Origin of the sequence: Bacillus coreaensis, assembly GCF_050586445.1 — a bacterium.
Taxonomy (GTDB): Bacteria; Bacillota; Bacilli; order Bacillales; family Cytobacillaceae; genus Robertmurraya_A; species Robertmurraya_A coreaensis.
Genome location: NZ_JBOCCY010000013.1, coordinates 1 through 57,671 on the forward strand (window position 1 = coordinate 1; position 57,671 = coordinate 57,671).

Consider the following 57,671-nt stretch of genomic DNA (forward strand, 5'->3'; position numbering starts at 1 on the left):
AAGGCACTTAAAAAAAGTTAAGCGAGTCGGGAGGTTACAGCTCTCGGCTTTTTTCTGCTGTACAATTTCTGTCTAGAGTTTATTTCTTATTCCATAAACCTGCTCCGTTTGTTAAATAACAAAGGATGCATTATTCACAAGAAACACTCCAATTAATTGCTAATAAAGTCGAGTCAACTATTGGAGTCTTACCGTTTTCAATGCAAGAATTTTTTGCATAATTAAACGAATTAAAATTTAACACTGCTGATAATATCAGTAATGCCAAAATGATTAAAGATAGTACATATAAATTCTTTTTCTTTGTCACTCAAGTTCACCTCTCCGTTCACTCTTCCATTTTATATATTTCACCATAAAAACCCAAACGTCTCATTCAACTATTCTGCCCCTTTTCTACAATAAGAGAAAACGATCCTCCATTAGAAGAATCGCCCCCTATACTTTAAGTAAAATAGTTCACAAACTTCTTGGTTTTAAAAAATAAGAGGGCTATCAAATATAAAAGACTACAACGAAAAAACTTATCTTAAATAAAATGTTTATCTATAATTATCTTTGCTCTTTCATCAAGCTCGCAGGGTAATTCATTGATGGAGAAATATCTTAAATCCAAACTCTCACCATCATTCATAGCTAACTCACCACTTGTTTCTTGTGCTAAGTAGACACAGATTACGTTATAGACTTCATCACCGTTAGGATATTTATAATAAAGATTACTTCCAGACAAAATATCAATAAACTTAAAACTGTTTGCTTTTAACCCCGTTTCTTCATAAAGTTCACGTTCAGCAGTTTGCTCTAATGTTTCACCCATTTCCATTGCTCCACCTGGCAAACCCCATTCTTTTGAATCAGAACGGTGTTGAAATAAAATCTCTTTTTTCTCATTCATCACTACAATTGTTGAACCAACCAATATAAATGGTCTGCTACCTATAAGTTCTCTTATTTCCTTTATGTATTCAGCCATATTGCCCCCTATTAATATTTTGAATACTTTTATATTCTATATATTGGTAAAAATAATCCTTCCTAAACAAAACCTGCTTCGTTTCTACAATAAGAAATTCTAACACAAATAGGCATCAATCCTTCTTGGATCAATGCCCTCTTTTCTTCAAATGTTAGGTTCATAACCTTAGCTTAATCCCTCCTTTTGTGAGTAATTAAAAAATATCGTCCAAATGAATCAAATACGAACTTCTTTTGATAAAAGTTTTTCCATTAACACTGTTTTAACAGAGAAGCCATTAGGGTTGGTTACAACTTCTTCTTTAGCAACAATATAACCCATAGCCTCGTATAAACTAATATTCTTAGGTAAAGATTCTCGAACTCGACATTCTATTTTCATTTTACTATTATCATTAGCATATTTTTCGAGCCACAATAACATTTCCTTGGCTATTCCCTTCCCTCGTGCTTTAGGTGCTACAGATACTCTTGAAAAATATATGGAACCTCTTTAATTGTAAATCTTAATGAACCAAGTGGGATCCCATCCACCGAGCATAATAACGCCTGCTCCAAACCACTCTTAAAAGCAGTTTGGAGAGTTTCTAATGGTTCATTTAATGCACTAGAAGGAACATCAAGGAATCGATATTCCTCGAACGCTTCTAACATAAGCTTGTGAACATTCGGAATATCTCCCTCATTAGCTATCCAAATTTGTAAGTTCATAATCTTTTCTCCCCAAGAGATTAAATTATTTTTTTAATATTATAACAATTTGTCATAACCTCTTATTAAATATAACTGCTCCGTTAGTGGAATAAGAAAAAGGCGACCTCCATTACTGAAGAGTCGACCTATAGTTTATTAAAGAACTACTTTACTTCTAAAACGAATGCATAAAATGCATCTCCATGAGATAGATTCTCTTCCTTTTCATCCATCCACCATACACCATAAGCATAATGATATACCCCTTTTTGAGTTGGTGCGGAAAAACCGTCTTCTTTAACCGAGACTTCGTTTTCGTTTTCATTACTTTCACTAATCTGAGTAAGATGGAATTCATTTGGTTTTGGTTCATAGTCCATTATAATAGATATTTTCTCACCAGGATTTACTTTAATAGGTTCTTTTCCCTTTAAAAGGTCTACAGGTCCTGCCGTATCAGCACATGTACCTCTCCAACAATAAGTGCCAAGTTTTGTTTCATACTCTTCATTACCAATTTTTAAATAGACGTCTGGAGGCTTTTCTTCTGACATTCCCGCTTTTGAACACCCCATTATGGTAAAACCAAAAAGAATAGCTAATACAAAAAGACATTTGTTCATATACACCCCACCTTTATGGTTAAAGACGTATAAAATTCCTCAAAGGTTACTCATATTGTTATTAAACTATCCCCCCCTATTCTACAACAAGGTAAAAGATAGCCTCAGCGATCCCTCCTCGAATACTATCCAGTCCAATAAATAAACAGACTTCTACTATATTATTTATTTGGCTTAATATAAGGGACAATTTCTGCCGTTGCTCCAACTGAAGCACCACGAATAAAAGCTTGGTTTTCTAGGCTCTTGAAATTTTCTGTTTGACCAGTGAGCAACACTCCAGAAATTTTTACTTTATCAAATAATTTATCTTTATTTGAAGTTAAAATCTTTTGGATTGTTTCGTCATAACCATTAGCATCATATTCTTCTAGTGCATCAATAAAACTACTATACGCCTGTTTCGGAGAATCTGACGTATTAAATCCATATACTGGCATACCAGAAGGCCCGTTACTTTCATCGACAATAGGTGATGTCATATACAACCACACGATGTTTAAATTGTCTGGAATTTTTTCTTGAATTTCTTTAAAGGTATAAGGTTGGTCAAAAGAAATGGCAACTTCTGCAACGTAATTCTGCATTTGTGATATTTCCCCTAGCTCATTTTGTACACTATCATAGTATTCTTTAATCGATGGATGATAAAATGTTGCAACTTTATTTTTTGTTTGTTTGTCATACTCATAAAAATCTGCATCTGACCAATGAAAGCCAGGAACTAATTCATTGTAATCTATATTGTTACGAATCCAATCATACGAACTTGTAAGAGTGCTCCATTGAACTATGTAACCGTTAATATTTTTGGACCGATTCGTGATAATATTTCCGCCAAACATTGATGAATTACTGGTCACCTGCGAGTCAATTTGAATATTAGGTTCAGAAATCGCATTATGTAAGAATAATCTATCGTGAAGTCTCGATGACCTTTTGGCTGCAAAGTAATTACCCGTTATATAAAGGATTGGTAACAGAACCAACACGGCTATAAATTGATTAAGTGATACTCTATGAAACCAAGGACGTATATTCCTCTCTGTAAGGTCATTCAACAGTGTATAGACTTTTTAATAGGTGTCTTGAATAATATCTTCTGCATCCTCTTTTTTAGCACCTCTCGCCAGTAGTAAATTGAACACTTCCTCTCCTAAATTGATAAGATAGGAGGCAAGCACATTTTCTTTATTCATTTTTGTTCCTCCCTATACTTATACAACGATTGAGCAATAATAAATGTATACACTTAAGGTAAATAAGTAATAATGTTTTTTATATTACCTAGGGTATGCAATCAAAATATTATCAATAACCTAAATAACCTCCTACTAGAGAAAAAGTAGGAGGTTATTACACATTTCTTATTTTACTAATCTGCTCCTTTTATACAACAAAGAAATTCAAAAGAAATAGGCATTAATCCACCTCTGGATCAACACCCTTTTAACAGTAGCTAGTGTAAATATTTAATAACTTTAATTTAGTCTACTCTCATTTACAATCGTTTTTTCGATAACATATTGATAACCGTAGATAATAATTGATAGAAATATACAAATAAAATACCAACTAATATGAGTGATTTTTTTAAATTTAAATGCACCCACCTTCTCCCACACAGTAGCCATAGGAAAAGCATTAAGGATATTTAGTATTACATTAACAATCAAATATTTCGGGAAATTACCAAAAGTAAATTTAAATATCCATAATGTTGCTACAAAGTATGGCCCTAATATGTATGAGAAATCTACATTCCCTGGGGAAAATGGGTTTTTATTTTTCCACCATCTTTTCTTATTGCTGATGACACTAAAGACACTTATAAATAGATTAACAAAACTAGCAACAGGTAAATACCTTAAGAATGATTTCTTGTCCATAAACAAAACAGAAAGCCAAGGAATTACTATCATAGTTAGGGAAAACATTTTCTTTTTCTTCAATAACATCGACCTTTCAATTTGTTTGTATATATCATTCCCGAAGAAATCCTTTTCTATTTATACCTAATGCAATCACCCGATTTTTACTAATAAGAATAGTTCCTATTCCATAAACCTGCTTCGTTTGTTCAACTCGTGTTCAGTATTTTCGAACTGTTCATTAATTCATCAGTTTACCTAACCAGTAAATAATTTATAATTGTTGTGGATGGGGGTATATTTAATAATGAAAAATGACAATAAATTAACTAAATTTAAAAACTATGCAAGAAAATTAAAACAAGATTTATTCGTTCTTTACCTATCTTACAAAGACAATAGAACTCCTTGGTACGCAAAAGCTGTAGCAATCTGTGTTGTAGCATACGCCTTTAGTCCAATTGATTTAATCCCTGATTTTATCCCCGTTTTAGGGTATCTGGATGACCTAATTCTCGTTCCTTTAGGAATCTCCCTTGCCCTAAAATTGATACCACCTCATATAATAGAGGAAAATCGGACAATGGCTGAAGAGATGAAGAAGAATGGAAAACCAAAAAATTGGTTAGTTGGCATTCTCTTTATTTTAATTTGGATTTTGCTAGCAGTTTGGATCGGAAATTTAATATTTGAACTTATATCATGAGTATTTTTAATGTGCATTATGTGTCTACTGTTCATTTCCTTATTACATAAACCTGCGCCTTTAGTAGAATGCACGTATCCCTGACTATCTTTGAGTGTAGGGTGTTGAGAAAGTAACTTGCTGAAAAGAGCGAGACTCATCTTTTTATTTAGCTACCTAAGTCTTGAAAAAAGAACTTTGAATAAGAAAAACATAGGGAGATTTTAGTCTTCCTATGTTTACATTCATATTATTTATCTGTTTGTTCTTGCTTCTTTTTTAGATATTCCGCACGTATTTTTTCAAGTTGCTGCTTTTTATCAAATTTGGCAGGCTTGTTTTTTTCATGATACTTTGTCACAGCTACCTTACCTTTGGTATCCAATTGATATTTCCCCACTTCGTTCACCTACTTATCCTTAAAGAGAATCTATACACCAAATATAATATACCTTATTTTACTGAAGTAAACCTTATTACTTTATTTTTGGACCTTTAGAAGAGAGCTGAAACAAGAAATAACATTATTGCGGCTTATGTCTACTAAACATTTGTTTATAAGTTTTATTAGTTCAAGTTCGTTTGGGACATCTCTTAATTCTTTACTATACCATTCTTGTATATTTTCTTTTGTAATTGTAAATTCTCTTTTGTCAGAATGAACGGTTATCCAATCAACATTTTGAACTAATGCAATTAAGAATGTTGCATTGTATATAACTGTTTCTTGATATTCTTGCTCTGAATTTAAACCATTATAATTTAAAGTTATACCATAGGGTTCGACATCTGTTTTAAGTTCATAATGCTTTAAATGCTCTGCTCCAGGCAATTGATTTACAATGTTGCCTACTGCACTGTTATCACCTACAAACGAGTCTTTAAATTGGAAAATATCTTCACTTGCATTTTTAGCATCAGGTTTACACCCCGTTATAAAAAGTATTAACATTAGTGAAAGAAGTAAATACTCAAATGTTTTTCTCAAACATATCCCCCCCTTTGAAGCAATTTGCCGAACATACCTCGACCACTACACCCACCGATAGAGTGTTTAATTCTGGTAGGATTTACGTTCCAACAGAATTAAAGATTCATTTATTCAATAATATCTTCTTCTTCATCCTTTTTTCAGCACCTCTCGCCAGTAGTAAATTGAACACTTCCTCTCATATATTGATAAGATAGGAGGCGACGAAAAAACACGTCTCAACCCATTGATACCTTGGGTTAAAATCCGTTTTTTTAATATCAGTTTCACTAAGGATATTAGCTGAATATTGTAGAAGAGAAATAAATATTGCACGTTTACAACTCTTACAGAAGTGTTAAATATATATCATTCTCTTAATTTACTAGTCAATGAATGGTAAAATGACATGTTGACTCATTAAAATACAGAAGACACCGATATTAATATAAACTGGTGGTGGTGATGGTTTGAAGAAAAAGAAGGTTTGGATCAGTACTTCTGGTGTAATTTTAGGATGTTGCCTTCTATATATACTTCTTCCGTCTTTTAGTAACCTGAAGGAACCTGTGAGTGTTTCAACAACTATTTCTAACGAACAAGATAGTCATTCTGTTGAACCTACAGCGGAGGAAGAACAACAACAAGAAGCAGAAACTGACCTTGATGATCAACCCGTAGCAAAGAAGGTAAAAGAGAAAGTCAGAGAAATGCTAGAAGGTGCCATTACTTTTTTTACTCATGATAAAAAAATTGTTTCTATAGGTGATTCCCTAACTCAAGGTGTCGGAGATGAAACAGAGAGTGGCGGTTATGTAGGCATTTTAAACCACACATTCGAAGATAATCATATGAATATTTCCATTGAGAACTTCGGAAAAAGAGGGAATCGGACGGATCAATTGTTAAAGAGGCTGGAAAACAAAGAAATTTCATCAGCTATAAAGGATGCTGATATCATTTTAATCACAATCGGTGCAAATGATATTATGAAAGTGGTTAGAAGTAATTATACAAACCTTCATCTAGAGCCCTTTCAAGAAGAAAAAATTAGTTATATTGAGAGATTAACGGCTATTTTTCATAAAATAAATGAAATAAATCCAGATACTCAGATTTATTTAATTGGATTTTATAATCCATTTGAGCGTTACTTTGGTGATATTGAGCAGCTAGATATGATTCTAAATGATTGGAATCAAGCCGGGCAATCAGTTACAGAAGAGTTTGAGAATGTATCCTATATTCCTACAGAAGACTTATTCTCTAATTCTACCACCAACCTGTTATCTGAAGATAATTTCCACCCCAATACGAGTGGGTATAAATTAATGGCACAGCGCGTTCTTGAGTATTTAAGTGAATACTATGAAGAAACGGAGTTACCAGATGGAGATCTAGAATAGAAGGTGAAATCGATGAAAATACAAATAAAAACAAAACCATCATGGAAACAATTATTTTTAGGTATAGTTGGATTAAATGTTTGCTTTGTTTTATTTTTCTTCATTTTTTTATTTTGGCCCCTATCAGATACAGACATACCTATAAAAGAATTTATTGAAGAGGAACCCGGGGCCGAGTTTACGATTACTTCGAGTAAGCAAAATTTGAATGAACTCGTCAATGAATATGTCGACCATTTCATGAACGATAAAGATGATAAATATACCGTCAAACTTGATGAAAACGTTCAATTGCTGGGGTCCATCGAAGCCTTTCAGACCGATATACCCATATCGATCACATTAGAACCCTCGGTACAAGAAAACGGAGACCTTGTGTTGTATGCATCGGATATGTCACTTGGGTTATTGGCATTGCCTGAAAAGAAAATTCTTGAATATGTGAAGAAAGAATTAAAAGCACCTGAATGGGTTGAAATTGATCCTAAAAATCAACTGATCTATATTGGCGTAACACAAATGGAAGTGAAAAGTAACTTTAAAGTAAAGGTCCAAAGTTTTGATTTAAAAAATGATCATATTACGTTCAGAATTAAAGTACCGAATAAAACATTAGGTTTATAGATTGAACCAAAGCAATGTCTAAGTTGACATTGCTTTTTTTCTTATTTTCCAAGTTATTTCATATTGCAAAAGATGTTGTACAAACTATTAACAATTACTGCTTTTCTGGTGTTGGAAGGAGGTACATTCAATTAAAAAAGTTAGGAGTGCGGCTATGATTATCCTCATTTTTTATTTACTGTATGTTGTCATATTCGGCATTGTTATTTTTAAAGATAAACATCCGCAGGTTAGTAGCACCTATAAGGAACAGCATAAGGTGGAAAGATTCTATGGAAATGAGAACTCCCAGGATCGTGTGATTCTTCTGGAAGAAAAAATGTTTTCTGGGGTTGCCCGTGTGAACTTAATGGAAAATGCACAGGAGTCTATTGATGTCGCTTATTATGCGATACATAAAGGATATATTACCGATTTAATATTCGGAATGATTTTGGATGCGGCCGATCGTGGTGTAAAGGTAAGGATCCTTTTAGATGGAATTTTCCATGGTCTTAGATTTGGTCTAAAAGATCTTCAATATGCCTTAATCAATCATCCAAACATCGAGGTTAAATTTTATGAACCCTTTAATCCTATCCTACCTTGGACATGGAATAATCGTCTTCATGATAAAATACTGGTTATCGACAATAAGTATGCATTGATTGGCGGTAGAAATATCGGGAATCGTTATTTTATTCAAGAAGGGGAAAAGTCCCCTACCAATGACCGAGATGTTCTAATCATTAATACGAATCCCTCGACAAAGGAAGACAGTGTGTTGAATCAAATGGAAGGATACTTTAATGAAGTCTGGGAGCATCCCATTACAAAGGTTCCCATTCATAAACTATCCTCACGCCAACAAAAGAAAGCAAAAGAAACCACTCATCAATTAAAACAGAAACTAGAGAATTTGAGAAAAACGGATCAAAAATTATTCAATACGTATTATGATTGGATAAAAATGTCCCTCCCTACTAAAAAAGTCACCTTTATTCATAATCCTATCCAACGATTTAATAAAGAACCTTGGGCTTGGTATGACTTAACGAATCTTATGAAGAATTCAAAACAGTCCTTAATCATCCAAAGTCCTTATGTGATTCCAACGAAACCTATGCGCACCTATATGGATTCGTTACAGATACCACCAGAAAAGACAACGATATTAACAAACTCCATGGCATCGACAGCCAATGTGGTGGCCTATTCAGGGCATATTAAGCATATCAACGGAATGGTAAAAAAGGGTATAAATGTAATGGAATATCAAGGGCCGGACTCCATCCATGCCAAAACATTTATCTTTGATGATCGATTGAGTGCCATTGGAGCATTTAATGTAGATTCCAGGTCGGCGTTTTTAAATACGGAGTCCATGGTCGTCATTGATAGCATGGACTTTACCACAAATCTCGAAAAGGAAATGGACCAATACTTTAAAAAGAGCTTAAAAGTAGCAAAGGATGAATCGTATATAGAAGATCCCAACTTAAAACCAGCTAAAGTAAGTTGGTTTAAGTCAATCACGATAAAAGGGCTGTCTTATGTAACGGGTTTACTTCAGCATTTATTATAAGACTGCCCTAGAAGGACAAAAAAGCTGACTATCTAATTTAAAATCGTATTGGTAGCGTTATTGCTATATAAAATAGTAAAACTCGCCATATTGGCGAGTTTCTAAATTATGATTAAAAAAATGATATTTATATAATACTTCACTTACCTGTCAAAACGAGGTCTTCTTGGATTTTTAAGATAAAACTCAGATGTTTTGTCCTTAACCGAGTAACTAGCAAAAGTAAAATAAGCGAAGAATTTCCGGTTAGATGCAGAATGGAGCCTCGTTTTGGGGTAAATAAGGGGAGGTTTTCCGCTTATGCAAAGCAAAATCTCCTATTTTCTAAGTTTTCGAGCCAATAGGCGGAATCTCTCCGGCTATATAAACCTTTTTTTTTAATAATTAATAATTAAACGGAATTTCTCCGTCTATTTATCAGCTCGGGTGCTTAATTAACCTGATCCCCCAACCGATAAGTGCGGACCCTTTTGAACCCAGATATAGAATCAGCAGCTTTTTATCGACCGGCTTATAAAGACCCATAAAATGGTGAAGTTAGATACTTAATTACCTACATTTCGTAAAAACGGGCTCGGTTCACCTACGCTGTAAAGCTGCAAATAATGCATCGCTCTGGTGCAGGCCGTGTAGAAAACTCTGCGCAAGCTCTCGTCACCATATACATACTCCGATGCATCATAAATAATGACGGCATCAAATTCGATTCCTTTGGACAAGTACGATGGCACTACAACTACTCCTTGCTCATATTCAAGCGAACTGCTCTTTAAGAGTTTAATATTATCGATACTAGAAAGTGCTTCATAGGCACTTTTACTTTCTTCGGCCGATTTGCATATGATCGCAATACTATTAAGCCCTAGACGTTTTAATTCTGCGACTTTGGAGGCAATGCAGCTGTGCAATTCTTTGTGATCCGCCAATTGTTTCAGTACGGGCGGATCCCCGTCACGTTCAAAAGGAATAATCCTTTCACCATTAGGAACGAGTCTTCTTGTCAATTCAATGATTGGTTTGGTGGATCGGTAGCTCCTTGTTATATTTATTATTTCCGTTTCATCTGGTCCGTAAAGACTGGTCAGTGTGTTGAAATCAACCATTTCGCTAGCATGGGCAAATATCGCCTGATTAAAGTCGCCAAGCACCGTCATCCTAGCTGCTGGAAACAAACGTTTCAAAAACTCAAATTGAAACGGCGAATAATCCTGCGCTTCATCGATAACGAGATGTTTGATTGAACTGTTCGACTGAAAGCCTAGAATTAGCTCTTTCAAAAGTAAAAATGGTGTAGCATCCTCATAAAATAGTTTATTTTCATCTAGCATTTCCAGCGTCGCTCGACAAATAGCCTCCCACCCCGCTGGAGTCTCCCCTTCTATCCATCCTTCGATCTTCAGGGGATCAGCAAAAAGCTGTTTGTACATTCCCTTTAAGTCTAAGAAACGAAACGCTCGGACTCGTTTTCGTAACGGCTTCAATTTCTGATGAACCAACATTCGGGCAAGTGCTTCCGGTTCCATCTCATAGTCGGCAATCTCTTCTCTTTTAAAACCTCGTTTTTCCGCTAAGTAGCGATGTGCCTTATGGTAATCGTCGTTGCTTAGCAACTCAATTTCCTCCTGAACCCACTGCTTCGTACGTTCAACCTTTTGAACCTCATTTATTTTCTTAATGAGCCAATCCTTCAAGCTTTCCAGTCTGTTATGGAAGCGAAGTGAAGTGTCATGACTGTAAAACCTTTCTGCTATTTGTTGGGCAGTTACGATCGGTTTCCCTCTGAAGGTAATGTCCTTAAATAGCATTCCCGAACCTTCAAGTGACTGTCTGTATGATGAAATCGCCTCAAAAAATCGGGTAGATGCTTTGAATTGGATACTCGCAACCCTCGACTTGTACGAAGGAGTATTCGCTGCTGTTAACACATATTCCAATTGCTCAAATGGATTTTCAACATAAAATTCTTTACTCAGACGATGATCCAAATATTCTTGGAATGTGACCTGTTGCATATTCTCTTCGCCAAGTTCCGGCAGCACATTCGATACATAACTATTAAACATGGTATTAGGCGAAAATAGAATGATTTGATCAGCATTCAGACGATCTCGATATTTGTAGAGCAAATAAGCAATTCGTTGCATGGCGGCCGATGTCTTGCCACTGCCTGCAGCACCATGAACAATGAGCAGCCTCCCCTGGTCATGACGGATGATCCGGTTTTGTTCCTGTTGAATAGTTGCTACTATATTATGCATCTGTTTGTCGGTACCTTTGCCCAGAACCTGTTGTAAAATCTCGTCTCCAATGGTGAGACTGGTATCAAACATCGATTGAAGAACGCCGCCGCGGATAAGATATTGCCACTTTTTCTCTAATATGCCTTCGATTGTGCCTCCAGGTGTGACATACTTAGCCGAACCGGGCTGGTAATCGTAGTAGACACTCGAGACAGGAGCCCTCCAGTCATAGATCAGGAAATGTTCTCCACTAGTATCACTTAGCGAGGAGATACCAATATAGATTTGTTCCTGAGTTGAATTCCCTTCTTCGATAAAATCAATCCGGCCGAAATAGGGAACCTCCTGCATTCGGCGCAGCGTGGATAAACGCTTGGATGCATGCCTATGGGTGCTTAAGTTTACGGACAGAGCTTGAGCCTCTTGCCGCAAGCCGATAATGGTCTCAAGGTAATCATCAAAGGTATCCGTACTCACCTTGACTTCATCCCAAAAGTGCTTGCGGATCTGAACCACTTCGTTCCTACTCCTGGAAGCTTCTGTTTCCACTTTGTTGATTTCCTCTATAATTGTCTCCATTACACGATCTACACGTTTTTGCTCCTGCTGAAGTTCCTCATTCATACCAACACTCCTTAAAAATTTTTATAAAAAGGTTGACTAACGCATCGATTTCGTCGTATAATTAAGATAGGGATAATATAATAAAATTTAATTAAACGATGTTTATCTATATAAATTTACCACAGAATCACATTATATTCAATAAAAAAAGAGTAGTATTTAACGTTATCTACGTAAATACTACTCTTTTATATTATTATCCAACATCAAGAATATTAGTTTCTAGGATCTACATAATCCGGATAATCCGTAATGATGGCGTCAACCTTCAGTTCGAATAGAAAGTCTGCTGCTTCTTGACTACGTACGGTCCATGACCCAATTTTCATACCAAGAGAGTGAACTTGATTCACTAATTCTTCTGTCACAATTCCATAGCTTGGGTTAAACCAATCTGCATAGGTTGAAAATTCTTGTAAAGCTTCCGGTGTTGTATGGGCACGGTTAGAAGTTAATACGCCAATCGGAACTAGCGGAAGAAGCTCGTTCGTCGTCTTCATTGATTCAAAATTAAAAGATTGAATAATGATTTTTTCATTTTGTGGTTTATCGAGATTTCGCTCTTTTAATGCTTCCGCCACTTGTTTTTCAATCCCTGGGTAAAGTTCTGGAGCCTTTAATTCTATTAAGATTCCAACCTTTCCCCGGTAACGATCAAGAATCTCTTCAAATGTTGGGATTGGTTCTCCTTCATATTGTTCCCCTTTCCAACTACCTGCATCCAGACTTCTAAGCTGTTCGAATGTTAATTCCCCTACTTTTCCTGTTCCATCTGTTGTACGATCCACTGTTGTATCATGAATCAAGACTAATTCACCATCTTTACTTCTTTGAACATCGATTTCAATATAATCGGCTTTCATATCAACTGCTAGATCAAAAGCAGCAATCGTATTTTCAGGCGCATAAGCTGTTGCACCACGGTGCGCTACATTATCCACTTGTTTTCTTTCGCCTACTGTTGGCTCTTCTGCAAACGCCTGACTCAGCGGGCTAAATAACAACGTAATAGCTACTCCTGTACCTATTAATAATTTTTTTCTCATGCTCTCCATCTCCTATCTAATATTGAATTCAAATATATTCTAGAAAATGGATGTTGAACTAGTGTGTAGATATATTTATAGATTTATAAAGAATGCGTGAACAAAATTCGATCTTTTTCCTTACGTTTTTTTACAAATCTATTAATGGGATAATAGAATAGAAATACTCTACTAATCCATTTTACCCACGGCTCTCGCTGAATCAATTGAGTGAAGTTTCTTCCACTTCAGTAGTAATCTTTTCTTTAATTAATGCCCCCTTTAGTTTAAGTGAAAACTTTCACATTCTCTATAAAGAATGAAATTTAAATAATAAAATATATTTAATCCTTTTATTTTAAAACAGTTTGGTTGTTTAATCTTTCAAGCTCTTCTTCAATTCTTACTGGGTCTATTCGTTCAAACAATGGTTCTACTTTTGACAAATGCTGAGATTTAACAACAAACGCTCCCCATTCGGTTTCTGTTGTGTTTATCATTTCCTTGACTTTTTCGCTTGAAAAAGGGAGGAATGGAGTAAGGATATGAGCTAAATTGGCAATAAGATAAACGCAATCCGCCAGAGTTTGTTTGCAAGACTCGGAATCATCCTTTTTTTGTTTCCAAGGTTGTTGTTCATCAAAGTATTTGTTCGAAAATCTAACAAGTTCAAATACTCTTTCCAACCCTTGTTTGAAGGCGGCAGTTTCTATAAAACGACCTACTTCATTGTATAAGCAATATACTTTATCCTGAATATGCGAAGTTATGTCCTTTTCAGGAATAACACCAGCAAATGACTTTTCAATAAATTTTAAAGTCCGATTAACGAAGTTGCCATAAGCACCTAATAACTCACTATTATGGCTATATATGAACTCTCTCCAAGAAAAATCAGCATCTCTGTTCTCTGGTGCGTTAATTGTTAGAAAATACCGTATGGAATCTGGTTTGTATTTTTCTAAAATATCTGGGACCCAAACAGCCCAATTTTTACTTGTAGATAATTTTTTCTTTTCCAAAGTCAAATACTCGTTTGAAACGATATGCGTTGGTAATGGTTCTTTTCCAAGACCAGCAAGAATTCCAGCCCATATAATCGAATGGAAAGGGATATTATCTTTCCCGTGAACATAATAAGATTGAGTAGAGGAATCCCAAAACATTGTATCATCATTATTTGTTTCCTTTGCCCATCGTTTACTTGCTGTGTAATATCCTGATACCGCCTCAATCCATACATAGATTTTCTTATCTTCATATCCAGCTACTGGAACACTTACCCCAATAGGCAAATCCCTTGAAACGGCTCTATCTTGTAATCCTTCCTTTAAATAGCGTTTCGTAAGAGAAATAGCATTTTCCCGCCATAAGTTCTTGTCTTCGGCTTCTTGCGTATAGTGTTCCAAGACATTTTGGAAGGAACTTAAAGAAAAATAAAAATGCTCTGCAAACCTTGTTGTAGGCGGATTCCCGCATATTTTACATTTTCTATCAAGCAGTTCAAGTGGTTCTAACACGCTGGAACAAGCATCACATTGGTCACCCCGAGCATTTGCACCACAATAAGGACAAACCCCCTCAACATAACGATCAGGTAAAAATTGCTGATCATATTCACAATAAGTTTGTTCAATTTCCTTTTTAAAAATGTATCCTCTATCAAGCAACTCTAAAAATATCTCTTGAACGATTTTATGGTGATGTGTTGTATCTGTTCTTGTATACATATCATATGTGAAGCCTAATCTTGTAAAACAATCTGCAAATTCCTGGTGATAGCGATCTGCAATCTCTTTTGGCGTGACACCTTCTTGTTTTGCCCTGATTGTAATAGGAGTTCCATTACAATCGCTTCCCGAAACATATAAAACTTTTTCCCCCTTTAAACGGTAATATCTCGCAAGAATATCTCCAGGCAATAAACTTGAAATATGACCTAAATGTAATGAGCCGTTCGCATAAGCCCAAGCTCCACCAATAAAAATACTCATTAATAAAAACCTCCCAATATGATTATTTTTGAAAACAAAAAAACCTCGTCCTTAACTGTAATAGTTAAGGACGAGGTTTGAAATTCCTCGTGGTACCACCTTAATTTGCAAATAGCTCACACTATTTGCCTCAACAAGTACGGAGTATTATTAAATGCTACTCTTATACTGTGACATTGATAACGAGTGCCAAATCCCGTCGTATCCTACTAATACATAAATTACGTTCAGTACGAAGCTCAGAGACCATTGTTCAAATGAATGTTTTTGCTTCTTTTCAGCTACCGAAGCTCTCTGGTGAAAAACAATATCATTTTACTTTTTCTCTTCTTTGCTTTTGGTTTATAATTACCAATTATTTTATTCAAAATTGATTCTGAAGTCAACTTTCATATTTCAAAATATTTTTACTTTAGTAAATACAGTGGGATGCTTCTTTAACTAACCTCCCTTTCTACAATAAGATTGTCGTTGCGATCCCTATCTTTAAATCTCTCCCTCGTTTTGTTAAGTACCTATTTTCATATCTTATCTCCCTTTATCTTAATAAACTAATCACACACGAGTTACATATTATTTGTTATAATTTTCTAAAAAATATTATTATAAATAAATTCGATTAGAGGTGAATCAACATGTATTGGACTCCATTATTTGAAAATGATGTACCAGTCTCACACTTCTGCTCTTAATGGAGTGAAGGTGAATACATCTCCTATATCTCTCCGTTAGGGGCATTCTCGACCTAATCAAAAGACGGAGGGTACAAAAAATGAAAAATACCTTATTAGGCTCTTTATATTTGATACTGGCTTCAAGTATTTGGGGCGGAATGTACGTTGTTGTTAAAGTTGTCGTATCGGTTATACCTCCACTTGAACTTGTGTGGATGCGATATTTAGTAGCTATTGTTACGCTTCTCATTATTGGCTTGATCACTAGACAAAAATGGCGAATTGAAAAACGTTACTTCTTAATAATCATAGCCATTGGGATCATTGGTAATGCGATTTCAATCGTTGCTCAGGAAACGGGTACAATGCTCTCCACAGCACAAATGGGAGCGATTATAACTTCTTCAACACCAGCATTTATGGTTGTATTTGCTCGCTTAATTCTTAAAGAACGAATGACGATAAAAAAGGGAATCTCCGTTCTTTTCGCGACATTTGGAGTAATTCTCATTGTTGGAATCGGTGATGTTAATATGTCCAGTACACTTGGAGGTATTGCCCTATTTATTGCAGCTTTAACGTGGGCGCTCATGTCTGTACTCGTAAAGCGATTGCCGAGTGATTATTCACAAATTGTGGTAACAACCTATTCCATTTTGGTCGCTCTAATCGTGCTCACTCCTTTTGTTCTGCCACGATTACATAAAATTAATCTATCCCAACTGACAGATCCGACTATTTGGGGAGGACTCTTGTATTTGGGGATTGTTTCAACAGCATGTGGATTTCTACTTTGGAATCGTGGATTACAAATGCTTAACGCTTCAAGCGGGGGGATCTTTTTCTTCTTTCAGCCTTTGGTTGGAACCTTACTTGGATGGCTTATACTAGGAGAAACGATAGGTGTAACCTTTTGGATCGGCTCTTTCCTAATTCTCACAGGTGTTTTATTCGTTATCATTGAGAAAAAATAGTAATATTAAACCCCCTTCAACTTTACTGAAGGGGGTTTGTTTATGAACAGTTTCTTGGCATTTATCTAAAAAGCTCTCTTCAATCTACCTAAAGGGTTCCGATTTAGAGTGCATAAGTATACAATGACACATAAAATGGCATAGAATTGACTCACAATATTTTTCTATTAACCAAAGGTATATTCAAGTTCTTAAGATAAATTGGCATTTGGACTACCCAGGGCTAATTCCTTCCAGTTCTGTCCAAATCACCTTTGGATTTGGACTACCAAAGGCTAATTCCTTCGTGCCCTGTCCGAATCACCTCTGGATTTGAACACCAAGGGCTTATTCCCTTCTTGCTCTGTCCGAATGACCTCTGGATTCGGACACCAAGGGCTTAATTCCTTCGTGCCCTGTCCAAATCACCGCTGGTTTCGGACTACCAAAGACTAATTTCTTTGTGCCCTGTCCGAATGACCCCAAAAACAGAACCCTATACAATCTACCCAGGAGTTTTGAATTAACTAGTAAAAATCTAATATTGATGAGATATTAAGCAACGTGATTGATAAAAAAGATAATTGTTCAGGTTAGTTTTTAAATCAATGTTATTGAAACGAGCTTAACATCCCATCCCATATTCGTTGTCATACAGTTAAGATATACCCCTATTAAAAAGCCTATAAACCTTCCTTAATTGTTTTCAAAATTTTTTTACATCACTTTATACTACTAGATATAAACATGGAGGCATCTTGCTTCATAAAAATACCATTTCCATGATGGAATGTCTTAATGCTAGTTGATTTAAAACCCACTTCGGATAAAACCTTTTTCAGTTCATTATGTGAAAAGCCGTTATGAACTTTCGGATGACTTATTTTATCGTTTTTGTCAAAATCAATAATAATTAGCTTGCCATCATGATTTAAAATGTTGAACAATTCTTGTAAAATCTTTTTAGTATCGGGAATATGAAGAAGGACTAGTGATAGTAACACGATGTCTGCCTTTAGTTCAGGAGTGTCTTGAGTAAAATCTGAATAAAGGACGTTTGAGTTGGTAATTCCTCTGTGAGATATTTTTGCTTTCGCAACCTCCAACATTTGTTTTGATGAATCCACCAACAAAATAGAATCTACCAAATCTGATAATTCTAAACTAACTAGACCCGTACCACTTCCATAATCTATTAATGACTTCGATTGACAATTTTGTAATTCGGGTCTTACTTCTTTAACAATTACTTTAGCTAATTCCATTCTTTCTTCTGTATCATATCTTTTTGCCATCTCTTCAAAAACGTTATTTTCCATATTCCACTCTCCTACCCAATCCAATTTAATTTTATTTCTACTCCATAATGATCAGATACTACTGACTTATTTTTGTTATTAAATATTACATTTGAGTAAATCACCGGAACTTTGTGATTGGTGAGAATTAAGTCAATCCTTTTTTTCAAAACATTGCCTTCCCATCCAGCAATTTCACCTTCTACCGTCACACCCTCATCTTTATTCTCTGCAAGATGATAGGTGTCAATAAGTCCATGACTGAGTAAATATTCATAGCCCTCCCCATCAACGAAGGCATCGTTATTAAAGTCACCCATAAAAAAAGCCATTTTATCCATATTTGCATGTTTTAGAAGGTTATCTGCCTGATCTTTGAAGGGTTCTTCTTCATCATGCCACCAGCCCATATGACAAGAATAAAAAGAAAGTGGTTTATCATCGTACTGAATGGTTGCACCAACAATCTTTCTTGTCTTCCAATTCGTTGAATCCATACTATTTGAGGCAATGAAAGAATGTTCATCTATCACAGGATGTTTGGTTATAATTGCCAATCCTTCTTCAAAGTTTTTGTATAAATGGGAAAATCCCCAAACAAGTGAGTATTGATCTTCCCCTAGTTTTTTAAGTTCGTTTATTAAGACCAAAGCAAAATTATCTTTTTTTATATTTCCATAGACAACTTCTTCTTCTACCGTCTGGTTTACCTCTTGTAAGGCAATCACATCATAAGAATTCTCTTTTATCGTTTCAACCAAATGCATGATTTTCTCGTATTGATTATCTTCCTGCCAAGAATGGCAGTTTAGCGTTAATAATTTCATAGCTTTATCCCTCAACATCATTTATTTGCTGTTGAACATCATTTTCACGGACTTTTTAAGTCCAACTGATCTTTCAAGCATGCTATCACACAACTTATTAAAGATATTTAATAAGCGCCTATATTACCTAACATCATACATTATTTCATGCTAGTTAGCTAATTCTTGTGGTAGCTCTAGGAATAATCAATCCATTTGATAATATAACAAGAACGAGTTCCCGTTTAAAAGGGAACTCGTTCTTATTAGGCTAAACTTTAAGCTGTTCTTCCAATTTTTCTCCTCTGATACCCATATATATAACTTTTTTCTCAGGTATGTACACACGATAGGTTACCATTCCAGCACCAGCCATCTCTTTTAAGAAATCTAAAAAAGGGAGAGAGATGTTAGCGATTGCCTCAAGTGCCTTACTTCTATTATATTCATCTGATATAACCAAGCTTACTTGAGAATTTGTTTTAAACTCTGAATGGGCTCCCCTATATGTGGCTTGACCCGTAGCAACGTCTATTTCGTATTCATTTATGCCTCGTTGGGACAATTCTTCTAAAAATTGGGCAAAGCTTATTTCACCGTTACTTCTTCTGCGGATTATTTCTTGAAATTAACTTTCAGTTAATTCGCCCTTCATACCATACCTCCGAGTAGAATGTATTCTTAAATATCCTTCATAATAATTCTAACCTTAGAGGCGCACTTCTTATTCTTCTAGTTAGTTTTTAAAACTCACTAATATCAATCATGACACTTTTCAATAGTTCAATAGATTTTATTGGTTCTTCATCAAGCTCTAAACTGTGATTTCCACCTTCGACTACTTTGAAACTAAGATTAGGATTATCTTTCAACTTTTCAAAGCGGTCCACAATGAAACAATGATCTTTATCTCCAATAATACAAAGTCCCTTATGATTACTATTAACCAATGCGTGAAATACATCATCTCTTTGTAATAATGGAGTCAACCATACTACTTTCGCTTCCTTAAACATCGTATGATTTAATAGATAACTTAAAGCTACTGTGCCTATCGATTTAGCCACTATATAATAATTACTATATTTCTTGTTCTTTATTGCATGGTCAATGACATGTTGTACATCTCTAGTGAAATCCTCTTCACTTAGTACAGATAACTCCTGCCTATTAAATGTATAGTTAATATGCAACACATCGAAACCTTTATTGTAGAATACGCCCGTTGTAAATCGTAACAGTGGAGCCTGTGTGGTGTAACCAGCCCCAGGCAAGACAATCATTAGATGATTGGTTTCTTCTTTTTGCTCTATTAGACTGAATGGAATCAATTTAGAACCAACATTACCATTATTAATTACCATTTTCTCACCCCTTATATTTATAGGTGTCTATTCTCCACTATAAGAAAATAATCCTTCTTCAATACTTGAATCATGAAATGCGATTCCTTCGCTATGAAGTATCACCCCCATTAATTACTCAACAAAAAATCCTTACTTCCTGCATAGAAGTAAGGATTTAATACTTATTTATTCACTTATTATTACACTTTAAATGTTTTAATTAGCGTTTGTAGCTCTTCTGCCATTTGAGATAATGAAGCAGAGGAGGCTGCGATTTCCTCCATTGACGCTACCTGCTCCTCTGTGGCTGAAGCCATTTCTTGGGTTCCTTTGTCCGTTAATTCAGAGATACGCTCAAATGTTTCAATATCTTGAACCATATCCTTCGTGCCTTCACGCATGACATGAAAGGCTTGTGAAACCTCTTGAATTTGATTGGAAACTTCCCATATGGATTGTTTAATTTGTTCAAACGACTCACCTGCACCACTAACTAGAGTAATTCCCTCTGATACTTTGCTTGTTGTATCATTCATGGACTTCACCGTACGTTTTGTGTCCGTTTGAATGGTCTCAACCAGTTCAGAGATTTGTTTGGCTGATATTGATGACTGCTCGGCAAGCTTTCGAACTTCATCCGAAACGACCGCAAATCCACGTCCATGCTCTCCAGCTCTAGCGGCTTCAATAGCAGCGTTCAACGCAAGTAAATTGGTTTGATCTGCAATTCCTGTGATGGTTTCAACAATCTTACTAATCTCATTAGAGCGCTCCCCTAGTCTTGCCACTTCTAATGATAATTGGTTCACTGTATCATTCATCCCATTCATTTGAGCGACGATATTTACAATTGCACTATTCCCTATTTCTGCCTTTTGTGAAGCAATATCAGCGGTCTTGGTTGCTTGTTCAGAATGGCTAGCCACCCTAGAAACCATTGAAGATAATTGATTGACGGTTTTTGCTGTTTCTTTTAGACTTGAAATTTGTTTCTCAGATCCACCTGCTACTTCTTGAACGGTTGTTGAAATTTGCTCAGTAGCACGAGTTGTCTCTTCAGAGCTTGCCGTTAACTCTTCAGAAGCAGCCGCTACTTGTTCAGCACTTAATCCAACTTGTTTAATCAATACGCGTAAGTTACGTATCATTTCGTTAAATGATTGAGCCATTACACCTAACTCATCTTTTTTGGAAATGGAAATTTCTTGAGTAAGATCTCCTTCTCCTTTAGCAATTTCTTGAAGAGATTTCGTCATTACACTTATTGGTTTTACGATTGAACGAATGATAAAGAATGCAACAACCAATCCAATTACAATCAAGGCCAAGATAAGTGTATAAAATATAGTTGTTTCCAATTTTTGGGTATGTGCTAATGTCTCTTTTTCTTCTTCTACTTTTTTGGTGACCTTTTCTATAATCTTATCAATACTTGGGTCAACTAATTCTTTTCTGATACTCCGTTGATCTTTCATATGTGTTTCTAAAGCTTGTTCAACATGACCACTCTGATATTGACTTACCATTATTTGATTTGCATAAAAATATTCATCTAAGTTTTCCTTAATAGATTTAATATCCTCCATATCACTTGCATTCAAATTAAATTTTTCAAGTTCCGTAAAATACTCTGCAATCTTCCCTTTTTTCTCTTCAATTCCTTCAACAAGTTCTGTATCTCCAGTTAATAGATACGCTCTTTCGTCATTGGATATCCCTGTAAATCGGTATTGAATAGATTTCAATACTAACTGAAGTTCTTCATCCTCTTGCATTTCTGTGTAGGCATTCTTAGTATTATTCAGTTGAAATGCCGATAAACTACCTGTTAACACCACTGCAACTGTTAATACAGCTACAAGTAAAATTAACTTTATTCTTATTTTCACTGATGACTCCCCCATGTAGTTTACTCTTGAATATAAGTTTATTTTATTAAGCATCATGATAATATACCTAATGTACACTCTTCTTCATGATAATGGAACTATAAATTTCTCGCAGCTTAAGTTTTAAGGAAAGCTTAAATGGTTTGAATCCTTTCTTATGCTTCGGGACATTACTTCCTTCGTTTAGAGAAATATGATGGTAAGCCTGGTGGGACAATAATACTTGACTATTTATTTTCTCCTCATCACTTTTCCTCTGAACATAGCGATAACGACCCTTTGAATCTTGTTCTCTTGCTTTACAATTATCTCTCAAAATAAGTAACAAACATTTATAGATTCGATCTTTCAGGTGATCTTTCAAGATGGGGAAGAGGATTTCAACACGGTTTTCCATATTTCGAGTCATCCAATCTGCTGAAGATAAAAATATCTTACCGTCTCCATTATGATGAAAATAAAAAATCCTTGTATGTTCTAAGAAAGTCCCTACAATACTTCGGACCTTTATGTTTTCACTGACTCCCTCAATTCCCGGTTTTAAACAACAGACACCTCTTACAATTAGATCAATTTTCACTCCAGCGATTGAGGCTTCATAGAGTTTTTTAATCATTTTTTTATCAGTTAAAGAGTTCATTTTTGCAATAATCCTACCCTGACCATGTTGCTGGTGATAACTAATCTCTCTATTAATAAGCTCAATAAAGGTTTCTCTAATCCCAAAAGGGGACACAGATAAATGGTGATATACTGGTTTCTCCATATATCCACTTAAGTAATTAAAAAAATTAATCGCGTCAATTCCAATCTGTTGGTTACATGTCAACAATCCCATATCCGTATAAACCCTTGCTGTGGCATCATTGTAATTCCCTGTACCCAAGTGTACATATCTTTGAATTTTTCCTTTCTCACGACGGACAATGAGAGTGATCTTGCTATGCGTTTTTAAATTCGTCATTCCATAAATCACATGACAGCCAGCTTGTTCTAATTCTTTTGCCCACTGCACATTGTTCGCTTCATCAAATCGTGCTTTTAACTCTACGAGAACGGTTACTTGCTTTCCGTTTTCAGCAGCACGTTTAAGACTTTTTATTACTGGTGAATCTCCACTAACACGATAGAGAGTTTGCTTGATGGCTAATACATTGGGATCGTCTGCTGCCTGAGACATAAACTTAATAATGGGTTCAAACGATTCGTATGGATGATGAAGTAATATATCCTTTTTCTCAATTTCCTCAAATATGTTCCCTTCTCGATCCAAATCTTGTGGACGTTGAGGGATGAATGATTGTAGACCTAAACTTTCATGCGACGTTTGTATAATTTTACAAAAAGAAAATAGAAAGGTGAAATCTAATGGTGCTTGTACAGCATAGACATCTTTACTATGAATCTCTAATTCCTTACTAAGGAATTGAATCAAATTTATATCACTATCCTGCTGCTGTACTTCTAACCGGACTGCTGCTCCCCATTTTCGTTTTTTTAATTCTTCCTCAATTTCCTCCAATAAGTCGACTGCTTCATCTTCATGAATGGTCAGATCGGCATTTCGAGTAATTCTAAAAGGGGTGACCGATTTCACTTGATAACCTTTAAATAATTTATTGATAAAATAAGAAATGACCTCCTCTAAAAGGATGAATTTCCTTGCCGTACTCTTTGGGGAGATTTCTACCAAGCGATCAATCACCGAAGGAACTTGGACAATCACTAAATTACCATCCAATTCTCGGTGCTTCTTTTCATCTAGCGAATTCTCTTCAATAATGACTGCTAAATTTAAAGATTTATTTAAGATCATAGGAAAGGGGCGATAGGCATCAATGGCCAAAGGGGTTAAAACAGGATAAACTTGTTCATCAAAAAATTGTTCCAACCTTTCTAATTCTTTTGATGTTAAGTTATTAATTTTCAAAATTTCTACCTGTTCTTTTGCTAAAAGAGGAGTTAATTCATTAAAATACAAATTTTCTTGCTGCTTTACAAGGTTGTGAGTGATTTCCGAAATGGCACTCAGTTGCTCTTTAGGCGTTAATCCAGCTTTGTTCTCAGGCTTATTAAAACCCGCTTTAACTTGGTCAAGTAAACCAGCCACTCGAACCATGAAAAATTCATCTAAATTCGAACTAAAGATAGCTAAAAACTTATATCGTTCTAATAAGGCGTTTCCGTTATCTTCTGCCTCTTCCAGCACCCTTTTATTAAAATCCAACCAACTTAACTCTCGGTTATTATAATATTCAGGATGATCCAAATCATAAGATTCCGTTCTCTCATTTGGGATTTTCATGGTTTCCTCTCCTTAAGTCAATATTCGACTATGTAAAATTACCATAAATCTGTAAAACAATAATTAATACTTTGTAAATTTTCTGTAAATACAACAAAAATAGTATGGCAAAATGAGACGTATAGCTTTATACCATATTGACTATGATCATTATGATGATGTTCTAAATAGGTGAAAGCAGCTGCAGATTTTGTTACATGACACTCCGAAAATGGTGGATTAGCTGAATTTGTAGAACGTTACCTTCTTAGATCTTATAAATCATATATGATGTAGAGTTTTTTATAAACTTTAGGTAATTAAAAAACACAGGTTTGATTCATACTAACGGGTTCAATTTCCAAGTACAAAAACTTAATTAGCAAACAAATTAGCAGTCCAATTCACACCTCTTTTAACAGGATGACAAAAGTTAATACCATTGGGGTTAGATGCGCTGAAAGTGGTAGGTAGGTTGGGGATATTCAAGTTAGAAAATATTGTAAAAAGACAAGTTATTGAAAGAAAAGACTCTGTTGATATTCATTGCTGACTTTTTCGCGGAGGTATAGAAATTCATAGGCGGGGAAATTCCGGTTAAAGTGTATAGTAGGGGCTCAAGAAGCAGATATAGGCGGAGAAATTCCGATTAACTTCTCTATCTATAACTAAATCTAAAGATTAGGTTCCTATAAGCGGAAAAACTCCGCTTATTTTGCTGGAAATGTTGGTATTTCCCAAAATAAAAGGAATTTCTCAGTTTATTTTTTAAACTTAGTGAAATCAAGTGCAAAATAAAGTAAAAAATACATGGAGACACAATGTTCCAAGTTTTTTGCTTATCAAATTGTCTATGAATTTAAGTGTAGATAACAGGGTAAGTTCTAATTTTGTACTTCAAAACCGAACTACTTAGATTCATACCTGTCTTTTTCCTTTGCCAAATCAATCTTGATTAGTATTTTTGATCAGTAATTTTAGTGATCGTTTCGTTCTTTATTAATATCAGATCAGTATGTATATACCTTGTTCCAAACAAGTTTTTTAGATCCATAAATCCCAAATGGGTTGCTTCCATTATGCTATCATCTTCTCTATATACATAAATTGAAAAATACTCCTTAATAAAGTTTAAAAAGTCATCTACAGCTACACCAAGCTTTTCAATATATTCACTATTAAATTCGATAAACCCAACTATTGATTCACTTTTAATAAACAGATTGGTCATTCCTTTTAATACTAATGTCTCATAACCCTCTACATCTACTTTAAATAGGACGGTTCTAAATGACCTCTGCCCAGAAAATAGAGAGTCTATTTTAACCGATGTAACCGAAACCTTTTCAATCAAGTTGTGTGAGGGAATATAGGTAGCAGAGGAGGTGCCAGACCAATGCTTATCTATAAAAAAAACCTTATCTTCACCATCCGTATCTGATGCAATAGCGTTGATGATATGGATTTGTGATTTATTGGGATGTTCTTCTTTCGATCGGTTTATATATTCGAGTAAAGTGGAGTTTGCCTCAATTCCGTAAATAGCTGTGTTGGATGGGTAGGTAGCAGAAAAGATACACTCCCCATAATTAACTCCAACATCTATAACAAGATCTGGCTTAAGCTTATTAACAGAGTTCGCCCAAAAATTTGATAACCTTTTTTGAGTAACTCCATTTCCAATAAGTAAGGCTCTTCCTCTATTTTCTTTGGGATTTACATAAAGGCTATGGGAACATGACAACTTTATTTTTTCTGGTAATTTGTTTATATTTAACGTTTTATACTTGAAGAAAATACCCAAATCGATTAAAAACTTCCATGTCCTCGGATAGTTTTCCCACATTCCCATAAGTAGTGGCTTTCGAATAACTTCTTTAATCTTCATGTATGGCCTCCCCTTTAATAATCCGTTTCTTATAAGATTCTTAAGAAAAATAAAAATTCCTTTAAAGAGTATGTTTCTTAATGGTAAATTTACATTCAATATAAAAAGACGCCTCCTAATTAAAGTAAGTGGTTCAGTTTTTGTGGAGAAACATTAGAAATAACCTATCAAATCATAACCCCAATCCCATAGTGATTGGGGCTTTAATAAATCTTATTAAATCAACGATTATTTGAATTATTCTACATGAATTAACATAACAGTTATCCGTCTAAATCTCAGTATGACAATATCTATTGTCAATTGTTTATTAGAGTGCGAATTCTTCTGTTAAAATACTCCTGTTTTGAATAAACCACTTATTCTGACAACAATAGGCAATTTCCCGTTCTTCCTGTCCGAATCTACCTCGTATTCGGACAACAATAGGTAATCTCCCGTTCTTCCTGTCCGAATCTACTTCGTATTCGGACAAAAATAGGTAATCTCCCGTTCTTCCTGTCCGAATGAACCCCGTATTCGGACAACTATAGGCAATCTCCCGTTCTTCCTGTCCGAATCGACCTCGTATTCGGACAACAATAGGTAATCTTCCGTTCTTCCTGTCCGAATCGACCTCGTATTCGGACAACTATAGGCAATCTCCCGTTCTTCCTGTCCGAATCGACCTCGTATTCGGACAACTATAGGTAATTTCCCGTTCTTCCTGTCCGAATCTACCCCGTATTCGGACAACAATAGGTAATCTTCCAGGTCATCCCGTCCTAAAGAACCTCGTATTCGGACAAGAATAGGTGCTAATTAATATGTTCATTCAATTGCTAGATTTACTGTTATTTACTATGTGATTTATAATGTTTGTTTAGTATTTCTCCACGTTATCGGAACTACTTATAATTAAAGAAAAGCGCCTTTTTTGCTGAATATCATTTAATCCTAGTTCCATTGTTCCTAGACATCAATTACATATGAAGGCTTTACCCAATAAAGCAAAACCCCTGTTACCTTTATTTTACAATTAATATAATAGATAAACAAAAACGGATGTATAAAATCTATCAATCTGGAAATAATAAAAATATAATTATATTCGGAGCGTGATTGTATGCTGAAAAAATATTTAGAAACTCGTGGTATTAATAAGGAAACCATCTTAATCTCCCCCATAACGGGTCGTACGTTTTCCATTGAAAGATTAATAGAAAGTCTAGAAAAGAAAGGCAACGAGGAAACTTTCCTTCATGTTCTTAACATCTTGCCATTTAGAAACGATACACAATTACTAATTAACTATTTATCGGGAATTGGAGAAGGCTACTTAAGAAAAATTGCTTTGTAAGTTCTTTTATTTTCGCAGATGAAATACACTCAGCAAAAGAGATGTAAGAGTAATCATTGTCTTAATAAGTCTTACGTGGCTTAATAGATTTTAGAGCTGTCGACAAACTTCTGTGTTTTAAGTTTGTCGACAGTCTTTTATTTCGGTTGTCTTAGGAATTAGGAGTGGCGTTTTCCGTTCCTGAATCAGAACTTCCACTTTTCAGAATTTCATTGATTTCCCCAACATCACCTTTGGCATTTATTATTTCAAATATCTGATTTAGTCCGTCGCTAGTTTCCTGCTCTTTGTCTTTCATCCGGACCCCTCCTTATAGAATTCATAATTGGTTCTCCAGCTTACTTTAATATGATAGTTAAGTATAGTTTTTATGGTGCACCTGGAGGATAGTAATATGGAGGTACCTTTAACCACCCTCGCTTACGCATAAGTGTTTTTAATGTATTTCCAAACATTGACCATTCTAAATAGTATTGTAACCACATAATCCCTACATCACTACGAACAGAATCAGCTTGGCCTTTAGAGCATGCTTGTAAACATATAACAATCTTGAAGGCTACTCCATTGGCCAGCTCATTATCCGTTAACTTTACACCTAAAGGAATATGATTGGGATGAGAGTCTGGTTTAGATGATGTCACATCCGGTAAAGGAATTCCCTCACTTCTCATAAACTTACTTAGGTTTTTTACTTGAGTCTCACATATTTTAATCAAATCATTCAGCATTTCCTTCATTTCATCATCAGCTGTTGTGTTTAATCCCATTTCTTCGTAGCGTATGAACTCTTCTACCAAAGTTAAATAAGTCCAACAGTCTCCAGCCTCAATAATATGTAAGGGTGATTTAGGTTCATTAGTTGTATCTATTGATATTTTTAGAGCGTTCCAAGCTGCCTCAAAAGGATTAGACATGAACATACACCTCCATACTTTTATCTTTCCAATTAAATTGAAAAGCATGTATATTGAAAGTCTGTTTTTTTAAGCTAATCTGCACCTTTAATACATTTTTCATAAAGATAGTACAAGCAGCAAATGTTGTTTGAATGCGCAGTCATAATTGAAAGTATATCTTTAACGACTTAAGCTTAATACTTGGACCCCTTTTTTATTGGTACCATTTGTGATTAAATGTATACAAACAATATGTTATTCCAACGATATCTTCACAATATCATTCAAATATTTCATTGTATTATATCCATAAATATCAAGTCTTTTAGGGATCATGTTGCTGTCGTCTAACCTTATGGTTTGGACGGTTTCAAAATGACGGGGTTGCTCAATTTCTTCATAGGAGAAAGGGGTGGTATTCATGTCGTATATTACCCCATTCTTGTCAACTAGAACTCCTTCTGTCTCCATGCTCATTGACATAGCCATACTTTCATCTTCCCCAACAATATTGATTTGAAGTGACTCATATGCCCGATTCTCAACTTCATAATTACTTAAAACAATCGTCGTAGGCACTCCCACTTCTACTTTATCAATGCTGATCGTACTTCCTGCATATTCAAAGGTTTGAGGATATGGCTGAGCCACATCAAGTTCGATGCTTTTATCGTCTTCCATTGTCAAATAAGCAGATTCCAGTTGAACACTAATTTCTTTTGGTTCTTCTCCTAATAGAGAATCAAATTGCGCTTGGAAGGTATACCAATTCATGTCAGGCTGTGCATTCATTGGAATCCCCCCAAACATATCTATTTTTACGATCTTATTGTTGACTTCAAGGTCGTTAAAATTAAGGAACTCTATCCGTTTCTCCGTCTGTTCTCTATTAATGCTATATTGTAAAGAAGTTGCCGTTGGTGCAACGATTAATTTCTCAAATCGAACAGGGATCCCTTCGATATGAGTTTGTCCACCTAATGCATATTCCTTGGAAGGTTGTTTGGTTACAGGGATTTCGAAGTTCCATTCCCCTGTTTGATATTGATTGTTCCCGTAGCCCCAATATTGACTTTCCACATAGGCATCACGATTGATCTCTAGAAGCTTATTGATCTTCAAATGGATGGTCTCGTTATCCGTCTTAAGTGGTAGTAAACTAATTTTCCCCTGATAAACATTCTTTTTTCCTTTATTTACATCCGATTCAAGATCAGGCGGAGAGTATTTCGGATAGGTATCATGGTTCATGATTTTATATGTGTTCTCCACAATAACCCCATCATCATAATTCATAAAATATTGATGATCTTCATTTGTATCTTCTATTTCATAAAAAACAACCGTCTGAATATCATCAGCTACCACGCCCTTAATCTTCACAATCACCCCGTCACTTTCCGCCTCCAGGTCTACCCTTTGACCCAGACCCTGTTGTAAAAAGGCACGCAGCTGCTCATCTTCTTCGGTCCATGTATAGTAGAGGTTGGAGAACAAACCGGTAAAAAAGCCTATACCCATCAGCACTGTGAATACACTTACAAAAACGAGCGCAACTTTTTTACGTTTTTTGTTCTTTTGTCGTCTGCGATTCTCCTTTTCTGCTAGTCTCCCTTTGACATTCCCCATGAAATCTGATGGTAGATGAAAATCTCCCATCCGATCGGCATGGTTTAATAGCGATAACCTGACATCCTGAAAGGTAGCTAAATCCTCCTGACATTTTTCACAATGATAAATATGCACTTCAAAATCGACCCTTTTCGGCCGCTCCATCGTTCTTTCTAAATAATCAATGTAATCCTTATGGTACTCTTTACAGCCATTAAAAGATTCTTCACTCTCCGTTTGTCTAAGAGATCGGATTCCAGAAAAGAGACGACCTTTTATCTGATCTACTGAAATTCGGAGAATGCTTGCTGCTTCCTCCTGAGAAAGTCCTTTTACATATCTAAGGACCATGGCATCTTTTTCATCACCATTTAGTTGGTCAAGTGCTTTAAGTAACTCCGGACGAGGATCACTTTCCTCTCCAGCCTGTATGCCATTATCCTGGGAAAGCTCTCGGCAGTTTTGTATGAAAAGGGATGTAACCCACAGATCGAATGATGATTCATGTTTAAATCGAGACCATTCCTTATGAACGTTTAAAATAGACCGGTAGAATAGCTCTTCTATTTGGTGCTGTTGATTAAGATAGAACCGCCCTAGAGTATAGAATGAATGCTTATGCTGCTCGAACCAATCGATAACTGGTTCAATGCCTTTTTCTCTTATCGTAGTGATAGAAGTGGAATCTATTTTTGTCGGGATCATATTTGCCCCCCTCTAACAATTTTTGGAATACTATATTCTTATTCTAATTCTTTATGGTCTATTTATCTATTTGAAAAATGATATTCCTGGGTCTAATAAGCACTTTTTATCCTGGATTACCCTAGAATATGAACTCATGCTTAATGTGAAACGAAAAAAAATTCAATCAAACGTTTGATTGAATTTTTTTTACTATTTAGGCGCTTCGTATGATACAGGAACCGGTCCCATATTACTTGTGTCCCTGTTCAATCTTCCTCAATTACCCTCGCCACATCTTTACCACAATTTTTACATTTACCTTTTAACACAATACCGAAATCATGCTCTTCTATTAAAAAAGCAGTAATCGTTGTTACATCTGAGCAATTCCCACACCAAACAATACTTAGTAGACTATTTCTTATCTCTTTTGGAATGGAAAGCCATTTTTTATTTGCATCCATCTGTAAAACCCCTTCTATAATTTTTTTACCATTACTTAATTTAGACAAAATAGAATCAACGTAACGTAACTCTCACTACATTCTAATCTAAAACTGTTCAAAAATCCGTCACAAATATTCAAAAACCAGCCTGTCCTATTGAACCGCCCTTCTCTATATAAACAATGAAGGGACGGTGCCAAGGAATGAATTTGAAAAATGGCGGTATTGAACAATTCGAACATTATTCTCAATTTTCTTCTTTAAAAGAATTTAATACTCATATGGAAATGTGGTTGGTTGTTCACAGGGATGATTTTTCTAAGGGAGAGCGAGTTGGCTTAAAGCGACTCGTTCGTTTTGCTGCGAAAATCCCTGGCGTATGCAATGCCAAAATTGGGACCGTATTAAAAGCAATTTATGATGAACACAACGGGTACGGTATCTCACGATCTACTTTCAAGCGAATGATTCAAAAAGCGATTGGTTTAGGACTATTGATCGTTCATGAAACCGAAAGAAAAAATGGTTCTCAGTCTAGTAACTTGTATGTATTTCAACCTTTTCCTACAAATGGACTACCTAAGGAAGATAATTTGAACCACCATAATAAAACTAGTAATCCTTCTAAAACTAAAAATATAAAGATTAAAGAACGTAAAGAAATGGATTCATCCGAACCTACAGAGAATACGGATAACAAGCCTCTTGATTACACTTACACAAGTGACCGAGTTCCTTACTCCTTCTCTCAAGTCGTCAGATACTTCTTTCCAGAAGCAAAGCAGATTGAAGAATTCTGGAGAATGGCCAAAATTTCTGCCTATCGAAATAACTTTGAAAGCCAAACAGATCTCGTGATAAATATGACCGTTCACTCCTTTAAACAAATGATTAGTAAGCTCAAAGGAAGCACCATACAAAAACCTATTGCCTATTATTACGGAATCCTGAATAAAAAGTTTGAAGAGCTTTATTTTGAAGAGTTATATGAATTGGGGTTTTGAGAGTAGTTTTCTAAATGAAAAAAACCTCCAATTGCTATCTACTATAACAATTGGAGGTGCAGTTAGTATAATTGCTTAATTTAATGTACGCTTCAAGAATTCTCTTGTGCGTTCTTGGGTTGGATTAGTGAAAATCTGCTCTGGAGTGCCTTCTTCGGCAATCACTCCTTGGTTCATAAAGACCACTCGATCCGATACTTCTTTGGCAAATTCCATTTCATGCGTCACAATCAACATCGTCAGACCAGATTCTGCGAGTTCCTTCATGACTTTTAGAACTTCCCCTACCATTTCTGGGTCAAGAGCAGACGTTGGTTCATCAAATAGCATCACATCTGGGTCCATGGAAAGGGCTCTAGCAATGGCCACACGTTGCTTTTGGCCACCCGACAGTTGTTTGGGTTTTGCGTTAATATATTTATCCATTCCAACCACCTTCAAGTACTTCATCGCTACTTTTTCGGCTTCTTCCTTGGAGCGTTTGAGTACTTTGACTTGTCCTACCACACAGTTCATAAGAACATTGTGATTGTTAAAAAGGTTAAATTGTTGGAACACCATGCCTAGATGCTGTCGGTAAGCCGCTACATCATGCTTGTCATCTAGTATATTTTCGCCATGATAAATAATTTTTCCGCCGCTTGGTTTTTCTAAAAGATTCACACAACGAAGAAGAGTGGACTTACCAGAACCTGAGGAACCGATAATGGTAACTACTTCTCCTTTGTTCACTGAAAAATTAATGTCTTTTAATACTTCATGAGTTCCAAAGGATTTGTTTAAATGCTGAATATCAATAATCTTTTCCATCGTCTCTCCTCCTTCTCTCATTACTTTTGGGCCACTTCTACTTGTGTTTCGTTAACAATCATCGTATAGCTTTCAGAGCCATCTAATTTCTTTTCAATATAAAGCAAGATTCTTGTCACAATAAACGTCATCACAAAATAAATCAGACATGCGACGAAAAACGATTCAAAATATCTAAAGTTATTGCCTGAAATCGATTTGGTAACGAAAAATAATTCGGTCACGGAGATCACATTCAGAACGGACGTATCTTTAATATTAATAACAAACTGATTTCCTGTGGCAGGTAAAATATTTCGAATGACCTGTGGCAATACCACATTCCACATCGTTTGTAGATGATTCATTCCGATCGCATGTGCGGCTTCAAACTGCCCTTTTTCAATCGACACAATTCCACCACGTACAATTTCCGCCATATAAGCTCCTGTATTGATCGATACGACAAAAATAGCGGCCACAAACACATTCATATCAATACCGAATGCTAGGGCAGATCCATAGAAAATTACCATAGCTTGTACAATCATTGGTGTTCCACGGAAGAATTCTATATATATAGAAAGAATTAGGTTAATCACTTTTAAAAGTATCTTTTTCCCGCCACGTTCCGGCATGGGAATCGTTCGTATAACGCCTGCTAATAATCCAATCATTGCTCCAAATATCGTTCCAACCAGAGCAATCAAAAGGGTTAACCCAGCACCACGAAGGAACATAGGCCAGTTTTCCGCAATGATTTTAATAACCCATTCAAGACTCATCATTTCTCCTCCTTACCGTATAAAACCGACTGTATACTTATATACAGCCGGTTCCTGAATTCTATTTTGCTGCTGGTTGATTCGTAATAGCAGCATCCATGATGCTTGTTTGTTCTTCCTCTGAGATACCTGCTAAAATTTCATTGATCTTTTCTGTTAAATCACTGTCTTTTTTCAAACCAACAGCGATTGCTGTATCATCTTCTGATGTTTCGAAACCATCTTCAAATTCAACCATTACATAGTTTTCATTGGCTGCTGATGCACTAACTCCTTCTGGACGTTCTGAAACGTAACCATCAATGATCCCTGATTCTAGAGCAACTCTCATGGCCGGGAAGTTGTCCATCGCCGTTTTCTTGTTTACACCTTCGATTTGATCAATCACATTGTAGTGGAACGTATTTAATTGCGCTGTAATTTTTGCACCTTTGAAATCTTGGATCGAAGTAGCATTTTCATACTTGCTGCCTTTTTTCACAACAATTACTAAATTTGACTTGTAGTAATTATCCGTAAAGTCGATCGTTTCCTTACGCTCAGCCGTTGGTGACATTCCAGCAATAATCGCATCAATTTTACCTGATGTTAAAGCGGGTACTAAGCCATCCCACTCTGTTTTAACAATCACTAATTCTTTACCTAAACCTTCAGCGACTTTCTTAGCGATTTCCACATCATATCCACCAGCATACTCTGCAGAACCATCAATTTTAACTCCACCGTTAGAATCGTCGTTCTGAGTCCAGTTAAAAGGAGCGTAACCCGCTTCTAAACCAACTTTAAATGTATTATCCTCTGATGATCCAGAATCAGAACCATTACTTGATCCACATCCGGCTAATAATAGAATCGATGAAACTAATAAAACTATGAATAATGATAACTTGTTTTTCATGATGTCTTTCCCCCTGTTATTTTATCGTACTAAAACAAAAAACGACCTGAGATAAACTCAGGTCGCGTTATGCATAGTTGTCCTAAAGTCCCCTCTTTTATCCCAAATGAGATAGCACAACTCAATAAACGACTAAGTTTATCGAGACAGTCCTGCAGCTCTTAACTACAGACCCAGCATGTAATACTCGAGAATATTACAAACTTCGGCGACATTTCCTTCTCCTTAGCATCACTGCTTCTCAAACTCCACTAAAGACTGTTAAATATCGCGCCTCTACCCCACTGTAAAAAGTGAGGTCTTATTCAATTATCTTCTTATACTACAATACTATCTTTTAGTTCGTCAACTAGGTTTTTCTGGTAAGGTTCTACTTTATCAATAGATCATTTACTCTTATAAAAAATGTGTTTAAAATGGACTACGTTTTATCATTCCGTTACAATGGCCAATGTAGCGAACATTAGGAGGGTGTTTATGAGTAAATATACGCATGTTTTTCACGGAACTGCTTTTTCTAGTTTTTCTCCTAAAAAAATTAATACATTAAAAAATTATTTATTCTTTGTGAATTCAAATGGAATGATTGAAAAAATGGTTGGACCTGAACACGAGGAATATCAACCCTTGTTAGCGGACTACCAAGGGCAGGAGAACTTTCATCAATTAGCAGACGGGCAATATTTCCTCCCCGGTTTTGTGGATTTGCATGTCCATGCCCCACAATGGGCGCAATCAGGGACAGCATTGGATATTCCCCTCTATGACTGGCTTCACACGTATACATTTCCTTTAGAGTCCAAATATACAGATTTAACTTTTGCCCAAACAGTCTATGAAGATCTCGTAAATACACTACTCGCCAACGGCACAACGACAGTCCTTTACTTTGCAACCGTCCATAAAGAGGCAAGTCTATTATTAGCAGAAATATGTGCAAAAAAAGGACAGAGGGGTTTAGTAGGCAAGGTTGTCATGGATGATCCTGAACAAAACCCTGACTATTATCGGGATGCAGATGCCAAAACCGCGATAGCTGATACAGAGGAATTTATTTTAGCAGTGAAGGAGCTAGCTAAAACAGTTAAACAAGGTGTGTATCCCGTTGTTACTCCTCGCTTTATTCCAAGTTGTTCGGACGAAGCACTTAAGGGCTTAGGGGAACTCGCAGCTAAGCATGATACACATGTTCAATCGCATTGTAGCGAAAGTGACTGGGCTCATAACTATGTACAAGACCGTTTTCACAAACATGATGCATTTGCCTTGCATGATTTTGGCTTATTAGGTGAGAAATCTGTAATGGCTCATTGTAATTTCTTAGATGACGATGATGCAGAGCTATTTGCCAAAACAGGAACAGCGATCAGCCATTGTCCATTGTCAAATGCCTACTTCGCAAATAGCGTGATCCCGATCAAACGTTTTCAGGCTATGGGAATTGATGTTGGATTAGGAACCGATATCTCAGCTGGCGCGACTCCAAGTCTTTATGATAATGCCAAACAGGCTGTGGTCTCCTCTAGAATGCTAGAAGACGGGGTAAATCCGGCTCTTCCTGCCGAGGAACGGGGTGTACCAAATTCCCGCATTTCCATTCACGATGCCTTTTACTTGGCTACAGCCGGCGGTGGAGAAAGCTTAAGCCTACCCATTGGGCGAATTCAAGAAAACTATGCATGGGACGTACAAATCATTGAAACGAAATTACCAGCAGCCAGCCTGCCCATATTCGCTGAAAATGAAGAGTTAGATGATATTTTCCAAAAAATAATGTATCTTGTCCGTCCTGAACATATTCGGGAAGTTTGGGTACAAGGGGAAAAAGTACACTCACGGGCTTAGGGATTGGCATTTAAAGGAGCATACTAACGCCACATTGCTTTATCAATGTGGCGTTGTTTTTTGCCATTGCAGTGTGGTGAAGTAATTTTTATGCAAGCTCCAAAGCAATTTCCATCATTTTTGTAAATGACGTTTGTCTTTCCTCTGGTGTTGTTTGCTCCTGCCTAAAAATATGATCACTTATAGTTAAGATACAAAGAGCATTAACACCCGCACGAGCAGCATTTAAATATAGACCAGCCGATTCCATTTCCGCACATAAAATGCCCATTTCACTCCATTTTTGCAAAGCTGTCGGATCAGCATTATAAAATACATCACTAGAAAGAACATTTCCCACATGAACATGCTGTCCCTGTTTATCCGCAATTTTCTTCGCCTTTTCTAATAACTCAAATGACGCAGTAATTGAATATTGTCCTGGAAAATTGAATTGATGTCCGTAATTAGAATCTGTTGATGAACCCATCGCAAAGACAATATCATATAAATTCAAGTTATCTTGTATAGCACCTGCAGAACCAACTCGAATTAAGTTTTTCACTCCAAAGACGTTAATTAGCTCCCATGAATAGATACTCATGCTAGGTGTTCCCATTCCCGTTCCCATTACAGAGATTCGCTTTCCTTTATATGTACCTGTAAACCCTAGCATGCCACGAACTTCATTGAACTGTATGACATCTTCCAAATAAGTATCCGCAATAAACTTTGCACGTAGAGGGTCACCAGGTAAAAGGATGGTTTCAGCAATCTCTGCCCCATTTGGTTTAATGTGTGGTGTTTCTTTATGTATGATAGTACTCATTTTCTCTCTCCTTTTTTTAGATATTAAATCCATAAGAATATATTTTCCCTATTATTGCATGACTAATATACTACTTATTTTCCCCCTTCTCAACTCATGGGAATGAATAATATTACTCGATAAATCCCTTGCTATTTAATTTACATTTTTATACAAAAGTGATATCATAATTATATCAAATTGATTTTACAGGAGTGATTATTTTGAAAGAAAAAAGTGCTTTTCATTTTAATGGATTTATTGGTGTACTTTTCATTTCCATCTCACTTTTCTCAGGAGTATACTTTCTCATTCAGGAACGATTTGGAGCTGCCATTCCTCTTCTCTTGATCGCCGTACTTCTTGGTAGCGGCATTACAATTATTCAGCCTAATCAGGCAGTGGTAGTGACATTTTTCGGTCAATATCTTGGATCCATCCGCCATAGTGGACTATTTCTCACCGTTCCCCTTACTTTTCGTAAAACGATTTCTTTACGAGTACGTAACTTTAATAGTAAAAGGTTAAAAGTAAATGATGTGGATGGAAATCCCATAGAGATTGCTGCCGTAATCGTATTTAAAGTGGTGGATTCAGCAAAAGCGATTTTTGACGTAGATAATTATGAAGAATTCGTTGAAATTCAAAGTGAAACCGCTATTCGTCATGTAGCAACAAAGTATCCTTATGATACCTTTGAAGATGTAGAATTAACGTTACGAGGAAATGCGGAAGAAGTATCCAACGAGCTTACAGCAGAGTTACAAGCAAGACTAGACTTAGCAGGAGTAGAGGTTGTTGAAGTACGGTTGACCCATCTAGCTTACTCAACAGAAATTGCTCAAGCTATGCTACAGCGCCAACAAGCAACAGCGATTATTTCTGCTCGTCAAAAGATTGTAGAAGGTGCCGTAGGAATGGCACAAATGGCCATCCATCAGCTAGAGCAAGATCAAGTGATTGAATTAGATGATGAAAGAAAGGTACAATTAGTGAATAACCTCCTTGTCGCAATTGTCTCTGAAAATTCTACAACTCCTGTAATTAATACAGGTACTTTATATTAAAATGAGTGGTTTACATGACAAAAAAAAAGAGCTTTCCATTACGCATAGATCCTGACCTTTATGAAGTGCTACAAAAATGGGCTGCAGATGATTTTCGTAGCATTAACAGTCATATTGAGTATTTATTACGAGAGTCAGCAAAGAAAGCAAAAAGATACCCAAAACCAAAAGAAGACTGAAGAACGGTTTCCGTTTCTGTCCATAAACCCAAAATGGCTCAGTTCACTTTACTGAGCCATTTTAGGTTGCCCGAGCGATGAGGGAATCAACTGGGATTGTTATTAAGCGGAGAAATTTCCCTTAATTAGAAATTTACAATGAAAATTGCCTAAATAGACGGAGAAATTCCGGCTATTTACTCAAAAAACGTGAAATTGAGTGATTTTACTTTGCTTAATCGGAAAACCTCCGCTTATATCCCATGAACAGAGCTCTACTCTGCCGTCTAACCGGAAAATCTCCGTTTATTTTTAAATTTTTTGTATTACCCGGTTATAAAGGTATTAATTCACAAACCTTCTTTAGTAATTTTATAATTTTTATGATTGACTATGGTTGTAAGTGGTTGGTTTTTTTCTTTATTGTATCCGTACTCAACAATAACAGAATTTTCTCTTACAACCGTAACATTTCCTTTATAGCTTTGCCCTTCACGCTTAAATAATATATTGTCCCCGATTTTGGCAGTTGCCATTTTATCACCCCGATCTTATTATTTTCAGCAGTGATAAAAAAATGCAGGAACAATTAAAATACAAATGTAATAATTATAAAAAAAAAGGCTATCCTTTATTTCAAAAAATATCCACCTTTTCTTACTCAAGTTGATAACTTTTTGAAAAATAAGGGTTGGAGCTATCTAAGACTCCAACCCTCCTATACTAAGATTTGTTATCTATTAATTCTAAAGCAGCTGATAATACCTTTTCACCATTCATCATTCCGTAGTCCAACGAATTTATTACATCTATTGGAATGCCTTTCGTATCACATAGTTTTTTTAATGATTGAAGTTTAAATCTTACTTGTGGTCCTAGCAAAGCAACATCAATTCCTTCATCTATAATTCTTGCAAGTTCTGACTCAGGATGTGCCTCAATTTGTACATCTAAACCTCTACTATTGACGGATTCTGTCATTTTTTTTACCAGCATACTAGTCGACATTCCTGCTGCGCAAAATAGTGCAATCTTAATCACAATTTACTCCTCCTTTGTTTCCTACTAATTTTACTACCTTTCTTAACCCTATGATTTGCTCTATAAGATTTTTTTCACTTAATGTGGTCATTAAATGATCCTTCTTTCCTAATTGATGATATATGAAAATAATATTTATTATTTAAGAAGATTCATTTAATTAGGACTATACTTAATTTCCTTGTTCCTCCTTCAATGCTTGTTTATCTGCCATCCTAAAGAATGGAAAGTAAAGCAAGACTGTAGCAAGAATTGCACAACATACACCTACAGCAGCCAATACTCCTGCTGTTACAACAGCTGTAATAGCTGGTGGTGTTGTCCAAGGTAATTGAACTAGTGGATTCAGAGAACTATACGCTCCTATCTTTATAAACAGCAATCCAACTAAGCCAGTTACAATAGAAGAAAGTGCCATAGGTATAAAGAAAAACGGATTAAAAATAATCGGTATTCCAAAAATCAATGGTTCATTGATATTAAAGATATTTGGTACAATTCCTACCCTACCTAATGCCTTAAAACGCTCTGATTTTGCAAATAGTGTCATATTAATTGCTAACCCTAGAGTATTTCCATTTCCACCTACTCCAACATAAGTAAAGAACAACACCATAAATGCTAGATAAGGTAATGGTTCCCCTTGCTGAAATGCTGCAATATTACCTGCTATAGCACCACCAACTACTGGCAAATATACACCTTGTAGGGAAGCTGGATGAATACCACACCACCATAGTATATTTGAAACTGTAAAGAAAATTAAAAGTGCTGCTGGTGAAGAACCTAGATTCATCAGTGGCTTAGCTATTACTGTATTAATAAATGCAAATATCGTTTCAAATGACGTATAAGCAAAACCAATTCTAACAAGTAATGCTAATACAAATATAATCATTGCAATAAAAACCGGACTTAAAGATTTTGATACCATATCAGGAACACTATCTGGTAACCTGATTATTAGACCTTTTTTATGCAAGAAAGTATACAATGCCGCTACAGAAATGGCTGTGACCATCGCTACAAAAATACCGCCACTTCCTAAATATGTTTTTTCCATTGCAGCTATAAGATTTCCATCTGTGCCTTCGATTTGTTGAGGAATAAGGATAAGAAATGAAGCTAATGACAATACTCCTGAAACTACTTCATCCGAGCCCTTAATCTTCGCATAATAATATGCAATCATAAAGGCAAAGTATATTCCTAGTAAATCTGTTGTAGCACCTATAACAGCATTTAAGTGAATACTTAACCCCGTTTCAGCTAACCACTTTGTCCATGCTTCAACCGGAAAGTTGGCTACTATAGCAATTAAAAATGTACCTAATGTAAGTGGTAGAGATGCCATAAATCCTCTTGTAAGTGCAGTTAAAACCGTACTATTGCCAAACTTATTAACGAATGGAGTAACTTTTTGTTCTAAAAAAGTATTCATATTTGACACACGCTCTCTCTCCTACCTTTAAAGGTATTTTTGATTTATTCCAAAATAGAACCATTACTCTTTATTACATTTTGATAATAATAATAACTATCTTTTTTTATTCGTTTTAACTCTTTTTTATCAAACTCGTCCCTATCAACATATACAAGCCCATATCTCTTATTCATTCCGTTGCTGGAGCTTAAAATATCAATATAAGACCAGTAACTGTATGCGATAACCTCTACTCCATCTTCTAACGCCTTCTTTATACTATGCAAATGATGTTTTAGAAAATCGATACGATATTCATCATGAATCCTATTATCTTCTGTTAAACTATCCTGTGCTCCAAGACCATTTTCAGTTATAATAATTGGTAAATGGTAACGGTCATACACTTTTCTTAAAGCTAAGCGGAACCCTTTAGGGTCAATTGGCCATCCCCATTTTGTATACTCAAGATTGGGATTTTTAGCCATTTGAACTCTTCCACCTAATAGCATGGTCGTAGGTTCAATTTGATCTTTCTTTTTTGCCATTTCACCGGAATCATTATATTTAACTGTTGCTGTTTGATACCAGTTAACACCCATAAAATCAGGTTTTGCATTTTTTAATGTTTCATCATCCAATTCCTCATATTGAATTGAAATATTATTTTCTTTCAAATATTGCTTATAATAGGCTGGATATTCGCCATAAAAATAAACATCCATCGTTGCAAATGACCAAATATCTTCTAACTCCTTTGCAACAAATACATCTTCTGGCTTTGACGTTGCTGGATAAGTAGTTAAGTAAGAAACAGCTGGGCCAATCTTAGCGTTTGGAAGAATTTTATGACATAGTTTAATAGCCCTTGCATTAGCTAAGAAAAGATGATGATTCATTTGATGTCTAGTTATTTCCCAACTCGAACCCTCTTCTTCCTTAAAGCCTAATAATGATTTCGACTCTGCTATTACTCTCTGTTCGTTTATTGTTACCCAATATTTTACCCTATCCCCAAATCGTTCAAAGCAGTAGCGGACATATCTCTCATAATCATCAATACATTTTCTTGATGCCCAACCGTTATAAGTATCTACTAGGTTCTGAGGAATATCAAAATGATACAATGTTACAATTGGTTCAATATTATATTTGACTAGAAGATTAATCACTTTTTCATAGAACACTGCACCTAATTCATTTACATTGAAATCATTACCATTTGGAAAGATTCTAGCCCATGAAATAGAAAATCGGTAACATTTTAACCCTAACTCTGACATTAATTTTATATCTTCTTCATACTTGTGATAAAAGTCAACTGAAACTTTTGTATCTGCTTGTTGATCTGATTTTAGAAATGAATGTAAGTCTGCGCTAGTTAGCCCTTTTCCATCTTCATTGTATGCTCCTTCCACTTGAAAAGCAGATGTCCCTGCTCCCCATAAGAAGGTTTCAGGAAAGCTTGTGTGTTTTAACATATCCATATTTCCTCCTAATAACATCTAGATTTACTTCTTTCATTTTAAAAACCCCCGTCTATAAGAGCCTAATATTATATACATTTCTTTCAGTTTATAATATTCTATTAATCACCTTACAAAACAAACGATATCGTTATAACAATATGGTAAACGCTATCAAAGTAGAAACCAATGACATTTATTGAGGATTTAAATTGACATTTTTTGATTTTAAAATTAAAGTTCTATTTATGTGGAATTATTGATATTTGAAGATGATTGGGTTAAATTCAGAAAGGATTTTAAAAGGTGATCAAATGAACGTGGAAGAATTAGATGCATTCCTTAGAGAATATAATATACGTGAGCATTTTTTAAGAGATTATTTTTTAGCGAAGCAAAATTCTACCTCTTTTAAAGAGTTTATGAATCGTTTAGATCTTAATTTTCTTATAGATAATCGAATTATCCTACCTGAATTAAACCAAACCCCTGATTCCTTGTTAGTTTTGGAAGAGAATATCTTTAAGAATAAAGAGTTTAACATTCATGTTTCCAAGCATGATCGCTACACACCTGCTTTTACTCACAAACATCTGTTTTTTGAGATACTTTATGTTTATTCGGGACACTGCAAGCAAAAAATAATGATGGACACTATCAATTTAAATGAAGGAGATCTTTGTATTCTTTCTCCTGGAGTTGAGCATTCTGTGGAAGTGTTTGATGATTCAATCGTAATAAACATCTTAGTTAGAAAAAGGACCTTCGAGGGTATCTTCTCTGAAATACTTGAGGATGAAAATATACTATCATCTTTTTTTTCAAAAATTTTATATACTAAAAATTACAACAACTACATTATATTTAGGACTAACAACAGTACTACAATTAGAATGTCAATAGCACACTTGTTTATCGAGGCAATAGAAAAGAGGAAGTATAGCAACAAAATGTTAAATTATGTGTTATTGATTCTGTTTGCAAACCTGCTTAGAGGGGAAAAAAATATGGTAGAATTACCAGCAGAACTCCGAAAAAGTAATCAATATTTATCTGATATCTTAATTTTTATTCAAAATAATTATAAAACGGTAACATTAGATGAACTCTCAAGCAAGTTTAATTTTACCATTTCCCATTTAAGCAGACTTATTAAACTTCATACAGGTCAGAATTTTAGAGAAATGATTCAAAAAATAAAGCTAGAAAAGGCAGTCAAACTCCTTGAGTCTTCTAGTTTGAAAATCTATGAAATCAGTGAGCAGGTAGGGTATGAAAATACTACTCACTTTATTAGAACTTTTAAAAAAATTTATGGAATTTCTCCTAATCAATATAGACAAAATATCATTAGGAAAACTGATTAATAGAATGGCTATAGTCAAAATAACAGGGGTTTTGTGACTAACGGCGCAGTCTTATGGAGTATAAAAAAGTCCATCTCCATATATGGAATATGGAAAATCGACAATTTTTTTGTCGATAAACTAACTCCCTTCATGAGCCGAACAAGAAAAAGAGCCGCAGCTACGACTCTTTGACTCGTTCAAAGCTCATTGAACAGTGTATATATACTTTTAGTTTAATTATCAGTGCTTTTCTCCGTTAAACACTGTTCTTCCGGCTTGATGTTAACCTGTTTCCACTCTTCATTGAAGAATTTCCGAAATTGAGCAATTTCTACATCCGTTCCATTCGTCAAAGTAACATATATAAACCAATAATCAGCTCCATCCGTACCTTTAAAATAAATATGTTTAAAGTATCCCTCTCTCACAGTGGGGGAAATTTGTTGTATTAATTTGCACCATTCCCCATATTTCACTTCGACGACTGATTCCGCATCATGGTCCCACCCATGATAGGGTGCACATAAAAAATCCTCTTCAAACTTATTCAAATCCGAAATTTTATAACCCTCTTTTTCATATACAAGATGAATAAATCCATATGAATAACCAAAATGCTCCGCTCGTTTCCCTTTAAACCCTTCAATCGTTTCCACTTCGTAAAAATACTTTAATCCTTTTTTTCCATCAGGTACGTAAAAAAGCTTGATTAAACTTGTATGCCCGATCCCAGCAAACGAATGAAAATAGTCATCATAGCTTAATTTATTTTGATACTCCTTAGACAGAAAGTTATACGCAATTGGAAATGGAGTACGTGCCTGACCTACCGTACCGCAACTCCTCCCTCCTAGATTTTCCGCTTCACGCAGGATGCTAAAATAGTTAAGAAGGGTATCTTCTGGGGTTTGAAACCATTCAGAAGGTAAGTTGATTTGGTCATGAGGCTTTTCAGAAAAATGGGAATAGAACTTCCCACCGAATCTTACATTTAAAGCTTTCAAGCAAGATGGACGAAAATATTTTTGATGAACAGAAGTGATGTTCATCTGGTTTTGTTTTTGCATATTCATCACCCTGATTTCAGTTTATGGGTGTTTGAAGGATAGGTGAACATTCTCTATTTCTATCGTTTGTTTAGCTGAGTGAGAAAACAGATGTGTCCTATTCACCCTTACCCTTGACCCACATGAATAATTAACATGATTAATAAAAAATGAGAATACGCTAGATATGAATGCAAATGAAAGCGTATAGGAATGGGGGATTTGTATGATCCAAATATCAGGGGTCCCGTTTCAACCAAATGAAAATTGGCAACTTGGGAGTATGGAGAAAACAATCATTCAACAGATGCAGAATGCTTCCTTTTTATATTCTTATTATTCCGAGTATGAATTACTGTTTGAGCTTCAAGTGCGAAAGAATATTATCCAAAGTGCGAGAAAAATGAACAATAGTCAAGCCGTGTTTACAACCTTTGTTTATGCCCGCTGCAACCCCAGGTATTGGCAATTAACAAGGGGAGGCGGGTTCCTTTTAAGACCCGATGTGCAACCAGCTGATGCGATTCTGGATATTTATCGGAATAGTTCACTCTATGCATTTGAATGTGCAACAGCTATTCCAATCATCTATTACCATGCCATATTGAATAGTATTGGTAGCCATTTATTTAATTCACTGTTTCGAGATCTATATCTTTACAGCTGGCATACAGATACAGACCTAGGGATCAATACCTTTTATTCCAATCACTTTTTACCTGGAGATGTTCTGTACGTTAATAATCCTGACTTTGATCGAAAAACACCACATTTCAGAGGTGTTAATGCCGTTCTCCTTAATGATGGTACGTTGTTTGGACATGGATTTAATATAAGAACATCCGAAGAAATGATTCAGATTCTTAATGAAAAAAGAAAACCGAGTAGTCATCAATCCGCTTATATAACAAAGTTGGTAACAAGGCCTTCTTTTAAGTATTTATTCAGAGCGGCAAGTTGGAATAGAAACGGTCGAGCATACAAAATGCAGCGTCCGATCGTGCACCATAACAAAAGTTCCATTTCATATGCTCATTATCTTTATTATTCCATGTAATACACAATCCATGACATTCACCCATTTTTTTATAGACGGGCTCCAAACTCCCCTTCGAGAGTATAATATAGAGAAATTCCTTACACGAAGGGAAGTGTAATCATGTATCCAAACATTAACGCGGCACCGACTCTTGGAGCTAATGTTCCTCCAAATATGGCCCCAATGCCTACCTATACCGCTCCTGCCTTTGATTATGGATATGCATATCCTGTTTGTCCTGATAATCGAAACGATTTTATCTTAATTGTCGTATTGTTTATTTTACTCATCATTGTAGGTGCAAGTTTTTGCTATAGCAAATGCTAACTTCTTACTAAAAAATGAAAAAACTACTAAACAACTAATGGCTTGAGGAACTTTCCTCAAGCCTCAATTTTCATTTTCCAAGCTGTTGATGATTGCTAATATTTGATGATCTGTCCATTTACCATTAATTCTTATATTTTTTTTTCAATACCTTCTTTTTCAAGTCCTACTTTTTCGAATACACGAATAGATGCTAGATTGTCAGGCATAACTCAGGATGTATTGATCCAAATCGTCAATGGTAAACAGAATTTGAAAATAAACGGAGATTTTCCGGTTAGACTGCAGAGTAGAGCTCTTTTCATGGTATATAAGCGGAGGTTTTCCGGTTAAGCAAAATAATATTACCCATTTTCACGTTTTTCGAGTCATTAGCCGGAATCTCTCCGTCTATTTGAGCTATTTTAAGTGCAATTTTTTAATTAAGCGAAATTTCTCCGCTTAATGATCAAACCCTGCCGATACCCTCATCTGGATTCTAATTGAACAAAAAGAGGATCTACCTTTCTCAGAGAACTGCCTCCTTTACAAAAAAGCGATCCCTTTTTAAGGATCGTATCAGATAGCTTTCTATTTAATTCTTGCTTAATAAAATGGTTTCAGTATTACCATTCCATTCCACTGTCACTTTCACCTCAGAATCTTCAATAACTTTGGCATTGGTTGGATTCGCTTCATCTTTACCGATAAGAAAACCACCCTTTGTCAATTTTATACCACTTTCTCCAAAGCCACCCGCATTAGTCTCGATATTATAAGTTAATTCACCAACGGAGTTAATATCTTTACCTTTGAATTGAAGTTTGAATTCCTGTGTTTCATAGTCATCATTGGTTTGTGTAACCTTTAATTCAGCAGACCAATGATCTGTTTCTCCAGAAAATGTAAAAGTTTTTGAACTACAAGCGGTAAGTAATAACATTAAGACAACTAATAACAATGGCATCTTTTTAATAATCATTCACCCCATTTGGTTCATTATTTATTGAAAAATTATATAAAATATTACTATTACTACCACTATAATTCCACCGATAGTAGGGCTTCCATAAAAGGTTCGATTCCAACCATCATCTGTTTCGATTTTACTCTTTTCTCGGATGTCATCTTGTTTTCTCAACAACTACACCCCCCATAAGGATTTCATTACCTAATTAGATTACGTTCAAAAAAGAAAAAGGTTTCGACCTTATAGAATAAAACGGCCCCTATTGTTAAAGAAGCAAAAAAGCATCCCTTATTTAAGGAATGCCCGTTTTGTTATTTATATAAAGAGGTGATTTATATGGGACTTTAAAAGCGTGCAAGGTAAGACGACAAGGCTACTAATAAAGCTACGGGACTTGTTCTAATTGGATTTGGATTAAAGTTAGCTTTAGATAAACCGAATTAAGATAGAAAAAAACCATTGGGATTACACACCTAATGGTTTTTTGACCTTGTTGAAGTAAACTGCCTTCTTTAACTCAAGAAGTGACTGTTCATATAGAACAATCGCCCCCGTTTGTTGAATACAGCATTAAAATCACCCGTAAATATTAAGTTCAACTACACTCTTTTCTTTCAGCACCTGAAAAACTTGTTTTAATTATAATGTTTCTCTAAATATTAGCCATACAGTCCATTTTTGTCTGTTATTTTTGTAAACTTTGTGCACCCATTCCTATTTTCTTTAATAGATAGATTAACTGTTCCTTCTCTTCGTTAGTAACAAAAGATAAATTTTCTGAGATTGTTGCAACATGTTTCGGGAAAATCTCGTCAAATAATGCTCTTCCTTCTTCCGTTATGACGACATTAGAAGCCCTTCTATCATTAGGGTTGGGTTGTCTTTCTACAAGCCCCTTTTTTTCTAACTTATCCACGACGTAGGTGATACTTCCACTTGGAATAGAGAGAGTCTCACTGATCTTTTGGACAGGATGCGGACCCTTACTGTAAAGCAATTCCAGAGTCATAAAATTTTCCCTATTAAGATTATGACTTTCAATGTCTTTCAGTATGTTTTCAGTAATGGCTTTGGAAGATTTCAACCAAACACGAATCAACTTTAAATCTAACTGACTTTGTTCATCTCCTTGATCCAATCACCGAACCTCCTATTACAATAATTTTTATAAATCAATAAAGGTTATCTTGGCTTTCTGTATAAAGGATAATCAACTTCAGTCGGAATCTCTATTAATAGGATCCGAAGTTCTTCATTATTAGGCTGAATAGAAAAAGTCTCAAGTTCCTCTGATTGAATAATGATGAAATCCTTATTATCAAATGAAATCTCCAATTCATCAATAACACCGCCATTACCTCTAATAACTAAACCAGCTAGTGTCCGATTAGGTGAAAGAACATACTTATAGGTTGCACCATTTCCAATTTCAACATCGTACATTTTGGCATCTGTCACGATATTGATTGGTGAACGTTCACCTAATATGGTCTTCACCTTTACGCCGTTTTCTGAAATGATTTGGAAATCTTCATGAACATATTTGGAGTATGTCGGTGTTCGCTTTATAGCTTTGCTTAAGTGAGGCTCGAACCAAATTTGAAATCCTTCAGTCGGCTCAAGTATCGATTCGGCATGGTGTACACCTGATCCTGTTTGCATCACCTGAGCACCACCAGCACCTACATCACTAATCGTACCAAGCGTATCTTTGTGCCGACCTTTACCCTTTATGATGTAGGTTAATATCTCAAAACCTTGATGAGGATGAAAGCCAATACCACCTTCGCCCTCAGATTTTGCCCATGCCCAGTAAAATAATGGTCCTAGCCTATTTATTATCGATCCCTCTCCAGAAAAACCAATGGGTTTTTGTTCTATTATTTTACCGCCATCAAACTGTCCAAACGCCTGATCCTGTGGTTTAATAATTTCAATTTCCATTTTAATCCCCACTTTATGTTAATGGGCTTAAATCATTGATCCAAAATTTATAAGTAAAACAATTAATCCTAATATTAATAAAACGATTGGCATCATCATGTTTTTGACAGTATCTTTAATTTTGATATGAGTTAGAATAGCTCCAATCATCGTTCCCACAATAAATAATCCACCCCATGCAGCCAATGTTTCATTCCAAATACCTGCAATAACTAAAGCAGCAGAAATAAGTTCCACTAATCCTGTAAATACTCTAAACCATCCTGGATACCCAAAATGCTTAAATCCTTCAACCATTTGCTTTGAACCCAACTTCATAAATCCAAACATCAGGAATCCTAATCCTAATAAAACTTGAAGAATAATTGATAAAACTGTCATTTATATTCTCTCCCTTTACCCTAATATTATTTATCCTAAACTTAGTGCTTTTTTATCCTAACACTAGGATATATTTTATGTCAATAAAAAAAACAACCCAATTTTTGGTTATTGGGTTGTTTTTTTATCTACTTTTCAAGTTGTTTCTTACTCATATACAATACTGATCAATTTGTTATCTCGAAAATCGTGCGATATTTACCTATATACAAATTTATATAATGTTATTAGTCTTGTATTGAGGGATATTTGTGACCAATAAACCATTTCAGTTAGTCCAAAAAATTATTGGGTTTGTTTTACTAATACTAGTTACATTCTCACTACTAATGGGGAAGTTTAGTGTCGCTTTAATCTTTTGTTATATAAGTATCTCTATATACAATGGGGTTCTTGCTTTTGAACACCTGAACACTAAATCCTATAAAAAAGCATTACTTTACTCCATTCTTTCAATAGGTTTTCTCTCTATATTCTATTCCAGTCTTTAATTGATTAAATTAGTGAGTTAAATTAAAATAATTTCCCCAATTCATCTATAAATGCAGGTCTTTTTTTATACAGACCCATTAGTTCGCTGATCAATTCTTGTTGTTTGGGTTTTCCTGAAAGCTTTTTATATCTTGTTATCTTTTGGCATACGCCCTGATAGTCTTTTCGATTCGATGATTGTCTTGCTACAGAATGAATGTATTTCTGGTAAATCTCAATGATTTCTTCTTTAAAATGTTTGACTAGCTTTTTATCGTAAACCTCAATATAAGCGGGGTTAGCTCTTACAAAATCAAGAATCTCTTCCAGATCATGTTCTTCCTCAACCAACTTAAGGAATATACGATTCATATCCCTTCGTTCCGATGTTTTCAGTTCATGCTTTAAGTTTGTATAGAATTCAACTTGATTTTCTGCCATTTCCTTTAGGATGTGGTAATAGTCAAAATTACCGTCAAACAAAAGTTCCTTAGCTAATATTTGCTGTTCTTCTTTTAATGAAAGGGATTTATATGCTGAGTACCTTAGTTTTTTCCACTTAGATAGTAATCCTGGATATCGTTGATCTTGTTTTTCTCCATCTATAGCTATTTCTATGACTTTTAAATAGTTTTCCTCTTGAAGATATTTCATCAGTAATTTCTCTCTAAAGGATGCATACTTAAGATGGTCCTGAATAAATTGGTCTGCTTCCTCTTGGGTACCATATTGCTCAATGATTAGAAACAATAGCTCGAGCAGCCTTTCATTATTATAGCGGGTAAACAATTCAATTGAATTTTGGTCGAGCATAGATTCGATTTTAGTTTTTACTCGTTCTCTAATCGTTTCATCTTCAGAAAATGCTATACAAATGTTCAGCAAATCAATCTTGAAATCGGTCCAGCCATCGAAAACTTCATTATCGGTCTGATCCAATATTTTCGTAATTATTTCAAATCTTTCATTCCCCATTTTTGTCTGGCTAGTGGCAATTTCCGCTATTAATGTTAGTGCTTTCGAGACAAGAGCACCAATCTCTCCGCTAGAATCATCTGCATATTGAAACGCACCCATTGCTTCCATGAGCAATAACAGGGCAATATCCAATGCTACCAGTGGATCTTCCGTATTCCTAGCCTTATCTACTACATCTTCAAGCTCGGTAACAAAAGCACCTGTATCTCGGTACTTAATAAAACCCTCTCTACCTGTATACTTTCGTACAACGGAATCAATCAACTCTTGACATGCCTCAAGCTCTTGCTGTTTATCACCGGTTGAGTACTTAACGATTAGACTGTTTTCTAGCGCAGGATCTTGACTTGTAAAATTTATAATAATATTGATCAATTCTTCTTTCGATTGATTATTTAAAACCTCGTGAATGGTTTTTCGTCTGTCAGTCTTGATCGTTTCATGATGAAACATTTTTTGTAATTGAAAGTAGGCAGCAACTTCGTGTTTACATACAGGTCCAAAATCATAGGGACAATCACACGAAGAATCTATAATATCTCCGTTATCCCCTATTCCCACTACCACTTCGTAGTCATTACTTCCTTCAATATGAAAAAAATACTCGTTTTCCCCTTGTTGATAGAATTCTACGATATGTCCTTCCATGTAATAGTTGTAGCCTCTGTCAAAAATGGTTTTGTTTATATAACTCTCAAAATTATTAATGTTCATATCTGGTCCCTCTTAAGAATTTTTCATAATCTTTGATGTATGAGAAAGTGATATCAGCTACTTAAACAGCTCTTTTTATACTTTTTCCCACTGCCACATGGACAAGGTTCATTTCTACCTATAGCAGGCGCAGCTTCTACAGGCTGCAGATTAACTGTGGAGTCAGAATTACGTTCACTCTCCTCTACATAGTCTGGGAGTAATGCTAGCTTTTTCGCATATCGTTTTTCATTAAATGGCTCTTTATTTTCATAATATAATACATTTCTTCTATAAGAATACTAGCAATCATCTCTTTAGATTCACCCGCCTCGTAACCTAAATCCAATAAACGGTTGAATGTTTTCTTTGTACATTTAGGATCATTTGCTTTTAATTGATTATCAACTGTATCGAGAATCTGAGATTTCAATCTATAGTTAACCATTACCTTATACTCCTATCATTTGTTAATTTATATGTATCTATCATTATGACACTTCCAGTATTTTTCTAACCCTTTAATTTCATGCATTCTTAAGAATGCTATACTTACCATGGTAACATGTGAAAAAGAGGGATGTATCCTTGGGGAAAAAGAAGAAACGAAAAAGTAATAAGAAACAATTTTGGGGCTTGCCTATGGCTGATCGTAAGGAAATAGCAAAATCATGGATCGAAACGTATGATGGTGATAATAAGGTAAAGGCCTATTCAAAAATGTTTGGTCTCAATATTAAAAACTCTATGAAGGAACTTCGAAGCCTAGGCGTTTCTATAAGCAATGAGGAAAAGGAATATGCAAGAAGAATACTTGAAGCTAAAAAGCAGAAGAGTGAAAAGAAAAGAGAAAAAAGAAGAATGAACGACCTAGAATTAGAAGCGTATATAGAATCTGATGAAACCTTTGCCTTCATTGCAGGGTATACCGAAGGCGGCGCTCCTTATGGGATTACACATGAGAAAATGGACGAATACTCTTCATTAAACAACAAGAAAAAAATTCAATCAAACGTTTGATTGAATTTTTTTTACTATAATTCTCTTTTTTAAAAACTAATAACCACTATTTCCCGTTTCACCTTGGACAATCGCCACACTAGAGCTTGCTCCGATACGAGTCGCACCTGCTTCTACCATCGCTTCTACATCTTCACGGTTACGAACACCACCTGAGGCCTTCACTCCGATCTCCGGACCAACGGTTTGACGCATGAGTTTTATATCCTCAACCGTTGCTCCTCCAGTCGAGAAGCCCGTTGATGTTTTCACATAATCAGCTCCAGCTGTTACAGCAAGCTTACAAGCCCGGATCTTTTCCTCTTCTGTCAGCAGACTGGTTTCGATAATCACTTTAACAAGTGCTTTCCCTTCGGCTGCCTCCACTACTCCGCGGATATCTTGTTGAACAGCATCATCATCACCGTCTTTTAGTTTGCCAATATTGATGACCATATCCACTTCATGGGCACCTTTTTGAATCGCGTCCTTCGTTTCAAAACTTTTTGTCTCTGTAGTCGTTGCCCCTAATGGAAATCCAATGACTGTACATACTTTCACATCAGAATCCTTTAATAATCCAACTGCCGTTTCTATCCAAGAAGGATTTACACAAACGGAGAAAAATCCATGTGTTTTCGCCTCTTGACAGAGGACTTCCACTTGATCCTTTGTAGCATCGGCTTTTAATAGTGTATGGTCAATCATGTTTGCAATATTTTTCGTCATTCGTTTCACCTTTCCTTTTGGAACTTATTTGTTTATGTTAAATCCTCTGGAGAAAATGCTCCTGGCAATAGCTCTTTAACCGTCATTTCATCTGCGTCGCCCTTTAAGTTCGTTAAAATCACTGCCATATCGGGATGACATAGCTCTGAAATCACTTGGCGGCATGCACCACATGGTGGAACAGGACGATTGGTATCTGCCACAACAACGAGCAGATCAAATTCCTTGTCTCCTTTTGCATAAGCACTAAAAAGCGCTGTACGCTCAGCACAATTACACATCGAATAGGCTGCATTTTCAATATTGCACCCATGGTATACCTTCCCACCCTTTGTTCGTAGTGCAGCACCGACCTTAAATTTTGAATAGGGAGCATATGCCTTCTCTCTTGCAATTTTCGCTTCCTCAAACATGAATGGATGATTCATCCTACAGCCTCCTCTTGAATTCCTCAATTATGAGTTTGTAAAAGTTTTAAAAATAAAATCGACTAGTACACCACCGAGGTACACACCAAATACCCCTAACACGCCCGCAAGTACAGGTGGAGCTGGTAATGGTAATCGCAAGAACTTAAAGACAACCCCTATTACAATTCCTGCAAAAATACTTAAAAGTAATTCCTTCATTTTCTTTCTCCTTTTTCATAAAAATAAAAGTCCAGCTGTTGTATGATGTCCGATATCTTAATTGTAAAAGTCAGGGCCACTCATTTGGCCCTGTTTTCTATCGATAAATGATGTCATAAATCAAAGGGTTCAACTCTACACTCTGTTGCGAAATATGATAAGCGTCATAAATTCGATTGATTACTTCAGTTACTTCTTGTGTATTACTATGAATGGTCACAAGTGAATCTCCCTCTTTAACTGAATCACCAATCTTTTTATTTAATACAAGCCCTACAGCTAAATCAATTTCTGAGTCTTTGGTTGTTCTTCCTGCTCCTAAAATACTTGAAGCAATCCCTATCTTATCAGCAATAATTTCTGCAATATAACCATCCTCTTTGGCCACCACTTCAAAGGTAAAAGAAGCTGTTGGTAGCCTTGACGGATCATCGATGATCGAATCATCTCCACCTTGAGCAGCGATAAATGTTTTAAACGTTTCGATAGCTTTCCCTGTTTGGATCGATTCGGCTAACATTTTCCGTGCCTCGTCCACATTTTCTGCTTTACCTGCTAGATAGACCATTTTACTTCCAAGTGTTAAACATAGCTCATAGAGATCTTCTGGTCCTTGACCTTTTAACGTGTCAATCGCTTCCTTGACTTCAAGTGCATTTCCGATGGCAAAACCTAACGGCTGGTTCATATCAGAAATAACCGCAATCGTTTTACGGCCCGCACCATTACCGATTTGTACCATTGCATGGGCAAGTTCCTTCGCACCTTCTAAATCCTTCATAAATGCGCCTGATCCTGTTTTGACATCTAGAACGATTGCATCTGCACCAGAAGCAATTTTCTTACTCATAATTGAGCTTGCAATCAGTGGAATGGAATTAACCGTTGCCGTTACATCTCGTAATCCATAAAGCTTCTTATCAGCTGGAGTTAAATTTCCACTCTGTCCAACAACGGCAATTTTATTTGTATTCACAAGGTTATTAAACGTTTCCCCATCCATTTCAACCTGAAAGCCGCTTATTGATTCCAATTTATCAATCGTTCCGCCCGTGTGCCCAAGTCCACGTCCTGACATTTTAGCAACAGGAACACCTACAGAAGCGACTAGGGGTGCAAGAATCAGTGTTGTCGTATCACCAACTCCACCTGTACTGTGTTTATCGACCTTAATTCCTTCAATCGAAGCAAGGTCAATTTGGTCACCGGACTCTACCATTGCCATCGTTAAATGTACACGTTCTGAAATGGTCATGTCTTGAAAGAAAATCGCCATGGCCATGGCCGACATTTGATATTCTGGGATCTCTCCATCTGTATAACCCTTAATCATAAAATCAATTTCTTCGTTAGTTAGTTCATGACCATCACGCTTTTTTTCTATTAAATCAACCATTCTCATAATATCTCATCCTTAAACAGTAGTTTTTAAATGTGGTGCAAACGCTTAAATAAATATTCCTGCAATCGCCGCACTAAGTAAGGAAGCTAACATCCCAGCCACTACAGCACGAAGTCCAAGCTTGGCAATATCCGATCGACGGCTCGGAGCTAGTCCACCTAAACCTCCTAAAAGAATCGCCATGGAGCTTAAGTTCGCAAACCCACAAAGTGCAAAACTTACTACAATAACTGTTTTTGGACTTAATTGTTCAATTTGTGGGGCAAATGAAGAATAAGCAACAAATTCATTTAAAACTAGTTTTTGACCAATAAAACTTCCTGCGGCTACCGCTTCAGACCATGGGACACCTACTGCAAACGCGATTGGAGAAAACAATATTCCTAGAATCGACTGTAGTGATAGAGAGTCATAGCCAAATAGTCCACCAAGACCACCTAATATTCCATTGATTAATGCAATTAATGCAATAAACGCGATTAACATCGCACCTACATTTAAAGCAAGCTTTAATCCGTCTCCAGCACCACGAGCAGCTGCATCGATCACATTTACCGATTCTGTATCTTTTTCCATTTTTAACTCACGAGAAGTCTCTGATTCTTCCGTTTCAGGCATCATTAATTTAGCTAAAACCAAACCTGCTGGAGCTGCCATGAAACTAGCTGCTAGTAAATATTCAAGCGGAACACCTAAAAGAGAGTACCCAACAAGGACTGAACCGGCTACAGAAGCTAGTCCTCCCGTCATTACAGCAAACAATTCGGATTGTGTCATTTTATCTATAAATGGACGTACAACAAGTGGTGCTTCTGTTTGTCCTACGAAAATATTTGCAGCTGCCGACATGGATTCCGCTTGACTTGTACCTAATAACTTTGCTAATCCTCCGCCAATAATTTTAATAAACCACTGCATAATCCCTAGATAATATAAAACCGAGATTAATGATGAAAAGAAAATAATAATGGTTAGAACTTGAAAGGCAAAGATAAATCCAAATTGATCTGCACCTGCTAGAGGTCCAAAAACAAAGGAAAGTCCTTCGTTCGCATAATTAATCACATCTTGAATTCTCATTGTGAACCAGTGTAAAGCAGAACGCCCAGCTTCCCATTCTAAAACGACAAACGCAAACGTCAGCTGAATCGCTAAACCACCAATAATCGTACGATAATTAATCGCTTTCTTTTTATTTGATAAAAGAAATGCGATTCCTAAAACAACAAAGATCCCAAAAATTCCCCATAATACATTCATGATGTTCACCTCTATAATGTAATGTTAAACGTTAAAAAGCATATATTTATAGATTGACAGAAAGCGCTTACTAACTGTTCTAAAAAAATTTTCCATTAACTCCTTTGTATCGGAACATTCGTTATCAGACGTCCGACAACTATAACAAAAAAAAAACTTAGATGAAAAGTAACTGGTTATTTTCCGCCTTTTGTATCCCCTTTCATTTTCTCAAACAACTTTCTCTCACATTATAAAGGTAAGAGGTCTAACAACTCAACACTTTTTTTATGTAAATAATATCCGGTTAAAATTCAATATGAAAAAAATCAAGAAAAAAATTCAATCAAACGTTTGATTGAATTTTTTATTGTGGTATTTGCACGGTATTAGGCTATGAGAGGTTACATCCTTTATTTAACTGTCCCCGTCTCATAAATATTCTTTTTCAAAGTGATCAAGCAACGCACGCACTTCATCTGTTGATTTCGTGTTCATCAATTGATTTCTTAATTCACCAGCTCCACGGAATCCTTTGACATAGATTTTGAAAAAGCGGTGAAGTCCTGTGATTGAACGCGGCACTAATTCTGCATATTGATCTTGAAGATCAAGCTGCAGTCTTAATAAATCAAGGTATTCTTTACTGCTATGCTCTCTTGACTCTTTTTCAAAAGCAAAAGGATTTTTAAAAATACCTCGCCCGATCATAATGCCATCAATCCCATATTGTTCAGCCAGCTGCAGCCCAACTTTACGGTCAGGAATGTCTCCATTGATGGTTAGAAGCGTATTTGGTGCAATACGGTCACGTAA

Annotated in this window: 61 protein-coding genes, 2 pseudogenes, 1 riboswitch and 1 other annotated feature (1 of these 65 running past the window's edge); of the genes and pseudogenes, 14 read left to right on the plus strand and 49 right to left on the minus strand. The window is 35.7% G+C overall.

Annotation, left to right across the window (positions count from 1 at the left end):
* Positions 1–529: 529 nt before the first annotated feature.
* The 7 genes from ACQ5H4_RS17305 to ACQ5H4_RS17335 form a co-directional block, all read right to left on the minus strand.
* The gene (locus ACQ5H4_RS17305) at positions 530–976 is read right to left on the minus strand and encodes an NUDIX hydrolase (protein WP_430776249.1); all 447 of its coding nucleotides are present in this window, start codon (positions 974–976) and stop codon (positions 530–532) included.
* Positions 977–1,195: 219 nt separating this feature from the next.
* Complete coding sequence (locus ACQ5H4_RS17310; RefSeq protein WP_430776250.1) at positions 1,196–1,402, minus strand: N-acetyltransferase; 207 nt, start codon at positions 1,400–1,402, stop codon at positions 1,196–1,198.
* A gap of 35 nt (positions 1,403–1,437) precedes the next feature.
* Positions 1,438–1,689, minus strand: coding sequence for a hypothetical protein (locus ACQ5H4_RS17315; protein ID WP_430776251.1), 252 nt, complete (start codon positions 1,687–1,689; stop codon positions 1,438–1,440).
* A 146-nt stretch (positions 1,690–1,835) separates the two neighbouring features.
* Entirely contained in the window at positions 1,836–2,294 is a 459-nt protein-coding gene (locus ACQ5H4_RS17320) for a hypothetical protein (RefSeq protein ID WP_430776252.1), read from the minus strand.
* Positions 2,295–2,455: 161 nt separating this feature from the next.
* Positions 2,456–3,331 carry an anti sigma factor C-terminal domain-containing protein gene (locus ACQ5H4_RS17325; protein ID WP_430776346.1) on the minus strand — a complete coding sequence of 292 codons (876 nt, stop codon included), beginning with the start codon at positions 3,329–3,331 and terminating at the stop codon, positions 2,456–2,458.
* A 39-nt stretch (positions 3,332–3,370) separates the two neighbouring features.
* A complete protein-coding gene (locus ACQ5H4_RS17330; RefSeq protein WP_430776253.1) occupies positions 3,371–3,493 on the minus strand; it encodes a hypothetical protein in 123 nt (40 codons plus the stop codon).
* Positions 3,494–3,775: 282 nt separating this feature from the next.
* A complete protein-coding gene (locus tag ACQ5H4_RS17335; RefSeq protein WP_430776254.1) occupies positions 3,776–4,246 on the minus strand; it encodes a hypothetical protein in 471 nt (156 codons plus the stop codon).
* Between the two features lie 226 nt (positions 4,247–4,472).
* Here ACQ5H4_RS17335 and ACQ5H4_RS17340 point away from each other — a divergent pair, with 226 nt between their 5' ends.
* On the plus strand, positions 4,473–4,871 hold the full coding sequence (locus ACQ5H4_RS17340) for a YkvA family protein (RefSeq protein WP_430776255.1): 399 nt from the start codon (positions 4,473–4,475) through the stop codon (positions 4,869–4,871).
* Positions 4,872–5,100: 229 nt separating this feature from the next.
* Here the strand turns inward: ACQ5H4_RS17340 and ACQ5H4_RS17345 are convergent, their stop codons facing one another.
* Both ACQ5H4_RS17345 and ACQ5H4_RS17350 read right to left on the minus strand, forming a co-directional pair.
* Complete coding sequence (locus ACQ5H4_RS17345; protein ID WP_191701804.1) at positions 5,101–5,250, minus strand: hypothetical protein; 150 nt, start codon at positions 5,248–5,250, stop codon at positions 5,101–5,103.
* A gap of 81 nt (positions 5,251–5,331) precedes the next feature.
* A complete protein-coding gene (locus ACQ5H4_RS17350; protein ID WP_430776256.1) occupies positions 5,332–5,838 on the minus strand; it encodes a DUF4825 domain-containing protein in 507 nt (168 codons plus the stop codon).
* A gap of 452 nt (positions 5,839–6,290) precedes the next feature.
* On the opposite strand from ACQ5H4_RS17350, the gene ACQ5H4_RS17355 reads away from it, so the two are divergent.
* The 3 genes from ACQ5H4_RS17355 to ACQ5H4_RS17365 all read left to right on the plus strand — a co-directional run bounded on the left by ACQ5H4_RS17355 (position 6,291) and on the right by ACQ5H4_RS17365 (position 9,414).
* A complete protein-coding gene (locus ACQ5H4_RS17355) occupies positions 6,291–7,226 on the plus strand; it encodes an SGNH/GDSL hydrolase family protein (protein WP_430776257.1) in 936 nt (311 codons plus the stop codon).
* 12 nt (positions 7,227–7,238) lie between these two features.
* Positions 7,239–7,850 (plus strand): YpmS family protein, encoded by a 612-nt coding sequence (locus ACQ5H4_RS17360; RefSeq protein WP_430776258.1) that lies wholly within the window; start codon positions 7,239–7,241, stop codon positions 7,848–7,850.
* A 154-nt stretch (positions 7,851–8,004) separates the two neighbouring features.
* On the plus strand, positions 8,005–9,414 hold the full coding sequence (locus ACQ5H4_RS17365) for a phospholipase D-like domain-containing protein (protein ID WP_430776259.1): 1,410 nt from the start codon (positions 8,005–8,007) through the stop codon (positions 9,412–9,414).
* Positions 9,415–9,959: 545 nt separating this feature from the next.
* Here ACQ5H4_RS17365 and helD read toward each other — a convergent pair.
* The 3 genes from helD to metG form a co-directional block, all read right to left on the minus strand.
* A complete protein-coding gene (gene helD, locus ACQ5H4_RS17370) occupies positions 9,960–12,278 on the minus strand; it encodes an RNA polymerase recycling motor HelD (RefSeq protein ID WP_430776260.1) in 2,319 nt (772 codons plus the stop codon).
* Positions 12,279–12,493: 215 nt separating this feature from the next.
* A complete protein-coding gene (locus ACQ5H4_RS17375; RefSeq protein WP_430776261.1) occupies positions 12,494–13,324 on the minus strand; it encodes a glycerophosphodiester phosphodiesterase in 831 nt (276 codons plus the stop codon).
* Between the two features lie 332 nt (positions 13,325–13,656).
* The gene (metG, locus tag ACQ5H4_RS17380; protein ID WP_430776262.1) at positions 13,657–15,297 is read right to left on the minus strand and encodes a methionine--tRNA ligase; all 1,641 of its coding nucleotides are present in this window, start codon (positions 15,295–15,297) and stop codon (positions 13,657–13,659) included.
* 63 nt (positions 15,298–15,360) lie between these two features.
* Positions 15,361–15,638 (minus strand) — a binding site (T-box leader).
* Between the two features lie 431 nt (positions 15,639–16,069).
* Between metG and ACQ5H4_RS17385 the strand changes: the two genes are divergently transcribed.
* On the plus strand, positions 16,070–16,945 hold the full coding sequence (locus tag ACQ5H4_RS17385; RefSeq protein WP_430776263.1) for a DMT family transporter: 876 nt from the start codon (positions 16,070–16,072) through the stop codon (positions 16,943–16,945).
* A gap of 701 nt (positions 16,946–17,646) precedes the next feature.
* Here the strand turns inward: ACQ5H4_RS17385 and ACQ5H4_RS17390 are convergent.
* From ACQ5H4_RS17390 to ACQ5H4_RS17430, 9 genes and pseudogenes are all read right to left on the minus strand, one after another.
* Positions 17,647–18,243 carry a class I SAM-dependent methyltransferase gene (locus ACQ5H4_RS17390; protein WP_430776264.1) on the minus strand — a complete coding sequence of 199 codons (597 nt, stop codon included), beginning with the start codon at positions 18,241–18,243 and terminating at the stop codon, positions 17,647–17,649.
* An 11-nt stretch (positions 18,244–18,254) separates the two neighbouring features.
* Entirely contained in the window at positions 18,255–19,049 is a 795-nt protein-coding gene (locus ACQ5H4_RS17395) for an endonuclease/exonuclease/phosphatase family protein (protein ID WP_430776265.1), read from the minus strand.
* Between the two features lie 250 nt (positions 19,050–19,299).
* Positions 19,300–19,647 carry a DUF1398 family protein gene (locus ACQ5H4_RS17400; protein ID WP_430776347.1) on the minus strand — a complete coding sequence of 116 codons (348 nt, stop codon included), beginning with the start codon at positions 19,645–19,647 and terminating at the stop codon, positions 19,300–19,302.
* A gap of 124 nt (positions 19,648–19,771) precedes the next feature.
* Complete coding sequence (locus ACQ5H4_RS17405) at positions 19,772–20,392, minus strand: alpha/beta hydrolase (RefSeq protein WP_430776266.1); 621 nt, start codon at positions 20,390–20,392, stop codon at positions 19,772–19,774.
* 182 nt (positions 20,393–20,574) lie between these two features.
* Positions 20,575–21,543 (minus strand): methyl-accepting chemotaxis protein, encoded by a 969-nt coding sequence (locus ACQ5H4_RS17410; protein WP_430776348.1) that lies wholly within the window; start codon positions 21,541–21,543, stop codon positions 20,575–20,577.
* Positions 21,517–22,320: pseudogene (locus tag ACQ5H4_RS17415) on the minus strand (HAMP domain-containing protein); the annotation flags it as partial. The gene ACQ5H4_RS17410 and the pseudogene ACQ5H4_RS17415, both read right to left, overlap by 27 nt.
* A 10-nt stretch (positions 22,321–22,330) precedes the next feature.
* The gene (locus ACQ5H4_RS17420; RefSeq protein WP_430776267.1) at positions 22,331–24,568 is read right to left on the minus strand and encodes an RNA degradosome polyphosphate kinase; all 2,238 of its coding nucleotides are present in this window, start codon (positions 24,566–24,568) and stop codon (positions 22,331–22,333) included.
* Between the two features lie 934 nt (positions 24,569–25,502).
* Positions 25,503–26,435, minus strand: coding sequence for an FkbM family methyltransferase (locus tag ACQ5H4_RS17425; protein ID WP_430776268.1), 933 nt, complete (start codon positions 26,433–26,435; stop codon positions 25,503–25,505).
* Between the two features lie 310 nt (positions 26,436–26,745).
* Positions 26,746–27,066 carry a hypothetical protein gene (locus tag ACQ5H4_RS17430; RefSeq protein ID WP_430776269.1) on the minus strand — a complete coding sequence of 107 codons (321 nt, stop codon included), beginning with the start codon at positions 27,064–27,066 and terminating at the stop codon, positions 26,746–26,748.
* A gap of 474 nt (positions 27,067–27,540) precedes the next feature.
* Here ACQ5H4_RS17430 and ACQ5H4_RS17435 point away from each other — a divergent pair, with 474 nt between their 5' ends.
* Positions 27,541–27,774, plus strand: coding sequence for a hypothetical protein (locus tag ACQ5H4_RS17435; RefSeq protein ID WP_430776270.1), 234 nt, complete (start codon positions 27,541–27,543; stop codon positions 27,772–27,774).
* 151 nt (positions 27,775–27,925) lie between these two features.
* On the opposite strand, the gene ACQ5H4_RS17440 is transcribed toward ACQ5H4_RS17435, so the two are convergent.
* The 4 genes from ACQ5H4_RS17440 to ACQ5H4_RS17455 form a co-directional block, all read right to left on the minus strand.
* Positions 27,926–28,072 carry a hypothetical protein gene (locus ACQ5H4_RS17440; RefSeq protein WP_430776271.1) on the minus strand — a complete coding sequence of 49 codons (147 nt, stop codon included), beginning with the start codon at positions 28,070–28,072 and terminating at the stop codon, positions 27,926–27,928.
* A gap of 70 nt (positions 28,073–28,142) precedes the next feature.
* Positions 28,143–28,691, minus strand: a complete 549-nt coding sequence (locus tag ACQ5H4_RS17445; protein WP_430776272.1) for a DUF3231 family protein — start codon at positions 28,689–28,691, stop codon at positions 28,143–28,145.
* 237 nt (positions 28,692–28,928) lie between these two features.
* Positions 28,929–30,989: a sigma-70 family RNA polymerase sigma factor gene (locus ACQ5H4_RS17450; RefSeq protein WP_430776273.1), complete on the minus strand. Its 2,061-nt coding sequence runs from the start codon at positions 30,987–30,989 to the stop codon at positions 28,929–28,931.
* 248 nt (positions 30,990–31,237) lie between these two features.
* Positions 31,238–31,435, minus strand: coding sequence for a hypothetical protein (locus tag ACQ5H4_RS17455; RefSeq protein WP_430776274.1), 198 nt, complete (start codon positions 31,433–31,435; stop codon positions 31,238–31,240).
* Between the two features lie 185 nt (positions 31,436–31,620).
* On the opposite strand from ACQ5H4_RS17455, the gene ACQ5H4_RS17460 reads away from it, so the two are divergent.
* On the plus strand, positions 31,621–32,421 hold the full coding sequence (locus tag ACQ5H4_RS17460) for a hypothetical protein (RefSeq protein ID WP_430776275.1): 801 nt from the start codon (positions 31,621–31,623) through the stop codon (positions 32,419–32,421).
* A 75-nt stretch (positions 32,422–32,496) separates the two neighbouring features.
* Here ACQ5H4_RS17460 and ACQ5H4_RS17465 read toward each other — a convergent pair whose 3' ends face one another.
* The 3 genes from ACQ5H4_RS17465 to ACQ5H4_RS17475 all read right to left on the minus strand — a co-directional run bounded on the left by ACQ5H4_RS17465 (position 32,497) and on the right by ACQ5H4_RS17475 (position 34,893).
* Complete coding sequence (locus ACQ5H4_RS17465) at positions 32,497–33,231, minus strand: amino acid ABC transporter ATP-binding protein (protein ID WP_160548292.1); 735 nt, start codon at positions 33,229–33,231, stop codon at positions 32,497–32,499.
* A gap of 20 nt (positions 33,232–33,251) precedes the next feature.
* Positions 33,252–33,995, minus strand: a complete 744-nt coding sequence (locus ACQ5H4_RS17470) for an amino acid ABC transporter permease (protein WP_430776276.1) — start codon at positions 33,993–33,995, stop codon at positions 33,252–33,254.
* A gap of 61 nt (positions 33,996–34,056) precedes the next feature.
* Positions 34,057–34,893: a transporter substrate-binding domain-containing protein gene (locus ACQ5H4_RS17475; RefSeq protein WP_430776277.1), complete on the minus strand. Its 837-nt coding sequence runs from the start codon at positions 34,891–34,893 to the stop codon at positions 34,057–34,059.
* Positions 34,894–34,997: 104 nt separating this feature from the next.
* A riboswitch (Lysine riboswitch) is annotated at positions 34,998–35,180 on the minus strand.
* Between the two features lie 190 nt (positions 35,181–35,370).
* Between ACQ5H4_RS17475 and guaD the strand changes: the two genes are divergently transcribed.
* Positions 35,371–36,738: a guanine deaminase gene (gene guaD, locus ACQ5H4_RS17480; protein ID WP_430776278.1), complete on the plus strand. Its 1,368-nt coding sequence runs from the start codon at positions 35,371–35,373 to the stop codon at positions 36,736–36,738.
* An 88-nt stretch (positions 36,739–36,826) separates the two neighbouring features.
* On the opposite strand, the gene deoD is transcribed toward guaD, so the two are convergent.
* Entirely contained in the window at positions 36,827–37,546 is a 720-nt protein-coding gene (gene deoD / locus ACQ5H4_RS17485; protein WP_430776279.1) for a purine-nucleoside phosphorylase, read from the minus strand.
* Positions 37,547–37,749: 203 nt separating this feature from the next.
* On the opposite strand from deoD, the gene ACQ5H4_RS17490 reads away from it, so the two are divergent.
* Together ACQ5H4_RS17490 and ACQ5H4_RS17495 are read left to right on the plus strand one after the other, a co-directional pair.
* Positions 37,750–38,592: an SPFH domain-containing protein gene (locus ACQ5H4_RS17490; RefSeq protein WP_430776280.1), complete on the plus strand. Its 843-nt coding sequence runs from the start codon at positions 37,750–37,752 to the stop codon at positions 38,590–38,592.
* A 14-nt stretch (positions 38,593–38,606) separates the two neighbouring features.
* Entirely contained in the window at positions 38,607–38,771 is a 165-nt protein-coding gene (locus ACQ5H4_RS17495; RefSeq protein WP_160548285.1) for a type II toxin-antitoxin system antitoxin, read from the plus strand.
* Between the two features lie 329 nt (positions 38,772–39,100).
* Here ACQ5H4_RS17495 and ACQ5H4_RS17500 read toward each other — a convergent pair whose 3' ends face one another.
* The 4 genes from ACQ5H4_RS17500 to ACQ5H4_RS17515 all read right to left on the minus strand — a co-directional run bounded on the left by ACQ5H4_RS17500 (position 39,101) and on the right by ACQ5H4_RS17515 (position 42,695).
* On the minus strand, positions 39,101–39,286 hold the full coding sequence (locus ACQ5H4_RS17500; protein WP_430776281.1) for a DUF2187 family protein: 186 nt from the start codon (positions 39,284–39,286) through the stop codon (positions 39,101–39,103).
* A gap of 187 nt (positions 39,287–39,473) precedes the next feature.
* Entirely contained in the window at positions 39,474–39,791 is a 318-nt protein-coding gene (locus ACQ5H4_RS17505; protein ID WP_430776282.1) for a PTS sugar transporter subunit IIB, read from the minus strand.
* 172 nt (positions 39,792–39,963) lie between these two features.
* Complete coding sequence (locus ACQ5H4_RS17510) at positions 39,964–41,232, minus strand: PTS sugar transporter subunit IIC (protein ID WP_430776349.1); 1,269 nt, start codon at positions 41,230–41,232, stop codon at positions 39,964–39,966.
* A gap of 44 nt (positions 41,233–41,276) precedes the next feature.
* Entirely contained in the window at positions 41,277–42,695 is a 1,419-nt protein-coding gene (locus ACQ5H4_RS17515) for a glycoside hydrolase family 1 protein (RefSeq protein ID WP_430776283.1), read from the minus strand.
* 305 nt (positions 42,696–43,000) lie between these two features.
* On the opposite strand from ACQ5H4_RS17515, the gene ACQ5H4_RS17520 reads away from it, so the two are divergent.
* Positions 43,001–44,047, plus strand: a complete 1,047-nt coding sequence (locus tag ACQ5H4_RS17520) for an AraC family transcriptional regulator (protein ID WP_430776284.1) — start codon at positions 43,001–43,003, stop codon at positions 44,045–44,047.
* Positions 44,048–44,262: 215 nt separating this feature from the next.
* Here the strand turns inward: ACQ5H4_RS17520 and ACQ5H4_RS17525 are convergent, their stop codons facing one another.
* Positions 44,263–45,096, minus strand: a complete 834-nt coding sequence (locus ACQ5H4_RS17525) for a hypothetical protein (protein WP_430776285.1) — start codon at positions 45,094–45,096, stop codon at positions 44,263–44,265.
* Positions 45,097–45,301: 205 nt separating this feature from the next.
* On the opposite strand from ACQ5H4_RS17525, the gene ACQ5H4_RS17530 reads away from it, so the two are divergent.
* Together ACQ5H4_RS17530 and ACQ5H4_RS17535 are read left to right on the plus strand one after the other, a co-directional pair.
* Positions 45,302–46,132, plus strand: a complete 831-nt coding sequence (locus tag ACQ5H4_RS17530) for a protein-glutamine gamma-glutamyltransferase (RefSeq protein ID WP_430776286.1) — start codon at positions 45,302–45,304, stop codon at positions 46,130–46,132.
* A gap of 165 nt (positions 46,133–46,297) precedes the next feature.
* On the plus strand, positions 46,298–46,441 hold the full coding sequence (locus tag ACQ5H4_RS17535; RefSeq protein WP_430776350.1) for a YjcZ family sporulation protein: 144 nt from the start codon (positions 46,298–46,300) through the stop codon (positions 46,439–46,441).
* Positions 46,442–46,504: 63 nt separating this feature from the next.
* Here ACQ5H4_RS17535 and ACQ5H4_RS17540 read toward each other — a convergent pair.
* The 9 genes and pseudogenes from ACQ5H4_RS17540 to ACQ5H4_RS17580 all read right to left on the minus strand — a co-directional run.
* A pseudogene (locus ACQ5H4_RS17540) lies at positions 46,505–46,650 on the minus strand (GNAT family N-acetyltransferase); the annotation flags it as partial.
* A gap of 365 nt (positions 46,651–47,015) precedes the next feature.
* Complete coding sequence (locus ACQ5H4_RS17545) at positions 47,016–47,402, minus strand: hypothetical protein (protein WP_430776287.1); 387 nt, start codon at positions 47,400–47,402, stop codon at positions 47,016–47,018.
* A gap of 21 nt (positions 47,403–47,423) precedes the next feature.
* Positions 47,424–47,561, minus strand: a complete 138-nt coding sequence (locus ACQ5H4_RS17550) for a hypothetical protein (RefSeq protein WP_430776288.1) — start codon at positions 47,559–47,561, stop codon at positions 47,424–47,426.
* A 514-nt stretch (positions 47,562–48,075) separates the two neighbouring features.
* On the minus strand, positions 48,076–48,528 hold the full coding sequence (locus ACQ5H4_RS17555; RefSeq protein ID WP_430776289.1) for a MarR family winged helix-turn-helix transcriptional regulator: 453 nt from the start codon (positions 48,526–48,528) through the stop codon (positions 48,076–48,078).
* 44 nt (positions 48,529–48,572) lie between these two features.
* On the minus strand, positions 48,573–49,334 hold the full coding sequence (locus ACQ5H4_RS17560; RefSeq protein ID WP_430776290.1) for a pirin family protein: 762 nt from the start codon (positions 49,332–49,334) through the stop codon (positions 48,573–48,575).
* Between the two features lie 27 nt (positions 49,335–49,361).
* Entirely contained in the window at positions 49,362–49,715 is a 354-nt protein-coding gene (locus ACQ5H4_RS17565; RefSeq protein WP_430776291.1) for a DoxX family protein, read from the minus strand.
* A gap of 513 nt (positions 49,716–50,228) precedes the next feature.
* On the minus strand, positions 50,229–51,878 hold the full coding sequence (locus ACQ5H4_RS17570) for an SWIM zinc finger family protein (protein WP_430776292.1): 1,650 nt from the start codon (positions 51,876–51,878) through the stop codon (positions 50,229–50,231).
* A 53-nt stretch (positions 51,879–51,931) separates the two neighbouring features.
* Complete coding sequence (locus tag ACQ5H4_RS17575; RefSeq protein ID WP_430776351.1) at positions 51,932–52,027, minus strand: SEC-C metal-binding domain-containing protein; 96 nt, start codon at positions 52,025–52,027, stop codon at positions 51,932–51,934.
* Between the two features lie 56 nt (positions 52,028–52,083).
* Positions 52,084–52,305, minus strand: a complete 222-nt coding sequence (locus tag ACQ5H4_RS17580) for a hypothetical protein (RefSeq protein ID WP_430776293.1) — start codon at positions 52,303–52,305, stop codon at positions 52,084–52,086.
* Positions 52,306–52,445: 140 nt separating this feature from the next.
* Here ACQ5H4_RS17580 and ACQ5H4_RS17585 point away from each other — a divergent pair, with 140 nt between their 5' ends.
* A complete protein-coding gene (locus ACQ5H4_RS17585) occupies positions 52,446–52,877 on the plus strand; it encodes a hypothetical protein (RefSeq protein ID WP_430776294.1) in 432 nt (143 codons plus the stop codon).
* A gap of 36 nt (positions 52,878–52,913) precedes the next feature.
* Here the strand turns inward: ACQ5H4_RS17585 and deoC are convergent, their stop codons facing one another.
* From deoC to ACQ5H4_RS17615, 6 genes are all read right to left on the minus strand, one after another.
* Positions 52,914–53,585 carry a deoxyribose-phosphate aldolase gene (gene deoC / locus ACQ5H4_RS17590; RefSeq protein ID WP_430776295.1) on the minus strand — a complete coding sequence of 224 codons (672 nt, stop codon included), beginning with the start codon at positions 53,583–53,585 and terminating at the stop codon, positions 52,914–52,916.
* A gap of 32 nt (positions 53,586–53,617) precedes the next feature.
* Positions 53,618–54,013, minus strand: a complete 396-nt coding sequence (gene cdd / locus ACQ5H4_RS17595) for a cytidine deaminase (protein WP_430776296.1) — start codon at positions 54,011–54,013, stop codon at positions 53,618–53,620.
* A 27-nt stretch (positions 54,014–54,040) separates the two neighbouring features.
* Positions 54,041–54,214, minus strand: coding sequence for a XapX domain-containing protein (locus tag ACQ5H4_RS17600; RefSeq protein WP_340902151.1), 174 nt, complete (start codon positions 54,212–54,214; stop codon positions 54,041–54,043).
* 97 nt (positions 54,215–54,311) lie between these two features.
* On the minus strand, positions 54,312–55,616 hold the full coding sequence (locus ACQ5H4_RS17605; protein WP_430776297.1) for a pyrimidine-nucleoside phosphorylase: 1,305 nt from the start codon (positions 55,614–55,616) through the stop codon (positions 54,312–54,314).
* A gap of 45 nt (positions 55,617–55,661) precedes the next feature.
* Positions 55,662–56,876, minus strand: a complete 1,215-nt coding sequence (locus ACQ5H4_RS17610; protein ID WP_430776298.1) for a NupC/NupG family nucleoside CNT transporter — start codon at positions 56,874–56,876, stop codon at positions 55,662–55,664.
* A gap of 411 nt (positions 56,877–57,287) precedes the next feature.
* Positions 57,288–57,671, minus strand: the 3' portion of a protein-coding gene (locus tag ACQ5H4_RS17615; RefSeq protein WP_430776299.1) for a tRNA dihydrouridine synthase. Its footprint extends 582 nt past the window's final position; 384 of the gene's 966 nt are visible here — the last part of the coding sequence; its start codon lies beyond the right edge, outside the window; the stop codon is at positions 57,288–57,290.

Excerpts from the sequence above, each read along its gene's own strand:
- ACQ5H4_RS17305 (WP_430776249.1), bottom strand. The coding sequence starts at position 976 with ATGGCTGAATACATAAAGGAAATAAGAGAACTTATAGGTAGCAGACCA.
- ACQ5H4_RS17310 (WP_430776250.1), bottom strand. The coding sequence starts at position 1,402 with ATGTTATTGTGGCTCGAAAAATATGCTAATGATAATAGTAAAATGAAA.
- ACQ5H4_RS17315 (WP_430776251.1), bottom strand. The coding sequence starts at position 1,689 with ATGAACTTACAAATTTGGATAGCTAATGAGGGAGATATTCCGAATGTT.
- ACQ5H4_RS17320 (WP_430776252.1), bottom strand. The coding sequence starts at position 2,294 with ATGAACAAATGTCTTTTTGTATTAGCTATTCTTTTTGGTTTTACCATA.
- ACQ5H4_RS17330 (WP_430776253.1), bottom strand. The coding sequence starts at position 3,493 with ATGAATAAAGAAAATGTGCTTGCCTCCTATCTTATCAATTTAGGAGAG.
- ACQ5H4_RS17340 (WP_430776255.1), top strand. The coding sequence starts at position 4,473 with ATGAAAAATGACAATAAATTAACTAAATTTAAAAACTATGCAAGAAAA.
- ACQ5H4_RS17360 (WP_430776258.1), top strand. The coding sequence starts at position 7,239 with ATGAAAATACAAATAAAAACAAAACCATCATGGAAACAATTATTTTTA.
- ACQ5H4_RS17365 (WP_430776259.1), top strand. The coding sequence starts at position 8,005 with ATGATTATCCTCATTTTTTATTTACTGTATGTTGTCATATTCGGCATT.
- helD (WP_430776260.1), bottom strand. The coding sequence starts at position 12,278 with ATGAATGAGGAACTTCAGCAGGAGCAAAAACGTGTAGATCGTGTAATG.
- ACQ5H4_RS17375 (WP_430776261.1), bottom strand. The coding sequence starts at position 13,324 with ATGAGAAAAAAATTATTAATAGGTACAGGAGTAGCTATTACGTTGTTA.
- metG (WP_430776262.1), bottom strand. The coding sequence starts at position 15,297 with ATGAGTATTTTTATTGGTGGAGCTTGGGCTTATGCGAACGGCTCATTA.
- ACQ5H4_RS17385 (WP_430776263.1), top strand. The coding sequence starts at position 16,070 with ATGAAAAATACCTTATTAGGCTCTTTATATTTGATACTGGCTTCAAGT.
- ACQ5H4_RS17390 (WP_430776264.1), bottom strand. The coding sequence starts at position 18,243 with ATGGAAAATAACGTTTTTGAAGAGATGGCAAAAAGATATGATACAGAA.
- ACQ5H4_RS17395 (WP_430776265.1), bottom strand. The coding sequence starts at position 19,049 with ATGAAATTATTAACGCTAAACTGCCATTCTTGGCAGGAAGATAATCAA.
- ACQ5H4_RS17405 (WP_430776266.1), bottom strand. The coding sequence starts at position 20,392 with ATGGTAATTAATAATGGTAATGTTGGTTCTAAATTGATTCCATTCAGT.
- ACQ5H4_RS17410 (WP_430776348.1), bottom strand. The coding sequence starts at position 21,543 with ATGGCTCAATCATTTAACGAAATGATACGTAACTTACGCGTATTGATT.
- ACQ5H4_RS17420 (WP_430776267.1), bottom strand. The coding sequence starts at position 24,568 with ATGAAAATCCCAAATGAGAGAACGGAATCTTATGATTTGGATCATCCT.
- ACQ5H4_RS17425 (WP_430776268.1), bottom strand. The coding sequence starts at position 26,435 with ATGAAGATTAAAGAAGTTATTCGAAAGCCACTACTTATGGGAATGTGG.
- ACQ5H4_RS17435 (WP_430776270.1), top strand. The coding sequence starts at position 27,541 with ATGCTGAAAAAATATTTAGAAACTCGTGGTATTAATAAGGAAACCATC.
- ACQ5H4_RS17440 (WP_430776271.1), bottom strand. The coding sequence starts at position 28,072 with ATGAAAGACAAAGAGCAGGAAACTAGCGACGGACTAAATCAGATATTT.
- ACQ5H4_RS17445 (WP_430776272.1), bottom strand. The coding sequence starts at position 28,691 with ATGTCTAATCCTTTTGAGGCAGCTTGGAACGCTCTAAAAATATCAATA.
- ACQ5H4_RS17450 (WP_430776273.1), bottom strand. The coding sequence starts at position 30,989 with ATGATCCCGACAAAAATAGATTCCACTTCTATCACTACGATAAGAGAA.
- ACQ5H4_RS17455 (WP_430776274.1), bottom strand. The coding sequence starts at position 31,435 with ATGGATGCAAATAAAAAATGGCTTTCCATTCCAAAAGAGATAAGAAAT.
- ACQ5H4_RS17460 (WP_430776275.1), top strand. The coding sequence starts at position 31,621 with ATGAATTTGAAAAATGGCGGTATTGAACAATTCGAACATTATTCTCAA.
- ACQ5H4_RS17465 (WP_160548292.1), bottom strand. The coding sequence starts at position 33,231 with ATGGAAAAGATTATTGATATTCAGCATTTAAACAAATCCTTTGGAACT.
- ACQ5H4_RS17470 (WP_430776276.1), bottom strand. The coding sequence starts at position 33,995 with ATGAGTCTTGAATGGGTTATTAAAATCATTGCGGAAAACTGGCCTATG.
- ACQ5H4_RS17475 (WP_430776277.1), bottom strand. The coding sequence starts at position 34,893 with ATGAAAAACAAGTTATCATTATTCATAGTTTTATTAGTTTCATCGATT.
- guaD (WP_430776278.1), top strand. The coding sequence starts at position 35,371 with ATGAGTAAATATACGCATGTTTTTCACGGAACTGCTTTTTCTAGTTTT.
- deoD (WP_430776279.1), bottom strand. The coding sequence starts at position 37,546 with ATGAGTACTATCATACATAAAGAAACACCACACATTAAACCAAATGGG.
- ACQ5H4_RS17495 (WP_160548285.1), top strand. The coding sequence starts at position 38,607 with ATGACAAAAAAAAAGAGCTTTCCATTACGCATAGATCCTGACCTTTAT.
- ACQ5H4_RS17500 (WP_430776281.1), bottom strand. The coding sequence starts at position 39,286 with ATGGCAACTGCCAAAATCGGGGACAATATATTATTTAAGCGTGAAGGG.
- ACQ5H4_RS17510 (WP_430776349.1), bottom strand. The coding sequence starts at position 41,232 with ATGAATACTTTTTTAGAACAAAAAGTTACTCCATTCGTTAATAAGTTT.
- ACQ5H4_RS17515 (WP_430776283.1), bottom strand. The coding sequence starts at position 42,695 with ATGTTAAAACACACAAGCTTTCCTGAAACCTTCTTATGGGGAGCAGGG.
- ACQ5H4_RS17525 (WP_430776285.1), bottom strand. The coding sequence starts at position 45,096 with ATGCAAAAACAAAACCAGATGAACATCACTTCTGTTCATCAAAAATAT.
- ACQ5H4_RS17530 (WP_430776286.1), top strand. The coding sequence starts at position 45,302 with ATGATCCAAATATCAGGGGTCCCGTTTCAACCAAATGAAAATTGGCAA.
- ACQ5H4_RS17535 (WP_430776350.1), top strand. The coding sequence starts at position 46,298 with ATGCCTACCTATACCGCTCCTGCCTTTGATTATGGATATGCATATCCT.
- ACQ5H4_RS17545 (WP_430776287.1), bottom strand. The coding sequence starts at position 47,402 with ATGATTATTAAAAAGATGCCATTGTTATTAGTTGTCTTAATGTTATTA.
- ACQ5H4_RS17560 (WP_430776290.1), bottom strand. The coding sequence starts at position 49,334 with ATGGAAATTGAAATTATTAAACCACAGGATCAGGCGTTTGGACAGTTT.
- ACQ5H4_RS17565 (WP_430776291.1), bottom strand. The coding sequence starts at position 49,715 with ATGACAGTTTTATCAATTATTCTTCAAGTTTTATTAGGATTAGGATTC.
- ACQ5H4_RS17570 (WP_430776292.1), bottom strand. The coding sequence starts at position 51,878 with ATGAACATTAATAATTTTGAGAGTTATATAAACAAAACCATTTTTGAC.
- ACQ5H4_RS17580 (WP_430776293.1), bottom strand. The coding sequence starts at position 52,305 with ATGGTTAACTATAGATTGAAATCTCAGATTCTCGATACAGTTGATAAT.
- deoC (WP_430776295.1), bottom strand. The coding sequence starts at position 53,585 with ATGACGAAAAATATTGCAAACATGATTGACCATACACTATTAAAAGCC.
- cdd (WP_430776296.1), bottom strand. The coding sequence starts at position 54,013 with ATGAATCATCCATTCATGTTTGAGGAAGCGAAAATTGCAAGAGAGAAG.
- ACQ5H4_RS17600 (WP_340902151.1), bottom strand. The coding sequence starts at position 54,214 with ATGAAGGAATTACTTTTAAGTATTTTTGCAGGAATTGTAATAGGGGTT.
- ACQ5H4_RS17605 (WP_430776297.1), bottom strand. The coding sequence starts at position 55,616 with ATGAGAATGGTTGATTTAATAGAAAAAAAGCGTGATGGTCATGAACTA.
- ACQ5H4_RS17610 (WP_430776298.1), bottom strand. The coding sequence starts at position 56,876 with ATGAATGTATTATGGGGAATTTTTGGGATCTTTGTTGTTTTAGGAATC.